This is a genomic window from Chthonomonas sp., assembly GCF_035294165.1.
Lineage (GTDB): Bacteria > Armatimonadota > Chthonomonadetes > Chthonomonadales > Chthonomonadaceae > Chthonomonas.
In genome coordinates this window covers 1-45,736 of sequence record NZ_DATGLN010000145.1, presented here as the reverse complement: position 1 = coordinate 45,736, position 45,736 = coordinate 1, and the positions used below count along the sequence as shown (strand labels likewise).

Below are 45,736 nucleotides of genomic sequence, written 5' to 3'. Positions count from 1 at the left end.
CTGCACCCCTAGTGGGGTAGGGAAGCACTACTTCTAACCCGAAAAGGGGAAGAAGACACGTTGGCCGGTTTCTGCCGCTTTGTAGGCGGCGAGGCACATTTCCACCGAGAGGCGCCCTTCTTGAGCGGTGCACAACGGTTTGCCGCTTTTGAAGGCGTCAATAAAGGGGCGGGCTACACCGGCGATCCGCTCTCCGTGAGAGGCCGGAATGGGAAGGCCGAGGTCTTGCCAGCCCAACTCGGCCTTGTCGCGCTGATAGAGTTTTACTCCGATGGGATGTGGAGGCTTGATCATGGCCGAAGGAGCATCGCCATGATTCTGAATAATGACGCCTCTGTCACCATATATCTCGGTAGTGTTCTCTCCGGCCAGGGTAACACTGGAGTTATAGACTTCGGCGAACAGGCCATCCTCATAACGGTAGATGGCCACCCCGGTATCATCGGGCGCGACATGGGTTAACACGTTATCAATTTCTGCAATGACCGAAACTGGAGGTTTGCCGAGCATCCAGATGAGCCAGTCAAGGGCATGGGTGGCGTCGTCAAAAAACATGCCAAAGTTGGTTTCGCGCAGAATATGCCATCGGGTGGGGCCTTCCACGAAGTTTTTGTCAAAGAGCACCGGTATACAGTGGCGGCGTCGAATAGTTCCAACACGACCCACGGCACCCTCCTCGACCAACTGCTTCATACGGATGTTTTGGGGGTCGCATCGCATTTGAAAGGCCATACTGAACCAACATCCAGACCGTTCAACCGCAGCGATAATTCGATCGCAATCTGCCAAAGTGATGGCCATTGGTTTCTGTAGGAAAACAGCTTTCCCCGCTTCGAGGGCTGCGACGGCCAGATCGGCATGGCGGTTGGTTTCTGAGGCGATGATCACACAGTCAATATCGTTGCGATTGAGCACATCTTCTAGATGCGGCGAGTAGGGGATACCAAAGTGGGCTGCTTGGCGCTCCCCCCGCGACACATCGCTATCCCAGCAGGCGACAAGCTGGGCATCATCAAACTGACGGATGCGCTCGGCATAGGCGTTCACATGTCCGTGTGCGAAAGAGAGAATGCCGATGCCTATGCGGGCTTGGTTTACCATGGCGCGTAGGTCTCCTTATTTTATTGAGGGCGTAATGCTTTGATGGGCTTTCGTTCGCCAAACAGGGCATCATTTCCTCTCGGTGGCATCGAGTTGGGCGTCCTCTGGCTGCACGGAGCTGGCAGTAAAGCATGGATAGAGCGTTCCATCCTCAAGCTGCAGTAAGAGGGCACCATTTGAGGCGACCTCTACGGCGACGCCTCTTATGTGCCGTCCCTCGATAGAGACCGTGTAGGCCGTGCCTTTTGTTCGGTCGTAGTATTGCCATCGGCGCATGACGCTCTCCTGTCCTCCGATGGCATAGCGTTCTGCCCACAGCTTAAGCGAGGTTGCTATCTGTGCCCCTAACCAAGAGGGGGTTATGCCTTGGATGCCTTCGCGGAGAAAGGAGGTGGCGCGTAGAGCAAGCTCCGGGGGAAACTCCCTAATTTGCAGGTTTATGCCCACACCGATAAGAGGGATGTGTTCTCCTGTCGGCAGTTGCGCCAATTCTATCAAGATGCCCCCGGTTTTTCTGTGGTTAAGGAGGAGATCGTTGGGCCATTTGAGACCGACATCAGGCTTAGGTGGGGTCGGTCGGTCGGACCTCGGGAAGCCCAGTGCCTTGAGGAGGGCACGATGGATCGACTCGGCGACGGCCACACCGGCCAATAAGGAGAGCATGGCAACGGTTTGTAGAGACCCGTCAGGAGGATGAGAGGGCATTGTGAACTTATGGGGATAGAAGAAGGTGGCACAGAGGCTTTCACCGGCGCGAGCGAACCAGGTGCGGCCACGTTGGCCGCGCCCTTGGGTCTGTTCGTCAGCGAGAACGCCATCCCAGCGCTGTAAGGCCAGTGGATCGGAATAAAGTAGATCGCGTGCCACGTCCATCGTGGAGGGAACGCTTGAAAGATGGTAGAGTGCCATAATTATAGCTCGATGCGGAAACCCCCTGCTTCATGAGGCGGGGCTGAAAACGCTGTGCCCTAAGTCCACAGCGGAAAGGGTGACCAACCGCGTAGACTAGTATACTCCATTAACGACACCGTTCCCAGTCGGGAGGAGTGTGGGGGCATGAAGCGGCGGGGAGGCTTTGCGGTTGGGTGGGGCGGAGAGCCGATTACCGTTGCTTTTCTGCCGGGGAGTGTCAGCGACTCGTCATAACGAAGTCCATGCCGATGTCGAGGGCGGGTGCGGAGTGGGTAAGAGCACCGATAGATATGATGTCCACCCCTGTAGCGGCCACCTCGGCGATCGTCTCTAAGGTAATTCCACCGCTGGCCTCGATCATGGCTTGACCGTTAACTAATGCAACCGCTGCGCGCAACTGCTCCGGGGACATGTTGTCGAGAAGAATGACATCGGCACCGGCATTGAGCGCTTCTTGAACTTGATCAAGTGTGTCGCACTCTACGGTGACGCTCATAACATGAGGTGCACCAGCAAGAGCGGCACGCACCGCTTCTGTGATAGAACCACAAGCGGCGATATGGTTATCTTTAATTAAAACGGCATCATAGAGGCCAAAGCGATGGTTATGGCCACCTCCGACTCGCACTGCGTACTTTTCCAAGAGGCGAAGCCCAGGCGTTGTCTTGCGCGTGTCTACAATTCGTAGGCCCTCTCGGCGGGCAGCTGCCACGAACCTTGCGGTAAGCGTGGCGATGCCACTAAGACGTTGCAGGAAATTAAGCGCCACTCGCTCGCCGGTGAGGAGGCTTTGGGCACTACCGAAGAGAGTGGCAAGCGGCGTATTCGCCTCCACCGAGTCGCCGTCCTGCACGATCAACTCCACCTGAACGCTGGGGTCGAGTTGACGATAGACTTCTTGGACAACCGGTAGGCCGGCGATGACACCCGCAACGCGTGTGGTGATATTGGCCTTTGCGCGGGCAGTTGAGGGGATTACGAGTTGCGTGGTGATGTCTCCCGTGCCGATATCTTCCCTAAGAGCCTGTTGCACGATGGAGGCCAAACCGGGGAAATCTCTGGAGAGGGAGTAGGGGCTGGTCTCTTTAGATTTATTAGAGAAGACGTTCATAAAGATTGCGGCAGGAGACCCCCGCATTTAGACGGGAGACGAATGCCACCCTCCTTTCTTGGCAAAGTTTGCTATACTATACCCACGAAAGCTGCATCCCCAAGACGGCTGATACCTACAAAGTTTCAGACTTCGGTCCACAATGACGACGCCTGCCTCCTGTCTGGATGACCCACAAAACCATAGTCTCGGTACGGGGGAACAGCTAGCCGATTCTTTCTGCTTTTAATCGTCCTACGATCACCTCACATGGGGCCCGGTGCAGGAGTGTGTCCACGAGGCGGTAGAATATCTCTTCATTTCCCGTGTCGAGGCTTTGCTGGCTGGTGGCGAACACAACACGTTCTACCTCATACTGTCGGATCATGGCAAGGGCGCCATCAATGAGATCGCGAACACGCTCGATATGGGGGGTAGCCGTAACACCGGCATTTTTCGCAAAGCTCATGGCAACTTCTAGGGCGTGCTGTGCTTCATCCTCCTGTTCGCCGAGGGGGGTATTGAGAGGCAGGTCTCGGGGCACTTCTAGCAGGAAGACAAATGCGACCTCTGAACGTCGGGCGCGTGCCATTTGGGTGGCGAGCCACGCGCCTGGGGTTAGGTCTATTCCCGGTACAAGCAGTACAAGCAGCGATCTGCCTTTAGGGGATAGGGCTGTTGGGGAGACGTTATGAGGCAATCTATGCAAGGAGGCGCGTGCCTCTTCAACCGAGTTCGCGATAGGGAGTTGGGAGCGGATGCCGGGCACGCTTTTGATAACGTTAAGAACATGTTCCGGTAGGTTCGCCACAATAATGCGTTTGCCGGCGGCCTCGATGTCGCGCATGGCTTCTAGAAAGGTTTTGGCGCCCTCCTCGGAAATATCTTGAAGATTAGCGCAATCTATGATAATGCCTTCAGGGTGATCGTGAAGCAGCATGCCGGCCACGGCGCGAATGGTCGGCCACTGATTTTGGCGCAGCGAGCCGGACAGGCGCACGACATCGTCCTGGGTTTCGATAATCATTTCACGCCCCCTGTCTGTTTTTGAGGGAGCGATGTGGGGCTAGTCAGCATTGTTGCCGATGTTCCTGTTTCGCATGGATGAAGGAAGTAGCGGACATTGGTCACCACAACGTCCTCTCTACCGAGCAGAGCCAGTTTAAGGCGAGTTGCCGACTGACCATGTAAAAACGCATGCCACCATTTAGGTGGAACGAACTCTGGGATAACGACGGTGATGGTGGCGTTGGGGCGTTCAAGGTGAATGGCATCGAGATAGCGCATAATCGGCTCAATGAGGGTGCGGTAGGGCGAGTTGAGGATCACAAGCGGCACATCATGTACCCACTGCTCCCAGCGTTGGATGAGCCGCGGCGTCTCTTCCGGGTCTATACAGACATGGACGGCACGGCAGTCGCTAGATATCGAGCGAGCATATTCCAGGGCTTGCATAACGCCACGATGCAGGGTGGGGACGAGGACGAGGACGATGTTTCTTTGAGGTTCTTTAGGAGGGCAGTAGTTATCGAGGGTTAACAGCTTGGCGACATCTTCGTAGTGGGCATGGATTCTTTTGAAAAGATAGACCATGATGGGCACAAGAATTACAACGATCCAGGCACCCTCACGCGATTTTTCGATGATGAGGTCAATAAAGACCAATCCGGTGGCGATGGCGCCCAGGCCGTTGAAGAACGCCTTCACTTGCCAACCTCGAACGACTTTGCGAAGATTGTACCAGTGTACGACCATACCGGCTTGAGAGAGGGTGAAGGCGGTGAAGACGCCGATGGCGTAGAGGGGAATGAGGGCGTCTACGTTGCCTTTTTTCCAGATGATGAGCAGAGCGGCAAAGAGGCCTAGAAGCAGAATGCCATTGGTGAAGACCAGCTTATCGCCGAGATTGGCCATCTGTTTGGGCATATAGCGGTCGCGGGCGAGGATGGAGGAGAGCCGCGGAAAATCGGCATAGCTTGTGTTGGCTGCCAGCACTAAGATGGCCGCGGTAAAGAACTGTGCAGCCCAGTAGAGGAACTGCCATCGTCCTGTTTTGCCAAAGACGGTGCCGGATATCTGGTCTATTACGGCGGGAGCGGTCTGTCCGGCATGTTCCCAGTAAACCACGTGAAAATTCACGGCCAGGTAAGAGATCCCGAGCAGAATGCTGCCGAGAATGATGCCCATATAGACCAGCGTCCATGCCGCGTTATGCGATTTTGGTTCTCGGAAGGCCGGGATGCCATTGCTGACGGCCTCGGTTCCGGTCATGGCGGAACATCCGTTTGCGAAGGCGCTGAGCAGAAGGAAAAGTCCTACGGTACCCACGGTGTTCGCCCCGGGCGATTGTGCGGTAGAGCCATCCCACCAACGCTGGTTGGCATACTGCGGGTGCACATGCCAACCGAGAAAGGCATGCCCAAACGCTCCCAGAAAGATCATGAGATAGCACATGATCACGAAGCCGTAGGTGAAGATGGCGAACATCGAACCGGATTCTTTGAGGCCACGGAGATTGGCCAAGGTGAGCAGGCCAATAAAAAGGAGGCACCAAAGAACGAGATGATCGAAGTGAAGCCATTGCAGCCAGGGAGGAAGCGGCAGGCTTTCGAGGTTTTGAACGCCCGATGCAATGGATACGGCCACGGTAAGCACATAGTCTATGAGAAGGGCGGAGGCCGCGATGAGGCCGGGCAGATCGGGCATAAAGCGGGGTTTTAGGTTATCTTTGGCGACGATGTAAGAGCCGCCGCCGTTGGGATAGCCGTGGATGGTTTGCCAATAGGAGGCGACGACGATCGCCAAGAGAACGACGATGAGAGTGGTGATCAGCATAGTGTAGTGCGAGTAGAGCGGTTGGGCGCTGCTGATCCAAAGTCCGGCGCCACCGAGCACAAGAAGAATCTCTTGGGTTGCATAGGCCACCGAGGAGATTGCATCGGAGGAGAACACCGGAAGGGCTAAAAATTTCGGTAGCAGGGTGTGCTCCATTTGGGAGGAGGAGAGCGGACGCCCAAGAAGGACGCGTATAAACCGTTTGAGGAGCGACGGCTGTGGAGGAGGCACCGGCTCCAACGGTGGGGTTGGCTCTTTTGAACTTATTTGTGGGTTTGGCATGAATGTCCTCACCGCATGACTAGATGGGTTATCTCTCTTTGAAGCATATTAGCACGAAATATGCTCATTTCGTCCAAACATCAGAATATACCCTATAATGGAGCGAATGAGACGTTTTGTGCAAAAACAAAGCTGTGGTTACATTTAGTGCATGTGGTCGCATTCATGATGATCAGGTTCGTGATGATCATGGGCATTCTCATTTGGCAGCGGTTCGAGGCGGCAGTAGGGTTCGGCGGGCTGGCCGCATCCACCGCATTCCGTCTCGATAGTTGCATGGCCTACCGAATAGCGCGTAGCCAGCATCTGTTTGGTCTCGCGAACGACATCGGGAGCCTGATCGATCTTCTCCTTATCCACAATGAGGTGGCAAGAGAGGGCTGTCATCCCGTCGCCGATAGTCCAAACATGCAGATCGTGCACATCGCTGACGCCGGGCACGGCAAGCATGTGCCGAGTCATCTCTTCCACGTTCAGCCCACGAGGAGTGCCTTCAAGCAGCACATTAAGGCTATCACGGATGATGCCCCATGAAGACCAGGCGATAAGCCCTGAGATGCCGATGGAGACCAGGGGGTCAATGAGAGTCCACTTGGTTACGGCGATCAGAACGCCGGCCAGGATCACCCCGATGGAGGCCACAGCGTCCCCCACCATATGCAGGAAAGCGCTACGAACATTGAGGCTATGTTGCGAGGCGCGATGCAGGCCGACGGCAATGACGGTGTTCACCAATAGGGCAATGGCCGCCACGATGATAACGGGCACTCCGGCTACCGGCTCCGGATGAAGTAGGCGTAGAAAAGCCTCCTTGAGCAGCCAGATGGCGAGCACGCACAGCGTAACGGAGTTAATGAAGGCCGCTAGGATACCCACACGATGATAGCCGTAGGTTCGCATGGCATTGGCAGGACGGCGTGCCACGCGAAGCCCATACCAGGATAGGGCCAGCGCCATGGCGTCGGTGAAGTTGTGACCGGCATCGGAGATCAAAACCAAACTGTTAGCCCACAAACCGACACCGATTTCGATGGCGACGAAAAGAATCGTTCCTAGGAGAGAAAAGGCAAGCCGCCTCTCTCCAATGCCTGCAGCATGATGATGGGCGCAGCCGCCATTTCCATGTGTCATCTTCTCACCGTTCCTATGATCATCGTTCTCCTTATTTATTTCAGAAAGTTGACCGTGATTCCTAATAGGATGAGCACGCATCCGATGAGGAGACCTTCGTAGTGTTCAAGCGGTTCTAGATTAAGACGTTTCATTCCTTGCAGGGTAAGCCAAATAAGGGTGAGCATTACTCCCACGGTGATTCCTACGAAAAGCAGGCTCATGAGGCTCAAAACGGCTATGGAGTAGTTGGCACCGACCACGTAGAGCGGGAGAAGATCGAGGCATGGGGAGAGCACCATGCCCATAAAGAGCGTCGCGATGATGGCACTATCTCCTGAAGAAGTCGTCGGCACCGTTTCATGATGATGACCTTTATGAGATACAAGTGTTTGGAGCGCAAAGACGACTCCTAAGCCGATGGTGACGATGGAGATGGCCGTTTTCTCCAACTGGGGTGGCAGATGGAGGTGAGCCCATACCTGTTTGCCGGAGAGCGCGAGCAGGAAGCCGAGGATGACGGTTGCAAAGAGATGTGCAAACCCTGTTGCTGCAGCAACACCAAGCGTGCGGCGCCCTGACCAACGTCGCAGGCGCCCCACGGCTACGAATGTAAGCCAATGGGAGGGCAGAAACCCATGCAAAACCGCCAGCACACAAGCCCCTAGAAGGAGCGCTTGTGCTGACGGATAGGCAAAATTAGAAATAGGCATAAACTCTCTTGCTCACAGTAAAAGGCCGGTACGCCGGTGCAGCAAGAGTCCTCCTCAACTTACTGCTGTCCCTCCTTTTAGTTTACCCTGTTTTGAGCGATAGTTGTTTTGTGTCTTCTTTCTACGATCATCGGTTAGGTTGGTTTGGTTTCTGGTCGGGCTTAATGGCGGGTTGAGCGGGTGGAGAGGCCGGCCTTATGGAGGGAGAGGCGGGCTGCTGAGAGGAAGGAAGGGAGGTGGAGGCAGCCGTCTCGTCGGATTTATGGTTTCCGCCGAAATTGCTGTTGGCGATGACCTGGGCGGCCATAAGCGTTTGCACCACGCGCATCACGTCGTCGGAGGCGGTAGTGGCTGCCGTATGGCCGTCGTTGCCGGCAGTTCCGAAGTTGATGAACTGCCCGTTGGCCAGAGCTGCCGATATCTGGCGTGTTAGTTCAGGGGCCAGTTCAAGCCTTCGCAGCTCGAGGTAGGCCGGGCCGGCTTCGGCGAGGGCTTTCGCCTTCATTTGGATGGATTCGGCTTCTGCGGCTGCGATGGCACGAATGCGGGCGGCTTGGGCACGTCCCTCTGCCTCTTGTTTAATGACGGTCTGCTCGGCGTCGGCGCGAGCTTGGGTGATCTGGGTGGCGGCAAGTTCGGCTTCGCGCTGGGTGCGCACGGCCTGCATGCGCTCGGCCTCGGCGCGGGCTACGGCGGCGCCGTTGGCGGCGATCTGCATATTCAGCTCACGCTCCTGATCGTTGATCTTCTGCTGCGCAACGAGTTGGGCGATGCGGGCACGTTGTTCCTCCTGAGCTTGCACCACGTCGGCGCTCGCTTTGGCGCGTGCTGCCGATTCGCGTCGCCGCGCTTCGGCCACGTCGCTCAGCACGGCCTTGATGTTAAGGCTGTTGAAGGTAAGCCCAAGGTCTTGAAGTTCACGAGAGCAGGCTTCTTTAATAATCACGGCCAGTGCGTCGTCCTCTCCGCGTGCCAATACATCGCTAACGCCCGCGGGCACGAGTGAGGTGGTTGCCGCAGGGGAAGGGGCAGTTCGGGCGTTAAAGAGCTGGTCGAGGGTGAGGAGGTTTATGGCGCGTCGTCCTGCAGAGGAGAGCACGTCGGTGAGGGTAGAGAGCTGGTCTGCCTGCGGTTTCGAGAAGAACTTGTTTGCCGCCGTGATCACCATCGAATCGCTCTCACCGACGCTAACGATGGCGGAGGCTTTCACATTCACCTTCACGGGGGCAGGTCTGCCGTTGGCATCCACATCGGCGGTTTGGTCGGTGATGTCAATATCCACATTAATGGCTTGGGCCGGGATCACTTGGGTGGCCGTGAGGAGGGGGATGACCCAGGCCTTGCAAGGGCCGCGATGAACGCGTGGGGGCCCTCCGCCGGGTCGGCTCACCAGCAGTATCTGGCCGGCATCTACCGTGCGGTAGAAGGCGTTCACGATGATGGGGACGAGAATGATCACCGCTAAAAGAACAGCACAGGCGATGACGATCCACATAGTCGAGTTATCCATGTTCCTATCTCCTTATTTCAATCGGTGACGCAGACATTTCAATGCGACAACGAAACGATGAGGCGCTCTTTTTTCTCATCTACCGACTCCACGCGCAGTCGGTCTCCGACATGCACGGGCATATGGCACTGTTCCGGGGTGAGATAGGCCATCATCTGCACGGCGCGGCCATCGTGTTCTACCTGAACGATGCCTCGGCCGTTTTGAAAATTGGAGACGGCCACCGCTTCGGTAAGCACCAGAGTGGTTAAAGGAGAGGCCGGCGTGGCGCCAAAGCTGGTGAGCCAGTTCCAGTAGGGCCGAAGGACAAACCGTTCAAAGGCAATAGCGGGTAGAATGGCGCTCCACGCGGCCAGCATTTCCGAGAAGTGTAGACCTGCCATGAAGAGCACCCCAAAAGCACCATAGGCCGCCAGAAAGGAAAAGATAGCTCTAGGCGATGGAACAAGGCGCAGCAAGTTAGGCTTTCCCATCTTTGCCGAGATTTTGGCAACGGAGGGCGCGTGGAGATGAACCCCGTGGTGGGCACCAACCGACGCATGGTGTACGTGTACCGCATGGGAGAGCTGACCACCATGGTGAAGAAACCCCGGAAGCGCCATGAGCACAAGCCCGATCAAGCCCGTAAACATGAGCACAATGAAAGTAAACATGGGCCTTTCCTCGCTGCAAAGAGCGCTCGCACCGATTTTTGTCCGTCACTTAGAATATCGAAAAAACGCGATTTTGGTTTCAAAAGCTGAAGTGTGTCGGCTGCTCTTTGCAAGATGCTATTTCGTCATCGGTGCGGCCAGATTCCTTCTTTTAGGTGTGTTATTGGTTTTTAGGACGATAGGCTTTGCCGGTGTATCCGCTCATTTAGGGTGCATTGATGGACAGTTGCCCGTTCTCTTGTGCACGGAGGTAGTTTGTTGGATTGGAGAAGTTTCTTAAAAATGTGGGATGCTCCAAGAAGCCCAAGCAGGAACTCCTCCTGCAGAGGACGAAACATACAAAAAACCAAAATCTGTAGAAGGGAACTTCAACGATGCGCGTTAACACTGAGAACCTGGCGCTGCTCTCTTCTCAATTCCGGGGCTATCTCGAAGGGGAGCGGGTAGACCACTTTTTCGAGACTTACGGTATCAACTTCTCCGCCGGCCATTGGTGCGCCGGTGGGTTCAGCGATCGGTTCTGCCGCTCCTATGCCGAAGTCCCCCTAGATGAGAGTGCGGTGGGGCAGATAGCCCGTGTGGCGGAGGCCGGCATTAAGGGGATCGAGCTGAACAATGAGATGTTTCTAGATGAGCACCTTCAGATTGACGATAACGCTATTCATACCGTGAAACAGGCTCTGCAAGCGCATAACCTAATTGCAACCAACATGAACACGAACATCTGGACAAGAGCGCGCTTTCGGATGGGCAGCATCACAAATCCCGACCCAGGACGTCGTCGTGAGGCGCTGGACTACTGCTTGCAGACGGTGGAGATCGCCAAACGTGTGGGCACACGCAGCGTGCAGCTGTGGCCCGGTTCGGATGGGTGGGACTACCATTTTGAGGTGAACTACGGCAAGCAGCTCGATTGGTTTATCGAAGGGTGTGTGGAGATCGCCAGAAAAGCCAATGGTTACGGCCTACTGTTCGGCACCGAGGCCAAGCAGAAAGAGCCACGCGAAGGCAATATGATCCTCAATACCACTGCGAAGGCTGCGCTTGTTGCCAAGACGGTGAACGAGGCTTTGGGGACAACCGCTATGGGTGTGGTGATAGACTACGGTCATGAGCAGATGGTGGGCAACCAGCCTGCCGATAGTCTCTATCTGCTGAAGCGAATGGGAGTGCCCATCGCCAACTTCCATATCAATGCCGCAAAATACAACTCGAACGACGAGGACCGTGTAACGGGCACCGACGACATCTGGCGTCTCGCCGAGTTCTGCTATGCTGCAGTAGATACGGGCTACGATGGTTGGTTTGGTGAGGACCAATTTACCTACCGCATGGACCCCGTTCGTGCGATGCGGCTTTCCAAAGAGCTGTTTGCGAACGCGATGAAGAAAGCGCTTGCCATCTATTCCGTACGTGATAGGTTACAGCAGGCGCAGGAGTCGGGCGAGGTGGCCAATGTGATTGATGTGGTGAAGCGCATTCTTACCTGCGAATAGTTCAAGTGGTTATGTATCGAGCAGCGATTCAAAGGCGTCGTCTTTTAGAGAGAGGAGGAAGGGGACTAATTTGGTTCTTCCTCCTCCTTTGTTTGATGAGTTGTGGCGTCCCTAAATCTTCGCCAAGAGAGAGAGCACTCGACGCTTTGAGCTTCCGCGACATCGCACCTCGCTGGTCGCACGATGGGCGATATATCGCCTTTTTGCGCGCTCTATCTGATGGGCGCTACCAGTTGTGCGTGGTTGACGCGAAACTACGGCATGTGGTTCCATTGTTGCAACCGGAGATTATCAATCCCGATAGACCGTTTGACGCAAGTAGGGAAAGCTACAGTAGCCCCGATAGGCTCTCCTGGTCGCCTAACGATCGTCAGCTCGCCATAGAGCGCACGGAGTGGTTCCGGTTTGAGGATGGCGAGCGAATGCCCGGCACAGGCTTATGGTTGCTGGATATCGCGAGCGGTGCCCTCGCTCCTCTTGCTTTGCATAAAACGCCTTACCACTCTCTTTTCTACTTCTACCACACCCCCGTATGGTCGCCTGATGGCCGTTATGTGGCTTTTGTCGGTGAGGGGGTCAACGGGCAGAAAGCTATTTTTGTGCATCCGCTCCACGCCCATCAACTGCCGCAGGAGATACCGCCGCGTTTCGATGCCTATACCCAAAGCGATTGGCCTGTCTGGCGTCCAACGTTGCCCTCCCGTGCCGACCCCCAACCCGTTTTGGCGTTTCGCCAGGGCATCGTTCATGCACTCGCCGCGCCTAACACCGAGACGATTCGCCGACTGCAACCCGGAAGTGCCCGGCCGGGTGCAGCTGCGGAGATCGTGAGGGTGCGCGCAGGAGACTATCTCGCGACTCTGCCAACAAAGCCACGTTTTTCCAATATCGCTCTACGGATCAGCGACATCGTATGGAGACCCGACGGGCGCGCTCTGGCCTTCGTGCTTACACCGGACGCCCTCAATTTCCATCGGTATGAGATATGGATGGTGGATGCACGGGGTCGCCATCTACGGCGCATTAGCCCACGAGATGGAAAGGGTTATTTTGCCCCTGAATGGATCGGGAAAGACAAGGTGGGTGCGCTTTCACCGCACGGCTCTCGCTTTGATGTGGTGGTATTCGATCTCAGCACAGGGCACCACTGGGTTGTAGGGACAATAGACAGCGCCGACATAGATTGGTCGCCCGATCGGGCCTATATTGTCTATGCCACCGCACGAAACCGTCCGCTAGCGGAGGGAAGAACGACTTTGAAACTGCTAGAAACCGGGCTTTATGCAACGACAGAGGTCGCTTCGGCACGGGTTCCGTTGGGGCTTCCGTTCAAAAAGGAGTAGGACTATGCGAATCCGTTGGTTTATGCTACGAGTTTTTCTTTGTTACGTACTCGTAGAAAGTGCTGGGGCTTATGCGGCAGCGCTCCCTTCCGCCGGAGTGACGATTAGCTATCGCCTAAAGCCGATTTTAGGCAGCAATCCTTATTTAGAGATCACCCTGCGGGTGCCTAAAGTGCAAAACCCCTGTTTCCAAATGCCTGTGTGGTGTCCAGGAGACTATCATGTACAGAATTTTGCCCAATACGTTTCCCATCTGCAGGCAGAAGACGGGTATGGCAGAGCATTGGCTATAAAACGGCTCGATGAAAACACCTGGCAAGTGCAGACGAATGTTGCGGAAGATATCGTTATCTCCTATAGAATCCCCCAGGAGCCGCCAGGCATTTTTTGTGAGAACGTGCAGATAAGGCCCGACCAGGTTTTTGTGAGCGGGACGGCCGCTTTCCTCTACGTGGTGGGAGAGAAAGAGTGCCCTACTCGGCTCGAGGTGAATGCGCCCAAAGGCTGGCAGGTGATCGTGCCGCTTACATCCGAGCAGACGGCTGAAGGCGTTGTCTATAGTGCGGAGGACTACGATGCGCTCACCGACGCGCCGATTCTCATCGCTGCGCCGGCCGACCTGCTGATACAGCAGTTCGTGGTAGACGGCATTGTCCACCGTGTGATCTTTTTCGATCATCTGCAGGAGGTAACGGAGCCTCAGACCCTCACAAAGATTTTGCAGCGCATTGTGCAAGCGGAAGGAGCCATGATGGGGGGCCTCCCTTATTCACAATACATTTTCTACTTTGATGTAGATGGCCATGGAGGGGGTTTAGAGCATCGAAACTCTGCGCGTTTAGTCTATCTGCCGGAGGAGACCCTAACCGATTTCGCCGCTTTTGCCGCCCACGAGTTCTTCCATTTGTGGAATGTTAAGCGGATTCGTCCGAGGGTGTTGGGGCCGTTCGACTACATACATCCACCTCATACGCGTAGCCTTTGGTTTGTGGAGGGCGTTACGGACTATTTCGCCTGGCTATCCATTTTACGCGCAGGTCTCATTACACCGCAACAGTTTTTAGCCCACTGGCGGCGGGCTATTCAGAGCTATATGGCCAATCCGGCACGGCTGCAGGTAAGCGCAGAGCAGGCGAGTTGGCGTGTATGGGATGCCGGCAACAGTGAAGGCTACGGCGGGCTATCCTATTATGATAAGGGCGCATTGATAGGACTTTGTCTCGATCTTGAGTTGCGTTATATGACGCACAACACTCGGAGCCTGGCCGATGTGATGCGGCTTCTTTTACGTCGCTATTCCCCTCCACATGCCGGCTATACGGCAGAGGACCTGCGAAACGCGATGAATGAGGTAGCTGAGAGCGATTTATCTCACTTTTACGATAGGTTGACACAAACAACGGAAGAGATGCCCTTTGGAACGTGCCTTGCTCATGCAGGACTAGATGCGGATTGTGAACCGATTCCGGATGCTGCTGAGGAGGCTATCGCACTTCGAGACAGGTGGCTAAAGGGACGTTAAAGGCTCTACACGGTTTCGTATGTTTGATCTCTTCTCTTTTCCTCATGATCTTGTCTCTGCAGGCATCGGCAGGATACAAGGAGAGGTTTGAAGAAACTTCTTTAAAAAAGCATAGAGGAGCCTCGAAGTTTGAAACGATATGGGATTGTTTGCCTTGGAACGCTGCTTCTGTTCGGTATTTTGGGCAGGGGAGCAAAAGCCAGCTTTCCGCCGAAGCCTTTAGCGCACCGTGTGTTTCCCGCCAGCCGTTTTTCAATAGACCGAATTTTAGCCAGGCCTTACGATAGCACGGTTCCCTTCGGGGCCTCTGGGGATCGTGTTTGGGCTACAAGCCCGCAAGGATGGGCGTTTCGTGATGGGGTGCAGCTGCTCTACATCACAAATCTCGATGCTTTTGACCTTGATATTGCCGCCGACGGTCAATCATACATCGTGCAAAAAGCGACGTATGCGCCAAGCCATGTGCATATGGTGGGGGCACCCGGTACGCTGCTAAAAGCGACAGCCTCTTTTACCTATGTTATAGACAACGCTCAGAACCCATTAACTCCGCCCTTCGTGCCTGAAAAGCGATGGACTTGCTGGTCAAGCGGACACCGAGTAGATACTTACACGGTCGCTTTGGGTGGCTCACGAAAGCTTACGGGTTTAGACCTCTATTTTTATAACGACATCCCACGGGGTGGGGGATGTGCGCCACCGGCCCAGATGGAGGTTTTATTCTATCGGCATGGGCGATGGGTGCCTTGGGGACAACTATTAAACGACCTGAAGCCGGATAAAAATACCCTGCATTTCGATCCACCCCAGCTGGCTGAAAGAGTGCAACTGGTCTTTCATCACCGTGGGACAAATCTATATACCGGGCTGTATGGTTTTGACCCACACTATGCCCCTGAAACAAGGCGGCATGAGTTTCGCTCTCCACTGCATATCGAGGGAGATAAGTGGATCACTCAGAATGATGTGTTGGTTGCCGAAATTCGGGTGACAAACCCATCAACGACGGCGCATCCTTTTTCCATCGTGATGTCATCCGATTTAAAATCGGGCACCGATCGCTTTGTGGAGATGCGAAAGATTGATGGCTATCCGGTATGGTTAGAGGCGGTTGGATTCGATGGGAAGAGCGAGGGAGTTCATTTTACAGAGAAAATCCCCGCCAAAAAATCGCGCCGTTTTCTGTTCGCCTGTGCGCTTGCGACCTCACTCTCTGGGGCGCACGAGAAGCTAGAGGCTGAATTACGCTCCCTCCATCCTTTAGAGCAGCAAGTGATGGTCTATCAGGGGTGGTTCGATAAGAACATCGCCTACTTCGCTTGCAGCGACCCACTCGTAACGAAAATGTATTACCATCGTTGGTATTTGCTGAAAAAGAACGGCATGAACCCACGCATGGGGCACCTTATGTATCGCGCCTTCTCGGAGGGGCGTTGGACTTCTGACTGGTATGCCAACGTGATCTCTTACGGGGCCGGGCATCAGATGTATGAGGCGCGGTGGTTGCGCGACCCCTCTTACTGCTGGGGGCATCTGTTGACCTTTGTAAGCAATCCTCGGCCTGATGGCATCTATCCGAGCCACGTAACCTTACAAGGGCAGCAAGGTGGGCAGTACACGGACTGGATCACCTCTTGTGCTTGGGGGTTGAATGAGGTGCATCCGAACAAGGCTCTCTTAAAGCGGATCGCCCCTGCGCTGGAGCGCAATGTGCAGGGATGGCAGAAGGTTTACGGTTGGGATGGCAGTCCGCTCTTGGTGGTAGATAGTCATTGGTGGACGGGTATGGAGTGGCAGCCGGCCTTCTTTTCGTTTGCCCATTATGAGACCGGAGGCGGAGCGGGCACCGATCCAAAATACATGACTCCGCTACGTCGGGTAGACCTTACCGCCTACAACTACGGCAATGCGGTGGCGGTGGCCAAAATAGAGCGATTATTGGGGCGCAACGCCCTGGCCGAGAAGATGGAACGATTGGCGAAAGCCATTCGTGAAGCCGTTATCGCGAAGATGTGGGATGCAAAAGACCATTGGTTTGTAGACCTACGGGCGTCTGATGATGCACCTTCGTCGGCTTTGGAGGTGATCGGTCTCTATCCGTTCGCGTTTGATCTGCCTCCAGCGGGTAGGGGCTACGAAACGGTTTGGGAAACGGCGCTGAACCCCAACCTCTTTTGGACGCCATGGCCGATCGCATCTACGGCAAAGAGCTGTCCCGCCTACTCTCAAGATGGCTGGCCGGTTGGCCCTGGAGGAAGTGTGTGCATGTGGAACGGTCCTACATGGCCTCATGCCAATAGTTTGGTGATGCGGGCTATGGCCAACACTTTGCGCCACTACGCCCCCTGTGCGCTTACCCGTCAGAAGTTTTACGAGCTTTTCTACTCGTTTACGAGGGCGCAGTATAAAAACCAGAATCCTCTATATCCCTGGACGGGCGAGTTCTACAACGGGGAGACGGGGCAATGGAAAACCGATCAGCGGGATTACTTCCACTCCACATGGATCGATCCGTTAATCAGCGACCTCATTGGGCTTGTTCCGCGTTCCGATGACGTTCTTGAAATAGACCCTCTGTTGCCGGATGGGGCATGGCATTGGTGGATTTTAGATGGACAAGCCTATAGGGGGCATGATATCACCATCGCCTACGACGCGGGTGGGGGGCATATCGCAAATGGCTTTCGCGGGTTTGCCGTCTATTTAGACGGCAAGCCGATTCTGCACGCGGCCCATCCGGTGCATTTGCGTTACGATATGCAACGGCACAAGCTGTTATCACCTCCCTAAGATCAAAGCCCCAAGGTAGGCGCGATGGCTTGGAGGGCTTCAATGCAGTTGGCGATATGTTCTTCAAGAGGAATACCAAGCTCCTCGGCTCCTCGCGCAATGCCTTCTCGGCTGACATTACGTGCGAAGCCGCTCTGCCGCATCTTTTTAAGCACGGAGTTCACTTCGACCTCGGCCAAAGTGCGAGAAGGGCGCGTGTAGGCCACGGCGAGAATGAAGCCACAAAGCTCATCTACCGCGTAGAGAGTTTTGGCCAGAAGGGTGTTGCGAGGAATATGAAGATACTCCGCATGGCCTCCAATCGCCTCGATCATCTCCGGAGGCCAGCCCTGTTTAGAGAGCACTTTCATGCCGACGGTGGGGTGCTTGGGGGGATCGGGGTTGCGTTCATAGTCAAAATCGTGTAGAAGCCCGGTATTGCCCCAAAGCTCCTCATCCTCACCGAATTTGCGCGCATAGAAGCGCATGGCGGCTTCTACAGCAAGCATATGTTTGCGAAGACTTTCGCTTTGCGTCCATTCGGTTACGAGCTGCCAAGCGGCCTGTCGGTCGTGCATAAGATGGTACTTACCCTCTGCGGATGATAGTTTGTCACTTATTATACTGTTTCACGAGAAGGATGTTGTCTGTAACCTTTAGGGCAAGCTGCCTAAAGAATGCCAGAAGCATCGTCTACTCTATCGCCTCATCATACCGCAGCAACAGACGCCACTCCCCCGTTTGCATGTTCAAACCATACACATAGTGCTCATTCCATGCATAGACATAACCGTCCTCCCCAAACACAAAATCCCCTATCCCATGCATCGCCTCGCCCTTCCCATATTCCTCCGCCCGCTTATAATACGGCAAACGATACAGTATCTCCCCCTCCTCTCTCCCCACCTCCCAACGATAAATCACACGACCCTGCGTCCCATAAATCCGCCCGTCCGTACCCAGAAACCATGACCAGCTATGATAATCCTCCCAACTCACCGGCTCCTCCCGAAGCACAAAAACCACCCGCTCCCAACGACGCTCCTTCACCCAATAACGATAGACCTTCCGTTCCTGCACGGAACCCGATGGGGTGCCCTCCGAGGAAGAGGAATCTGCTGCCCTCTCTTGGCCAAACAGATTAACAAACCGATTAAAAGGATAGTACAAGGCGCCCTGTGGATGCCATAACAGACTAGCACCTCCTACTATGTACGAAGAGTAGGTCGTAGGAACTTCCTTTGACCGGTTTTGACGGGCCTGTTTCCAGCTCAGAGGAGTTCTGCACAGGTGCCATAAAACCTCGAAGCGTCTTTGGGGGATGTGGTAGCCGAACAGCACCCCCTCCCCATGTTCCCCTCCGGCATCCGTCATGCCGTACAGCCAGCCCTCCGCCCCTAAAACCAGTGCCTCCAACGGATGGGCGCCCTCCGGCCCCGCAAAACTGTGCAGTATCTGCATCTGCTTGCTCTGCAGGTCGAAGCGATACAGGGTTCCGGCATTGTGTTGGCCTCCGAACAAACTCACGCCGTAGAGGCCTCCCTCCTCCGTCCAGACCGGCAATCCGATGGGGTGTCGTGGCCCTCCCTCTTCTCCCTGATAGAGCATCTCGACGGTTTGGGTGTTGGGGTCGAGGGCATAGAGGGTTCCGGTATCGAAGTCTCCTCCTCGGAGGGTAATGCCGTAGAGAATGCCGTTGGGAGCCTGTCGGAGGCCGGCTACCGGTTGGCCTGCAGGGTCTGCTGCAAAGGGATGGACGATTTGTGGGGGTTGGTTTGGGGAGAGGTGGAGGAGGAGTCCTTGTTGGGCTTGGCCTCCGTTGAGGGTAGTGAGATGTCCTGTAGGGGAGGCACCGGTGCAGAGGCCGTAGCGTGGGGTGAAGGGATAGCGGGGTTGGGGGTCTCGTTGCCAGAGGATGTCTACGGTTCCTTGGAAGACCTCTGCCAGTCCGAGGAGTTGGGTATGGGCGGCCATAAATTCGAGGACATCGGGGGGAATGGGGAGGGCCGCGGGGCTAGGTTGTTGAGGGAAATGGGGCGGGAGGAGGGTGAGAACAAAGAAGGTAGGGAAACCGCCTAGGCTGGAATCTCGTGTTTCGCCGATGGTATCCTCTCCGTAGGCGAGGAACTGCTGGTGGGTGAGGAGCAGGTAGAGGTCGGCATCGTAGGAGAGGAGGTAGTTGAAGGGGTCAATCTGTTTTGGGAAATAGGGGTCGCCGTACTGCCAGAGGATGCAGGCTTGGGGGTGGTGGGCAAGCCATTGGGAGACGATACGTTGATGGTGGTGTTCTTGTGTCTCAATCGTCTGGCTTTCGATTTCTCTCAAGGTTTGTAGGTCGGATATTCGAGGGCTAAGGAAGGCGAGGAAATCCGTCCAGTGGTCATCGGTGTCCCAGGTGAAGGTGTCGAGGTATTGTGGTGGGAGGAAAGAGAAGAAGTGTCCGTGTTCGAGGGTATGGTGTTTAAAGAAGAAGAAGCTGAAGCCGGAGACGGGTGCGGGGAATGCTTTCTTGAGGAGGCGCTTCTCGAACGCGATTTTATTGGGTTGGAAGGGTAGAAGGACTTCTTGGATGTTTGGGTACATAGAGCGATCTCTCCATAGGCTAGCTTCAAGAGTTATTATACTATGTAGCGAGCAGGAAATAGGCTGTTGACTAGTAGTGGTGCCTAGTTTCAATGCCACCAGGAACGGTATATCCATTTGTCTTCCACTATATTGCCGTCAGGAAAGATGAGATACTTCTCTCCGGGATAGTCGGGGAATAGACCTTGAGGATGCCAGTCCCAGTGGGGGCCTCTTGGATACGGATGGCCTAGGTCATTATGTAGGTCGCCATAAATAGGATTACGCCAATTTCCTCCGCGTGGAGGTCTCCCGCTACCTCTCCACTCGTAAACAGGAGGACCTTCTTGACCTTCTGGTGGTAGGGCACGGCCGTAAGGTACAAGTTTTTCTCCATTTAGTAGTGCTGCTTCCTCTGCTTCGGGGTCAGGAGGTTCCCACCTTTCGCCAAGCGGACCGCGCATAGGGTCAGTCCAATTGGTTATAGGCGGCCGCTCTATGGGGCAGCTCAGTTCTCCTGCAGCCTCCCCTGCAGCACCGGCCAAATCCCCCGCCTCGCCCGCAAGACCTCCCACTGCGGAGGCTCCGCCTGCCGCCGGGGCCGCAGCCCCTGCTAATAAACTCCCAACAATCCGACCACAGGCTTCGGGATCGTTGGCCATGGAAAGCGTGTTGATGGTATTCTTTAACCCGTTAAGGAGCGCAGCAGGAACACAGCCGATACCACAATGCAAGGCTAAGGAGATAAGGTTACCTAGACCGGGGCAGGCTTCGGGATGTGTCATGCAGAGGACGGTCTCGGCTCCTCCTTCTGCTTCTCCGGCGAGGAAACGTCCGGCATCTCCCCAATAGCTCATTCCAGTGGGGTCAATGAAGGCGAGGGGGTTATTGGCAGCGTAGCCGTAGAGGTTGAGGCTGCCGGCATAGCCTAAAGGGTCACGGCTGAGGAAGCGGCCGCTGAAAGTGTCGTAGTAGCGGGCACCGAGACGGTAGAGACCGGTTTCTGCGTCTCGATAGTAGCCCCATTGGCCTCCGAAGCCAGCATAGGGGTCTGAAAGGTCTAGAGGGCCGCCGTAGCAGTAACCGTAGGCATCGTAGCTAACAGGGCCGTTGAGGATGCCGCCGTAGGTTTCGGCAATGCAGTTGCCGAAGGGATCGAAGGCGTAGAAGCGGCCGGCGCCTTCGCTGTGGCGGGCGCAAAGGCCGTTTGGCCCCCAGGTGTTGATGGCTACGATGTTCCCGTTACCGTCAAGCTCGCAAAGGGGCGAGATGCCGAGGTTAAGGAAGTAGCGGGTACCGGACGGGGTGTGCTTGGCGATTCGCCGGCCGAAGGGGTCTTCATCGTAGGTGATCTGCTGCTGACTGGCGTTGATAATAGACTGAAGCTGGTTGCGTGCGTTCCAGGCCAACTGGTAGGAGCCTGTTAAGACGGGGTTGCCGTTGGGGTCGTAAGTCCATGCGGTGTTTTGGTTGTCGGGGTTATAGCCGAAGGCTTGTGTACGCAGTTGGGTAGGGTTGCCTACGGCGTCGTAGGAATGTCGGTAGCTAAAGCCGGGTAGGTTGCCGTTGCGGCTTACGGGCAGGGAGGTTCCTCTGTTCTGTTCGGAGAGGAGCTGCCCTAGAATGGGGGGCTAGGCATCGAAGTTCGTTGGGTGCCCTCCCCATCACAAAAGGGTGGAAGCGTCTACTGGTGTGTTTGAGCGTCGCTAGCTGTGTACGATAGAACCTTAAATTGGAGATGCCAGTTTACATGTAGGGCTTTTCCATCCGCTTCGGCGTAGGGATAGATGAAGTAGTTTAATGGGCCGGCCTTTTGATGGGGTGAGAGCACGATGTCGCGACCACGGGAAACATCTACGGCGGTTCGAGGTAAGTAGAGAGCGCCAAAAAGCCTGTTGGCCATTTGAGGGTAGCCGTGATCGTTCCAGCGTATCGCGTCGGCGGCATCCATCGGCATCCAGCCTTTGTGCGGAACGTTAGCCCAAACCCAACAATGGTATCCACCAATGGTGCCTTCGGTGGGTAGAGGATTGGGAGCGGGAATGCCGGTGAGAGGAAATCCAAAAGCGATGTACGCTGGGATGCCGAGGCTGCGCAGAAGAGTAACCAACACACTGTGAATATCGGAACAGTTGCCTTTTTTGTAGCTGCAGACAAAGGCCACATCCCCGTTGCCGTACTCTGGTGAGGAGTCGCTGTAGTCATATCGAAAGTGTTGCGTAACATAGGCGAAGAGGCGCTCGGCTTTATCGTAAGGGGCGGAGGCGGAAGCGGTCTGTTGGCGGGCGAGGGCGGTGTAGGGCCCTCCTACGGGCACCAGCCGATCCGGCTGCAGAAACAGAGCGGAGACCAATGGGAAAGGCCGGACCGATGGAAACCGTGGGGTGGCATAGCGGGTAACGACCCAGCTCACCTCAAGGGAAATAGGGTGTTGGTTGGGATGGTCGAAAACGAGATAGGCCATTCGGTTGTGATAGCGCTCCTCTTGGGTAAGCCGGTAGGGCACCGGAGCGTGGATGGAGACCTGCAGAACGCGTTGCTGAGGGCTATCGGATGGAATCGGTATCCAGAGCCGTATCTGTTTCGTTTGGAGGGATGGCGGCCGCAGGGTGACGGTTTCGGTGAAACGCGTGGTGAGCGCTTCGGGGTTTACGGGCGGCGGGTTTTGGGCGCGGGAAGCCGATACCATCCAACAGGCAAGGAAGGCAGTAGCGCAGAAGGTGAGGCTGTGCGATTTCATAAGTCTGTTCCTCTGAAGGTAACGTTCTTTTCGGGCATGAAGGCCAAATCCACAATGACCGGCAGATGGTCGGATGCAAGCCAGATAACCCGTTCGGCGGCGAGCACGCGAAAGTTAGGGGTGTGGAAAATGTAGTCTATGCGCACTTGCGGGTTCAAAGCGGGAAAGGTGGCGAAGGGCGCCGATAGCATAGAAGCATCCTGGAGCGGGGTATTTTCCAACAGGATGTGGACGGGAAGCGATTCGGGATGGTCGTTTAAATCGCCACAGAGCACGTAAGGGGATGGGGTGCGCTTCAGGTATGTTGAAAGGACTTTCGCTTGCCGAATCCGCTCGGTGGGTAGAAGTCCCCAGTGCGTATTGAAGACGGTGATGGGCCCTATAGGGGTTTGGAGGCGACATTCAAGCGCCCCACGTGGCTCGCATTGAAAGGGAAGACGGTGGTAGCGAACCTCAAGGATGGGCCATCGGGAGGCAATGGCGTTGCCGAACCCCCAAAAACAGAGGCCGAAACAGCGATGGAAACAGAGACGCATTTGAAGCTCACGGGCAAGGCGGCGAGGCTGGTTGGAGAGCCGGGAATGAGGAAGGAAGGCATGAACTTCCTGAAGGCAGATGACGTCGGCTCGCAACTGGTTTAGGTGCGAGGCGATGCGAGAGATGGAAAAACGTCCATCAACTCCAAAACCACCGTGCATGTTGTAACTGACGATGCGCATCTGTTAGAACATCTTCAACCGGATCGAGAACGGCGTAGACGGTAGGCGTGAAAACAGCTCGCTACATCGTGCTGCCAGCCAGATAGAAGCAGTTTTATCGCCAAAGCGTCAACAAAACTTATAATACCCATCCCGACGGCTAATCTATCCAGGGAGAGGCTCTTCGATAGATCAAAAGGGCATAGAGGGCAAGAAAGAGGGTAATGCCCCAAAGTTTTGCACTATAGGCATGTAAGGAGGTGATGCGGCCATATTTAATATAGTCATAAAGATAGGAGAAAATCTGGAGACCGACTACGAGCGCAATCCAGAAAAGATAGGGTTGGAGAAGCTGGCGTCGTGTTTGCCAAAGAGTGAGGAGTATCCAGCCAAAATACCAGGCATCGGCACGACTGTCGGCCACGCGGAGGGCAGGTGTCGCGATCTTGAGGCGACGGGCAAGAACGCCATCAAAGATGTCGGAGAGAAAGGCCGCAATGAGCGCTAAGGCGATCCAGCCTGAATGGGCACCGATGTGGGTTAGCCAATAGAGGGTGGGGCCAAGAGCCACACGCAGGGCGATGAGCAGATGAGGGGCGTAGCGCATGGTGTCTACTCGATGCGGTTGCGGCGAAAAATCTGGCGTACCCGTTCCGGCCAGCTTTCCCAGGTGGCTTTAGGAATAGCCATAGGTTCCGCGTGAGTACAGGCGCGCTGGTAGACGATGGCCAACATGGGGCGCGGATGAGGGGAGCGGTTGGGCATGCCTCGATGCCACGTGCGAAGGTCTCGGAGCACGGCGGAGCCTAGAGGCACATTCATGCGCACCGAGGGCATCGCAGCAGCCCGGCTTTCAAGTTGAGCGGCCTCCTCTTCCGAAGAATCCACAATGAGATGCGTGCCCGGCCATACCTCCGTACTGCCGTTCTCCTCGTTGAAATCGCAGAGAGGAACGTTGAGGACGATATGCGTGGGTGGATGGGGAATTGGCAGGGCCGACCCAAAAATGGGAGGGTGATCGCGATGTACCGGCTGTAGCTCTGAGCCGGGGTAGGCCGTGTTGGTATGGTAGAAGCAACAGATGAAATCGGGGCCAAGCAGCTTTTCTAAGAGCGGGATCAGCAGCGGGTGGGCCACAAATTCGACGTTGGCGAAGGGGGCAACAAGCGGTGGAAAGAAGCCGATATGATTTTTCCCGAACGTCTTCTTGTTCAGCTGCTCAAGCCCGCCGTGGGTCTGGATATGCTGTTCGAGAGCCTTTTGGAAGGCCCGGTCTAGCCGTTCGATCTGTTGGGGGGTGTAAAGCCCGGAGATGGCGACAAAGCCGGCATCATGAAAGTGCCGTAGAACGCTTTGTGTTGCGCTTGCCGACAGCTCATCCCCCTCTAGCTCTAACGTGTGTAGATGCATGCGCGATTACCCCAAAAAGTTTTGAAAGCAGGCGGTTGGTGTGCTGAAACCGTTAAGGTCAGCCTGTCCACGGTTCCCAGCAATTTGGCATGGATGCCATGCTTACCCCTATTTCTCACAGACTATCGAAAAATCCTGCTTGCGGTGAACGCCTTGAATTGGCTAATACGAATTGGCACAATTGCGTATTTTTCTCTTGAAGGGCGCGGTGCGCGATGATCTGGGCGATATTGGAGGAGGTCGCAATTGAATACATTTACTTTTGTCTACTTTTATGCTATACTATGTTCGTGCTTGCAAAGATTTAGAATTGTGAGAGGAGTTGTGCATGGCACTTGAGAAGGAAGAGGAGAAGATACTTTCGGTTTCTGAGGAAGAGTTAAGCGCCATTGGGCGCGTGACGGGCAACTATAGTGCCGATCAGATTCAGGTTTTGGAAGGGCTAGAGGCCGTTCGCCGTCGCCCGGCCATGTACATCGGGAGTACCGATGCGAAGGGGCTTCATCATCTTTTCGTGGAGGTGAGCGATAACGCGATTGATGAGGCTTTGGCGGGCTACTGTAATCGCATTGATGTAACCCTTCATGCGGATGGTTCCGTCTCCGTGAGGGATAACGGCCGCGGCTTCCCGGTGGATATCAACCGAGAGTACAACATGCCCGGCGTAGAGTTGGCTCTCACTCGGCTGCATGCGGGTGGAAAGTTCGATAGCGGGGCCTACAAAGTTTCCGGTGGGCTGCACGGTGTGGGCGTGTCCTGCGTTAACGCTACATCCGATTGGTTGGAAGTGACCGTGTGGCGCGATAAGAAGGTCTACTTTATTCGCTTTGAACGGGGGGTAACCACGGTTCCCCTGAAGGTCATCGGCACGGCCAAGCCGAGTGAGCACGGCACGCTGGTTCGTTGGCATGCGGACCCAGAGATTTTCGGAAAGCATCAGTACGACGCCGAGCGCATCGAGCGGCGGTTGCGAGAGCTAGCCTACCTCAATCCTACGGTCACTTTAACCTTCACCAACGAGCGCGACCTGCCAACGGATGTAGAGCCAGGTAAGTTGCCCATGCCGGAGACGAAGGTGTTTCATTACCCCAAGGGGCTGGCCGAATTCGTGCAGCATCTTAACGAGACGAAGGAGCCTTTGCATAAGCCCATCTACTTCAACGGGATTCGCGAAACCATTATTGTGGAAGTCGCCATTCAGTACAACATGGGCTACCAGGATACGATTTTGACGTTTGCCAACAACATCAACACTCCCGATGGCGGCACCCACCTTTCCGGGTTTAAGACGGGGCTTACCCGTGTGTTGAACAACTATGCGCGCAAGGCAGGGCTTCTAAAGGAAAAGGATGCCAACCTCACGGGCGATGATGTGCGGGAGGGGCTTTCTGCGGTTATCTCCGTGAAACTTCATCACCCACAGTTCGAGTCGCAGACAAAGGTTAAGCTGAGCAACCCGGACGTGGAGGGCGCGGTGAACTCGGTGGTGGGCGAGAAGCTTGCGGAGTATTTGGAGGAGAACCCCTCGGTTGCCAGACGCATTATCGAGAAGGCGCTCACCGCCCAGCGGGCGCGTGAGGCGGCTCGTCGGGCGGCCGAACTGGTGAAGCGCCAGAGCGCTCTCGAGACGCACTCCCTGCCCGGTAAACTGGCCGACTGCACCGAGCGCGACCCAAGCAAGTGCGAGCTTTTCCTTGTGGAGGGCGACTCGGCAGGTGGGTCAGCAAAGCAGGGGCGCGATAGGCGCACTCAGGCCGTCCTTCCCCTGCGAGGGAAAGTGTTGAATGCCGGAAAGACGCGGGTGGATAAGGTGCTTGAAAACGAGGAGATACGCGCCATCATCACCGCGATAGGTACCGGCATTACCTACGGCGAAGAGGAGAACGGTGAGGCCGAAGAGGAGAAGAACGGGAACGGAAAGGGCTTTGATCTCTCGAAACTGCGCTACGACAAGATCATCCTCATGAGTGACGCCGATGTGGATGGCGACCATATTCGCACGCTGCTGCTTACCTTCTTCTGGTACTACATGCGTCCGCTCATCGAAGAAGGCCATGTTTATGTGGCGCAGCCGCCGCTCTATCGCATTAAGGTAGGACGCAATGAGCAGTATTACGCCAAAGATGAGGCCGAGCGAGACCGCATTTTGAAGTCGCTGCGCGGGCGAAAAGATGTGGTGGTGCAGCGCTTTAAAGGGTTGGGAGAGATGGACGCAAGCGACCTCGCCGAAACGACCATGGACCCCAACAAGCGTCAATTAGCGCGTGTGCAGATCGACTCGGAAAACCTCACTGCCGCTATCGAGCTGTTCGATATTTTCATGAGCGATAAGGTCGAGCCACGTCGCGACTTCATCATCGCCCATGCGAAAGAGGTTACCGACGTTGACTGGCACGGATAGTTGGTGGCAATAGAACCGAAAAATTAGCAGGATTTTCCTTCCTCGATTTTGAAGTTTACTAACGGCTCCTCAGGAACGAGGAGCTGTCATTTTTTTGCAGGGAGGGGTCGGATGAGTGAGGGCGTGTTGGGTAAGGCCGATATTGTGTTCGATGCAACGTTGCTCCAAAACGAAACCGAGGTGATGAAGCGGGAGTGGTTGGTAACGAATGGCATTGGAGGGTACAGTTCGGCGACGCTGGCAAATGCGAATACCCGTCGGTATCATGCGCTTTTGGTAGCAGCACTCAAGCCACCGGTGGGTAGATGCGTGCTCCTTTCAAAGCTTGAAGAGACGTTGGTTGTGAAACGGGGAGACCGCGAGGAGCGGTTTGAGCTTTCTGCCAACCTTTATCCGGGCGTGACGCACCCCACGGGCTATCGGTGGCTTGAGGAGTGGCGCCTGTTGCCTGTGCCCACTTGGACGTGGCGCGTGGCGGAAGGCATTAAAATCTGTAAACAGGTGTGGATGCCGAGAGGGCACAATGCGGTATATGTGGCCTATTCCGTTTCGGAAGCGCCGGCGGATGTGGAGGTGCGGTTGGAGCTAGTGCCTCTGTTGGCTTGGCGAGACTACCATCACGAAATGGCTACCACCTCCTCGGCACCTCTTGCGATATGGTGTGAAACGAATCGCTGCTTGCGCTTGCGTTTGCCACAGATCGAGGGGATAACGGAGGCACCGGTGCCGCTTCATCTGCGCCTCTGTCATAGAGATGGGCAGCCTTATAGGGCAGCCTCTTTCTCCGCAAATGCCTGTTGGTACTATCGTTTCCTGCATCCTCGTGAGCAGGAGAGGGGGCTTGACTTTTGCGAAGACCTTTTTTCGCCTGGGGTCTTCACCATGTCGCTCTCTTCTGATCAACCGCTTGTGGTGGAGGGTGGTGTTGAACCGCTCGATCTGCCCACACCGGCAGAAAGCCTAGCCGCGATAAGCGAGGAACAGCAGCTTTTGTTGACTCAGTGTCTCGATGCCGATGCGTTTGAGGCGCGTTTGGTGCTTGCAACGCGCGACTTCCTGGTGAAGTCGCCGGAGGGGCGTGCGACGATTATGGCCGGTTACCACTGGTTTACCGACTGGGGACGTGATACGATGATCGCCCTTCCCGGCCTCTGCTTAACGACCGGACAGGTGCCGTTTGCACGCTCGATTCTTAGGAGTTTTGCGCAGTGCGTAGATCATGGCATGATTCCAAATCGCTTTCCCGATGGGGGTTCGCAGCCGGAATACAACACGGTAGACGCCGCCTTATGGTTTATTCTCGCCGCTTGGCGCGTCCACAAAACGGGGCAGGAGAGCGCGTTTCTTGAGGAGCTATGGCCGGCTCTTCAAGCGATTATAGAGGGTTATCGGCAGGGCACGCGCTACAACATCCACGTAGATGCGCGCGACCATCTCCTCTACGCGGGAGTGGAGGGGATACAGCTGACCTGGATGGACGCCAAAGTGGGTGACTATGTGGTGACGCCACGTATCGGCAAGCCGGTGGAGATCAATGCCCTCTGGTACAATGCGCTTCGATGTGTGGCCGACATCGCGCGAAGCATGGGCAAAGCCGCTGACGCCCAGCGTTACGACGAGGAGGCTGGAAAAACAAGGGAGAGTTTTCAAACTCGCTTTGCCCGATCCGATGGGCTTGGACTGTACGACGTGCTCGATACGCCTCCGAATGGGGAGCCAGATGGGGCTATTCGACCCAATCAGATATTTGCTTTAAGTCTGCCGTTTCCGTTGTTCGACGCCAAGCACCCCGCCGCGCAGGCGGTACTGCACACGGTACAGAGCAAATTGCTAACGCCGTTTGGTCTGCGGACGCTTGCCCCAGACGATCCCCACTATGCCCCTCGTTATGAGGGGGATGTGTGGCATAGGGATACAGCTTATCATCAGGGGACGGCTTGGCCTTGGTTATTGGGGGCTTTTGCCGAGGCGGTATGGAAGGTGACGGGCAACAGAGAGGAGGCGCGTAGGGCGCTCCTGCCATTGTCCACCCAGATGGAGGTTTATGGGGTGGGATCGTTGGCGGAAATCTATGATGGCAGTGAGCCACATCGTCCAAACGGCTGCATTGCGCAGGCTTGGAGCGTTGCTGAGGTCTTAAGGGTACTGAGACAGTTGAGGAGCGAAGGGGAAAAGGAACGTTCCTAAAGGTAGGGTACAATGAATGCGCAGTAGTTGGAGGAAGGCTTTTGTCGCGCGAAGCGAGATGCCTATCGAGGGCTGGCAAGCGCGGTAAAGGAGGCGAGTAGAATGACATCGAGGCGTTCGATGCGTGTGCGGTTGGACTATCCGTTGAATCGGGTGGCCGAGCCGGTGGTTTATCATCTCGTTACCGAATTTCGGTTGATTCCCAACATACGTCGTGCTCAGATAGACAGTCGTGTGGGGGGCTGGATCGCTTTAGAGTTGGACGGCACTGCGGAAGATTTAGAGGCGGCCATGAACTATCTGCGCGATTTGGGCATTACTGTAACTCCCATTGATGAGACCGAAGATTGGAATGTTTGAGGGAGAATATCGTTTTGGATGAGGAACAATCCCCTAACCGTGGAGAGCCGAGTGAGGAAAAATGGGTTATGGTATGTTCTCTTTTTGATAGCGTTACTTCTCTGTGTCGGGGGCCTTATACCTATGGCCTTTGCTGATAATCTAACCCCTCCCCTCTTAAAGCAGCGCCTTGCAGACAATCCAACCGGGGCGGTGGCGGATCAACTGGCCGAACAGGTGCGAAACTGGTTTGGTTCCGCGGAGATAAAGGACGGGGCTCCTCCCCGAGTCGAGGGGCTAACAACCGCCTGGGCGATTGAGGCGCCCGATGCCACCGTGCCGCCGAAAGTGGTTTCGGATACCGGGCGATATACCATTCCCCTGCAACGCATCGGGCAAACCCCGATCTACGCAGCGGCGGTGGATTTGCCCAATGGGGCCGGGATGATCTGGACCTACGAAGTGAATGGGCAGCGCAGACGCTCCGGGAATTTAGAGGTCTACACAAGGGAGCCGGAGACCAACTACGACCCTCACGTCGCCCATGGCAAGCTGATTCAGATGCCGGAGTGGCACAGCAACATCTTTGCAGGCACGGTGCGCGACTGGTGGATCTATGTGCCGGCCGAGTACACTCCGGAACATCCTGCCTGTGTTATGGTGTTTCAGGATGGGGGCTATTATAAGAAATTTGTTCCCACCGTTTTTGACAACCTTATTGCCAAGCGGGAGATGCCGATCACCGTGGGGATTTTCGTTGACCCCGGTCATTTCCCTGACACCCATATAAGTGCCGGTGAGGAGCGTAGTTTCGAGTATGACACCCTGTCCGACCAGTACGCGCGTTTTCTGTTGGAGGAGATATTGCCTGCGGCCGAGAAGGTCGTAAGGCTGCGGGAGGATGCGGCGAGCAGAGCCATTGCCGGCATAAGCAGCGGGGGTATTTGCGCCTTCACGGTGGCGTGGAACCGTCCCGATCAGTTTAGTAAGGTGATGTCGTGGGTGGGAAGTTTTACCGATCTGGCAGCAGGGAAGACTCTGGTTGAGGGTGGGCATAACTATCCTTTCTTAATTCGCCGACTTCCGAAAAAGCCCATTCGCGTCTTTTTGCAGGACGGCTCGCACGATCTCGACAACATTGCGGGTAACTGGCCCTTATGCAACCAACAGATGGCAAAGGCGTTGGCGTTTAAGGGCTACGACTATGAGTTTGTGTTCGGGGAGGGGTTTCATAGTGGCGCGCAGGGCGAGGCGATCTTGCCAAGTACCCTTCGCTGGCTCTGGCGCGACGTCCCGATAGACCCGTAAGAGAGTTGCAGGCTTCGTCCAACGATTTTTAAATACATCAATACTATGGAAAGAGGAGTTCTGTGAATTGGCTTACAATGTAACACTCATCCGTGGGGATGGAACCGGCCCTGAATTGGTGGAGGCCGCTCGGCGGGTGCTCGAGGCAACCGGAGTGCCGTTTAACTGGGACATTCAGGATGCCGGCATAGATATTATGGAGAAGGTAGGAACTCCCCTGCCTCCTGCAGTGCTCGAATCGATCCGGCGCAACAAGGTTGCCCTCAAAGGGCCTATCACCACGCCTATCGGCACCGGCTTTCGCTCGGTGAATGTAACCTTACGGAAGGAGCTTGATCTGTATGCCTGCTTGCGTCCCTGCAAGTATTACCCGGGCATAAGGTCGAAGTATACCGATGTGGATTTAGTGGTGGTTCGAGAGAACACCGAAGACCTCTATGCGGGGGTGGAGTACGATGTGGGCACGCCGGAGGCCAGGCAGATTATCGAACTGGCCGGTCCCGGCAAGATTCGGGAGGATGCGGCGATCTCGATCAAGCCCATCTCGATCTCCGGGTCGCGTCGAATCATCAAATTCGCCTTCGAATATGCGCGGGCTTACAAGCGGAAAAAAGTGAGCGCAGTCGCCAAGGCCAACATCATGAAGTATACCGATGGTCTTTTCTTCCGCGTGGGGCAGGAGGTTGCCAAAGAGTATCCGGACATCGAGTATCAGGAGGTGCTGGTAGACAACATGTGCATGCAACTGGTGCAGAAGCCAGAGCTGTATGATGTGTTGGTGCTGCCTAACCTCTATGGTGACATCCTGTCTGACCTCTGCGCCGGCTTGGTGGGCGGGTTAGGCGTGGCGCCTGGAGCCAACATCGGCGATGAGATCGCCCTCTTCGAGCCTACGCACGGATCTGCTCCTAAATATAAGGGCATGAACAAGGTGAACCCAACGGCGCTTATTCTCTCCGGGATGATGATGCTGCGCCATTTGAAGGAGTACGAGGCGGCAGACCGTCTGGAGCGGGCTGTGGCTGCCGTGATCGCCGAAGGGAAGTATGTGACTTACGATATGAAACCCGACCGGAACGACCCCACCGCCGTGGGTACCTCGGAGATGGCCGACGCCATTATCCGCAAGCTGGAGGAGATGCATTAACATGCGACGCAAGGTAACTATTGTGGGAGCGGGACAAACCGGCGCTACCCTAGCACACTGGCTGGCCCTTCGAGGCGATGTGGATATCGTGCTCTACGACATTGTGGAGGGCATGCCGCAGGGCAAGGCGCTGGATTTACAGCAGGCAATGCCCATTATCGGTTCGGATGCGCGCATTGTGGGCACGAACGGATGGGAAGAGACGGCCAATAGCGATATTGTAGTGATCACAAGCGGCCTCCCGCGCAAGCCCGGCATGAGCAGGGACGACCTACTGAAGGTGAATGCGGAGATTGTGGGCAGCTGTACCAAGGAGGTTGTGGCGCGCTCCCCAAACAGCATTCTCATTTTGCTCACCAACCCGTTAGATGCCATGTGTCATGTGGCACTGCATGTCAGCGGTTTCGAGCCACGGCGCGTATTTGGACAGGCGGGCATCCTCGACACCGCCCGTTTTCGGACGTTCCTCGCTTTAGAAGCAAATGCAAGCGTGACGGATGTGAACGCCTATGTGCTTGGCGGTCATGGGGACGACATGGTTCCCCTACTAGGGAGCACCAATATCGGTGGAGTTCCTGTTGAGAAGCTCATTCCCCCGGAACGCTTAGCGGCCATCGTAGAGCGTACCCGTAAGGGGGGAGGGGAGATCGTGTCGTTACTCAAGACGGGAAGCGCCTATTATGCCCCTTCTGCAGCGTTGGCGCAGATGATCGATTCCGTTCTTAACGATAGAAAGCGCATTCTGCCCTGTTCCGTCTACACCGGCAAGAACGGTGGAGGGTACGGCATTGATGATCTGTATCTGGGACTGCCGGCAGTTATCGGCGCTTCGGGGGTAGAAAAGATCGTTTCTGTGGAACTGACCCCTGCAGAGCAGGAGGCGCTGCGTCGGTCGGCCGAATCGGTGCGGAATCTGGTGGAAGCGCTGAAGGGATTTGATCCGCCTCTGCTGCCACGCGATTGACACATGTTAGGGAAGCCCACCGAGAAGCTGTGAGTGGAGGGCTTCCTTTCCTCTCAGCTAAGGGAGTGATGTTATGCGTTTTCGATGGCTAGATGCGTCTCTGGGGGCGATCTTCGTTGCCGTGGTTTGGGTGATGCTGCCTATTCAAGCCCTGTCGCAAGGGACAGGACCGCGCGACTTTGTGTTTCTCGACATTACCGATACGCATCAGACCGCAGAGGGGAGTACGAAGGCGCTTCGTGACCTGGTATCTCAGGCGATTGCCATGTCTCCCCGTCCGGCATTTGTCATTGACACCGGTGACATTACCGAATCGGGGCGCCCGGAGGAGTATGCCGCTTTCAAGGCGGCGATCGCTCCCCTTGCGGAGGCCGGTATCAAGTTCTACGCCGTGCCGGGCAATCACGATGTGAGGTGGTGCCCGCTAGGTAAGGAAGGTTTCGAGCAACAGTTTGGTAAGCTGTACCAGTCCTTCGATTATGAGGGAGTGCACTTCGTTTTGCTCGACACAACCGTGCTTTTGGAACATTGGGGGCATTTCGATCAGAGTGAGTTAGACTGGCTTGCCCGCGATCTGAAACATGTTCGTCCCGAGACTCCGATCTTTGTTTTCATGCATCATTGGATCGGTCGTGATGCCCCCGATGTACGCATGGTTGACAACGAGTATGATCTGCTTCATCTGCTGAACGGCCATAATGTGGTGGCGATTTTCACCGGACATGGTCACCAGAATCTCGAGTGGAAGACCAACGGCATTGAGACCCTCATGGTAGGCGCGCTGTATAACGGGGGGCCTTTTTGTCGGGTACATGTACGCCAGGATTTGGTGACGTTGGAGAGAGGTTTCTCGGAAAAACCGGGAACTTTTGTAACGATTGCTTCCTTGCCGATCAACCCCCCACGTCCTTCCCAGTTGCGAGCCGGCTGGGACGATCCGGATGTGCCCTATCTTGCCCGCCGTAGAATCGCTGCCCTGCTCGATCCGCGCTCGCCGGAGGATGACCCCTCGAAAGAGAGCGCGGAATATCGTATTGACAGCGGGCCCTATCGGCCTATGGAGCAGGATTCGCGAGATATATGGCATGTGGTCTTCCCAACAGCATCGATTCCGGTGGGGGTACATTCGAGCGATGTGCGCTTAACAACCAGCAACAAAGTTGCCTACAGCGATGAATTGATTTTTGAGGTCGAGCGCGATGATCCGCGAGAGCCTTCACGAGAGTGGGCTATCAATTTAGGAGACGCTATTCAGTCTTCCCCCCTGCTTTATGGAGACACCCTTTACGTTTCCTCTCTAGATCATAAAGTCTACGCGCTAAATGCCACGACTGGCAAAATACGGTGGTCTTTTGCCACCAAAGGCGCCGTGTTAGGCTCGCCGGTGATCTCGGATGGCACCCTTTACATCGGCTCGACCGACCACTACTTCTACGCCTTAGATGCTCATACGGGGAAGCTTTTGTGGCATTTTGATTCGGGAGACCCCATTTTCTCCACGGCGGGAATTACCGCCGGCGTGGTTTGCTTCGGTGGGAATAAGAAGATTTTCGGCCTGGATGCAAAGACCGGAAAGCTGTTGTGGATGACACCGGCAAATGGGTTCTTTCAGTCGCGTGTAGCTGCCGACGATACTACCTTCTATATGGGCGATTGGGCGAATACCTTTTATGCGATCGATGCGAAAACGGGCACCCCGCGTTGGGAAGACCATGTGGGGCGATTGTTCTACTTCTCTCCGGCGATTTCCGCCCCGGCATTGGGGGATGGTAAGGTCTACGTGTGCTCCGATGATGGCGTGCTTCACGCTTTCGATGTAAAGACGGGGAAGGAAGTGTGGGCGGTTCATGCACCTAATGGGGACGACGTTTTCGGTTACTCCTCACCCACCGTGCTTGGGGTCACGATCTTTGTGGCCGGGCTGGGGCCTAAGGGGAATGTTTATGCGTTAAGTACGGCCAATGGACAGCCCATATGGGTGTCGGCGATAGGGCAAACCATCTACGATTCCTCGCCGTCTTTGGCGCCGGATGGGCATTCGCTGGCCATTATGGGGGTAAGGGGGCATGTGGCCGTGCTAAACGCCGGCGACGGAAAACCTCTCTGGAGTTATGAGCTGGGCCCGGGCAATATTTTCTCGACACCGGCCTATGATGGCAAAACGGTGTTTACAGCCACGATGGCCGATGATGTTCAGGCTATTGCTGCCCCTAAAGATGTAAAATGACCGAGGTTTTGCTGGAAAAGCTTGCGCTGATCGTTCTTTTGGGGACGCTTGCCCAATGGGCGGCCTGGAAGCTGCGACTGCCCTCTATTTTGTTGCTTTTGCTTACGGGCATTGTGGCAGGGCCTGTGATGGGAATTGTCCGTCCAGAGCGGATTTTGGGCGATCTGCTGTTACCTTTTGTCTCGTCGGCTGTTGCCATTGTGCTGTTTGAGGGGGGATTAAGCCTAAAGTACAGCGAGGTTCGCCAGCATGGTTGGGTTGTGGCAAGCCTGGTGAGTGTGGGGGTGTTAACAAGCTGGCTGCTAGGAGTATGGGGGGCACACTATCTTGCTGGGATGGGCTGGCCAATTGCTGTGTTGACGGGGGCCATTTTAGTGGTTACCGGCCCCACGGTGATAGGGCCTCTCCTTCAGCAGGTACGTCCGAAGGGGCCTGTTGGCGCGATTTTGAAATGGGAGAGCATCATCATAGACCCAATTGGGGCTGCTCTGGCGCTTTTGGCGTTTGAAGTTGTTTTCGGGGTAGATATCCATCGGCCCGAGCTTTTTGTGTTGAAAAGCACGCTCATCACGCTCTTTTATGGGGGTAGTATTGGGATCGCGGCGGCTCTCTTGTTGGTTCTCGCCCTACAACGTTACTGGATTCCCGATCAACTGCAAAGCCCCTTCACGCTTGCGTTAGTGTTAGCTGCAAACGCTTTAGCCGAGCATTTTCAACCGGAATCGGGCTTGCTTGCTGTGGTCGTTATGGGCATCGCTTTAGCCAATCAAAAGGTGGTTCACGTCGAACACATTGTGGAGTTTAAAGAGACCCTGCGCACCTTATTGCTGGGCATGTTGTTTATTGTGCTGGCGGCGAGACTGAGACCCGGCGAGATGTTCGGTCATTTTGTACAGGACATGTTGTATACCGTGTTCGTGCTGTTTGTGGTACGCCCCATTGTCGTGCTCCTCTGTACGTTTCGTTCTCCGTTACGCTGGCCTGAACGGTTTTATTTAATGTGGACAGCGCCACGAGGAATTGTGGCGGCCTCGGTATCTTCGGTATTTGCTTTGAAGCTGGCGAGTGTAGGGCACTTCGAGGCCGAGCGGTTGGTGCCTACGGTATTCTGGGTGATACTGTGTTCGGTTACGTTGGCCGGATTCACTTCACGACCGATGGCGATACGGCTAGGTTTGGCGCAGAAAGAGGCACAAGGCATTCTCTTTTTGGGCGCCAGCTTGGCTGTACGTGAGATGGCAAAGGTCTTGAAAACCGAGGGATTGCCGCTGCTTCTGGTAGATACTAACCCGGCCAACGTACTTAGCGCTCGCATGGAGGATTTACCGGCATTAAGAGCCAATGTGCTCTCTAGTACTGCTCGAGAGACGCTTGACCTCGAAGGTATAGGGCGGCTCCTCGCATGTACTCCTAACCACGAGGTGAACACGCTTGCGGTGCTGAGATTCAGAGCGGTTTTTGGTCGCGCGGAAGTCTATCTGCTTCCGCCGGATGGTTTGGGTAGAGGCGGGCAGAAGGAAGAAGCGACGCACCCAGAGGGGCGCTATCTGTTTCGTGGAGAGCTGACGAGCGCACAGCTTGAGGAGCTTTTCATGCGAGGAGCCACGATCAAGCGGACGACATTCTCTGCACAGTTTACCTACTCCGACTATCTGCAGCACTATGGAGAGAGGGCTATCCCGCTGTTTCTTATTGGAGAGAACCACCGGGTGCATATTGTTGCCGAAAATCCTCTGCCGATGCCGAAAGAGGGGCATGTTTTGATCAGCCTGATCCGTCCAGAGAGTGATTTACCACACACTTCCAGACAGGGTGTCGAGGTGGGGCAGAGGGATGCCTAGAGGGACAGAGTACCTCGGTTACGGGTTAGATCGTTTTGGATTTCGCGCGGGAATAGTCTTTTCTAATAAGCTCTGCCGTTAACTTTCCAGAAGTGAGCACGATGGGCACGCCTCCGCCTGGGTGGGTAGAAGCACCGACGAAGTAGAGGTTTGCTATCTCTTCGCTGCGGCTATGAGGACGGAAATAGGCAGATTGAAGGAAGGTTGGGGTTAGGCCTCCGTAGGCAGCGCCGGCATAGCAGCCATAAAGCTGCTCGAAGTCGACAGGGGTAAACCATCGTTCGAACACGATGTGTTTGTGAAGATTGGGAATGAGACCAAGTCGTTCCAGTTTGCCTATGGTGCGATCTCGGAGGATAGGGGCCATGGTGTCCCAGCGAATATCGCTTTGCGTATTGGGGCAGGGCACGAGGATATAGAGCACATGATGACCGGGCGGGGCCAAGTTCGGATCGGTATGTGTGGGCACACAAAGGTGCATGGCGGGATCGGTTGGTAGCACACGTCTCTCAAAGATATCATCGAGGACTTCCTCGTAATTTTCTGAGAGGACGATAGAGTTGTGGGGCAGGTTGGCCAACGAAAGCCCTTGAACCCCTAAATAGAGAAGAAAGCCGGAGCAGCCATACTCTTTTTGCGCCAGAGCTGAGTCGGAGTATTTACGCCGCAAGGTATTTGGAATCAGTTTCTGGTAGGCAGTGGGCAGATCGAGGTTGCAGATGACAGCGTCGGCAAGATGTTCACAACCGTCGCTCGTGCGTACTCCTGTGGCGACGCGACCTTGAAGCGTTATCTGCTCAACCGGCATACAGTAGCGAATCTGACCGCCGAGTTCAAGGAAGAGCCGCTCCAGACCCCTTGCGAGGGTATAGGTGCCCCCCATGGGAAACCACACCCCAAACTCCATTTCCACATAGGGCAGCAGGGCGTAAATAGAGGGGCAGCGATGCGGGCTTATTCCAAGATAGAGAGTTTGAAAGCTAAAGGCTTGACGCAGTTTTTCATTTGCCAGGTAGCGGCTCACCATTTGATAAACCGATTCAAGGGGCAGTGCTTTTAAGAGACCGACCAACGTTGTAGGATGGAGCAGATCGAGAGGCGAGTTGAAGGAGCGCTCGATAAAACGGTAGCGAGCGTTTTCGTATTTTGCCTGCATGGCCGCTAGAAGTGCTGGGATACGGGTGGCATCGGTCGCCTCGAATTTACGCGCTTGCTGCACAAGGGTGGCCATATCTACACCCATATCGAGGGCGGTGCCGTCGGGCCAGAGGATGCGATAGGCTGGACACAGTTTTGTGAGGGGGAGGTAGTCTTTCGGATCGCGATTGCAGACGGAGAAGATTTCGTGCAAAACTTCGGGCATCATCAGCATGGTAGGCCCCATATCAATGCGGAACCCGGCTTCCTCAAGCACATTCATTCTGCCGCCGGCATGTCTGTTTCGTTCAAAAATCGTGACTTTCCAGCCATGGCGGGCCAGATGAATGCCGGTGGCCAACCCACCTAGTCCTGCCCCGACGATGATGGCACTAGGGCAAACCTCGTCCTTATGTAGAGAGAAAGGCGGCAACATAGACCTAGAAACGTTGCTGTCTGTTTGAGACATAGTGTTAGGGTAACTCTGATGCATTGTGTTTTTAGGGTTCAGGCATCTGTGCGGTCTGCGAGGGAACCGCCCCGTTTTGTGCGCTTGTATAGGGAGGTTCGTCGTGAAGAGAATGTAAGGCCTGTAGCAGTTCGGCTACGTTCGGGTTTCCTCGGCAGGCGTAGGCGATGAGGCCTCTCTTGTCCACGATATATACCGTCCGTTTATTCATGCCAAACCAGCCGCAGCATCCGTAGGCTTTCGCTATCTTATGTCCCCAGTCGGAGATAAGCGGAAAAGGGAAGGAGAACTTCGCAGCGAAGAGGCGATGTTTGGAGGGTTTTGCAGGGTTGATACCCACAACGAGCGCGTCATGTTCCTGAATCTGGTTCCAGTGGTCTCGCAGGGCGCACAGTTGTGCGGTGCAGATGGGCGTAAAATCGCCGGGGTAGAAAACGAGTACCAGGCGTTTTTTGCCGCGAAAATAGGAGGTCGGCCACGTTGTGCCGTCGGGCATAGGAATATCGAATTCCGGTGCAGGAACGCCTATGGGTAGAAGTGACGCAGCCACCAAGAACCTCCCTTTGTATGATGTTTTATCAATCATATTACTCTTAAATGATTTGTTCGGTTCCTTTTTGAGAGGCCGGTAGCCAAACCATATTGGATTGGGCCTTCTAGCCGTGGGCGATAAAAAGAATTTGATCGGCGGTAAGCGCGATGTCGGCAGCGGTCATACTGTCGCGCACCTGTGCAACGCTGCGGCAGCCGACGATGGGGATGGTTGGGAACGGCTGCCCGCGGAGATAGCCGAGCACAATTTGCGTGATGGTAAGCCCGGTTTCCTGTGCCAAGCGCTGCATTCTTTGGAAGCGTCGCGTGGTTTCAGGCAGGCGATAGAAACTCAAGAAGCCCGGGTTCATCTCATGCAGGGTGCCGTTGGCCATGCGATGGAAAAGCCCATAAGCTTGTGATTGGAAAGGAATGGCCGCCATGCCTGTTTCCTCATGGAAGAAAAAACGCTCTTCATCCATCCAGCCAACCGTAGAATCGCCATAAGGATATTTTGCGAGAACCGCAGCGTTCCAGAGCACTTGGTCGGCCACGAAGCCTTGAAGTCCGTGCGATTTTGCGTAGGCGTTGGCTGCTCGCAGGCGTGGGGTTCTCCAGTTTGAGGCGCCAAACCATCGTAGTTTACCGGCATCACGTTGGGCGTTAAGGGTTTCAATGATGGCTTCGTAGGGAACATCGGGGTCGTCCCGATGAAGCCAATAGAGGTCTATGGTGTCGGTTTGAAGAAACTGTAGGCTTTCATCGAGGTCTTTTACGATCTCTTTTGGGGTGACACGCGAGATATGCGGAGACTGGAGATCCCAGTGACCTCCTTTTGTCGCAAGGACGATCTGATCCCGATTTTTACGCGATTGAATCCAGGCACCGATCGTCTTTTCGCTACGCCCTCTTTCTCCAGGAACCCAATCGCCGTAGACGTGGGCGGTATCAATGAAGTTGCCGCCGCATTCCACATAGGCATCGAGAATGCGAAAGGAGGTTTCACGATCCAGGGTGGTGCCGAATTCACCCGTTCCAAGGCAAATGGTGGAGGGGTAAAGATCGGTTCCGGGAATATTGATCAATGCCATGCTTCAAGCGTGCTCCATCCTCGAATGAAGGAATTGTACCCGATTTCCTGCTTGTAGGGGGCTTATGTGGACTCCCCGCTCAAGGGTTACCAACGTGCAATGAAGGTGATGATGTGAGAGGGCATGCCCGTAAGGGTATGAATGCCCAAGACAGTGACAGGAAGTTCGGGAGTGTCGCACGCGAGTTGAGCCTTCTTCGCCTGGATATGCAGCTCCCATGTTCCGTTGCGCATGTGCAGAGAGAGTAGGGAGCGTATCTGCCCTTTAGGATTTATTGGAGCAAGCCAGACAGAGGTAGGGAACGAAGTGGGTTGGCCGTGTGTGGTCACCGGAGGATGGCCCGGATCGAGCAAGACCCAGGCGGCTGGGGAACCGTGGGGAGCACGACGTAGTTGCTGGCCCGTATTCTCGGCAATAGAGACCATTTTGATCAGCAGATTTTGAGAGCTTCTAAGCGGTTTGCCATCGAGGGCGATGGCCATGAGAGCCCCATAAGGCGTTGCGGTGGAGAGGCAGAGGGAGCCAACACGGTAGGTTTTCTTTGGTTTGAAGGCACCGGCGATCATCACAAACGAAGAGGTGCACACGGTTAGCAACCGATGAACCGAGTCGAAGTGAATCTGGGAAGTATCGCTAAGCCACTGGCCGGTGAAGCGACTTTTAGGGTTTATAGGAGCGCCTCGATGATAGAGGTAGGCAAGAATCTGATCGAGTTTTTGGTTGTCCTGATCGGTGCCTGTTGGGGTAACAGTCAAAGGCTTGGCAGTGGGGTGGCTTGTGCTATTGAGCTTGACGCACCACGCGAGACGGGTAAGGAGTTGTGTATCATAAGGCCACTGAAAAAGTTTAGGTTTAGGAAAGGCGAAAGTAACGGTGTGTTGAGCGGGTTGAATAAGGCCTGAAAGAAAAACACGTCCGGCGATGGCATAGAGGCCCCAAATGGCCGGATCGCTTTGTTCGGAGTACATATTAAGAGCCATCGGGTTCGAGTCGTTCGGGCCTTTGTTGGTTTGGTAGCCAAACAGCAGCACGGCGTCGTAATCCTGCAGTGCGGCGTACGCAAGAACGAGCGGCACGGAGGAGCTACGCCAGCGATTCGGCCAGCCGACGTCCCATTCGCGGATGACCACGGGCTTGTTGTTCCATCGAAGGGTCGCCGTGTAGGGGGCGAAGCCAAGGCCGCTGTCATTGGCGAGAGGGTCTTGATTACTGATATAAGAAAGCGTGCGATTTTGTGGATCGGGTAAAGAGGTTTCACCGTACCAGTTTTCTGCAGTGAAATCGCACTCTTCGGCGACGGCTGCCAAATCGGCCGGCGCATCGCTCGATACGACGGCGGTGATAGGGATTTTCACACCGATGCCGTGCAGGTAGGCGACCATTTGGTGAAAGTAGGAGCGCTCTAGTGTATAGAGAAACTCGACGCCGTCTTGAACGCGCTTTGGCGCGTGGCGTACATCAATAACGTTAGAGGGGAGATCGGCAGGAGGTGGTGTAAGCAGAGGGAGGTCTACGCTATTGTTATTGGGGTCTTCGTCCGGGCGCAGAACCGGATAGCCCTGAATATAGCCCCAGGCGGAGGCTAATTTATCGCGATTGCCATAACGTGCGAGAAGCCATTGATTCCAGAGTTTCCTCAACTCGGTGCGATAGGGTTCTACCAGGTTATCGAGCTGGTCGGGCTGTAGGAAGAACCCGCTTTCGTTACAGATTTCAAGCATGACAAGGTCGGGGTCGTCCACCAGCTTCAGCCCGGTATAGGGGTTCGTGTGGCATAAAAGGTCATGAGCGTACTGTTGCTGGAGCTGGATAAGTTTAGGATCGAACATCGCGTAGGGGCGTGCTCCTCGGTGCAGCGCTGTGGCATTGGGCACGCCATCTCCCGGTTTGAAGCTGCGAAGGTCAAGAAGGTCAAGGTAGTAGCAGATATGATACTGCTTCAGGGTAGCGATCCATCGGTCGAGGCGGTCGAGGTAGTGGGGATCGAAGTGTAGGGAGTCGGGTGCATTTTCTGGGCCTAGCAAGCAGCCTCGGTTGTCTATGGCCTCAAAGCGAACGAGGTTGATGCCGGCATCGGCAAAGGTGCGGACGACGTTTTGTATTTGTGCATCGGGAATATCCAGACGAGTGCTCGACACATTAATGCCCCAAAAGCGGGCGCGCGCGCCGTTAGCCCAGTGAAAGTGTCCGTCCTGTCCTACTTTTAGAAAACCGTGGTTGTTGGGGGGAAGCAGGTCGCGAAAGTTAACCATGCAAGAGGGGATAGGAACAAATCCGGTTCCGAGTTCGGCGGCCTTCGGGTCACGATTAATGATAAGTAGGAACAGAAGGAGCGAAACACTCCACAGCAGAGGTTTCATGCGACTACAGATAGGGGAGCGCAAGCGCCGTATAGCTCTTTCTTGACCTCTCATTTCCTTCCGCTTCGCCTAAGATGACATTATTATGGCGAAAGAGCGAGATAACTTTTCACTCCTAAAGACGGCCTACGTTTCGACGAAGTTATCTTGAGCTTATCAGAGATCGCGCTCAACGATGAACTGGGCGATGGCTCGGAGGGGATCGGCCTTTTCATCAAACCCCTGTAGTTGTTGGAGGGCAGCTTTCATCTCATGGAGTGCGCGCTGACGCGATTCTTCGATGCCGAACAGGCGGGGGTAAGTGGCTTTATCCTGCTTCTGATCGCTCCCAACCGGTTTTCCAATACGCTCCTGATCGCCGACGATATCGAGGATATCGTCGGCAATTTGGAAGGCAAGCCCGATATGCTCCCCATAGCGCCGGAGGGCTTCGACCTGGGAGGCGCTACCGCCGGCTAAAGTGGCTCCTGCCACGACCGAGCAGGTAAGTAGAGCGCCTGTTTTATGCGAGTGGATGTAATGCAGAGTATCTGGCGTTACGTTTTGGCCTTGGGACTCCATATCCACCACCTGCCCGCCCACCATGCCCCATGTGCCTGAGGCTTTTGCCACGAGATGGAGGGTGGGCAAGACACGTTCTGGAGGCACGCTGGCCACATTCTCGGCGATCAGTTGGAAGGCCAATGCCAGGAGGGCGTCGCCGGCAAGAAGAGCTAGGGCCTCACCAAAGATTTTGTGGTTGGTAGGGCGGCCACGGCGATAGTCATCGTTATCCATGCAAGGGAGATCGTCGTGAATGAGGCTAAAGACATGAATACACTCCAGAGCGCAGGCCGTCGGCAGAACCTGCTCCGCCGTGCCACCCACTGCTTCCGCGCCGGCGATGACAAGAATGGGACGGATGCGCTTGCCGGGGGCGAGCACACTATAGCGAATCGATTCGTGAAGACGCTGCGGGCGCTCTGAAACGGATGGTAGGTAACGTTCGAGGGCCTGTTCTACAAGATGACGTCGACTCTCTAAATATTCGGGCAATGCAAACGGCACGATAGGTCTCCACCGAGGTACGCGTTCCAGACAGGGTTTAGTATACTGTTCGACCTCCAAAAAATCAAGGCGGCAGGAGAATCGGGGTGCGATTTGGAGAGATGGTAGAGGTTAAGATATAATGTAGGCCATGAAAGAGAAAAGTGATGTTACCATTGGGGTTCTGGCATTGCAGGGCGATTTCGAGGCGCATCTGAAAACGGTGCAACGGTTAGGTTTGCCGGCAAAGGAGGTGCGTACCCTACAAGACCTCAAACAGGTGGATGCGCTTATTCTACCCGGAGGCGAGTCCACAACCATTGGGAAGCTGCTGGCGCGCACGGGTTTAGATTCGGCCATTCGCGATCGTGGGCAGGCTGGAATGCCCATCTACGGTACCTGTGCCGGCATGATACTGTTGGCCCACACCATTGAGGGACGTCCAGAACAGCCAACACTCGATTTAATGGATATTGCGGTGGCCAGAAACGCATTTGGTCGTCAAATCGAGAGTTTCGAGGCGGATATTCCCTTCGATTTCGGTACGGAGATCGTGCCGGTGCGCGCGGTTTTTATTCGTGCCCCCTATGTAACACAGGTTGGGCCGCGTGTGCAGGTACTCAGTAAGTTTCAGGATAAGGTGGTGGCTGTGCGGCAAGGGAACCTACTGGCAACGGCGTTCCACCCCGAGCTAACCGACAACCTGCGCATTCATGCACTGTTAGCCGAGATGGCACGCAACTACAAAGCCGGCACAGACTAACTTTTTCAGTAAACCTAAGGATAGGAGAAATTCCATGCGATTGAAGGACAAGGTGGCGCTTGTAACCGGGGCGAGTAGCGGAATCGGCAAGGCCATTGCGGAGCGTTTCGCCGCAGAGGGGGCGCATGTTGCGGTGAACTATCTGCCGGTAGGCACGCAGGAGGCTGCCGCGGAAACGGAGGTTGCGACTTTTGGGGTTACGGGCATCGCGGTGCCCGGAGATGTAAGCCGACGTGAAGACGTGGAACGGATGGTCGCCACGGTGGTGCAGCGTTTTGGGCGCTTGGATATCGCCGTGAACAACGCGGGTATCGAAATGAAAAAACCCTTTTTAGATTTAACCGATGAGGACTGGAACAAAATTTTATCGGTCAATCTATACGGAGCGTTTTTAGTTTGCCAGGCGGCAGCACGCCAGATGGTGAAGCAGGGGCAGGGAGGCAAGATCATCAATATCTCTTCTGTACACGAAGATGTGCCGTTTCCAGGCTATGCCTCTTACTGCACTTCTAAGGGCGGGCTACGCATGTTGATGCGCAATCTGGCTTTAGAGCTAGCTCCCTATCAGATTAACGTCAATAACATTGCACCCGGAGCGATTGCAACACCGATTAACCAGCAGGTGTTGGATGACCCACAGGCGCGGGCGAACGCTATTAGCGAAATTCCTTGGGGGCGTTTCGGCAAGCCAGAGGAGGTAGCTGCTGTGGCTGTGTTTCTCGCCAGCGACGAATCGAGCTATGTAACAGGCAGCACCTACTATGTGGACGGAGGTTTGACGCAACAGGTTACCAAATATTAGAAAATCCTCCGGTAGAGAGATTTTCGAGGCTTTGGGTCGAGCAGGGGGCCTGCTTGACAAAGAGGCTTGTTGACATTTCTGGAAAGGTGTGGTATAGTAGAACAACGGTTTCACAGTTTGAAGAACGGGTGCGGTTGGTTCGGTTGTGTGAGGAGGAATTATCGGCTCCCATTGCATCTCCCTCGGTGCGCCTGCTTCCACTCCTGTTCGGAAAGTGTGACCGTATTGCAACGCGCCATAGGCGCATGTGAAACCCAGAGGGCGATCAATCTTTTAGGCGTCCTCTTTGTGTGAAGGAGTGAAGAATGTCTAAGCGCATCTATGTGGGAGGCCTGCCCTATTCCGCCACCGAGCGGGATGTGGAGGCTCTCTTCTCGTCAGCAGGTACGGTGAAAGA

At 55.2% G+C, this 45,736-nt stretch carries 35 protein-coding genes and 1 pseudogene; 15 read left to right on the top strand and 21 right to left on the bottom strand.

All coding sequences use genetic code 11. The annotated features are described in order from the left end of the window. Positions 1-33 precede the first annotated feature (33 nt). From VKV29_RS07185 to VKV29_RS07145, 9 genes are all read right to left on the bottom strand, one after another. Positions 34-1,101 (bottom strand): Gfo/Idh/MocA family oxidoreductase, encoded by a 1,068-nt coding sequence (locus VKV29_RS07185; protein ID WP_324200625.1) that lies wholly within the window; start codon positions 1,099-1,101, stop codon positions 34-36. Positions 1,102-1,170: 69 nt separating this feature from the next. Further along, positions 1,171-2,010 carry a biotin--[acetyl-CoA-carboxylase] ligase gene (locus tag VKV29_RS07180; protein WP_324200624.1) on the bottom strand — a complete coding sequence of 280 codons (840 nt, stop codon included), beginning with the start codon at positions 2,008-2,010 and terminating at the stop codon, positions 1,171-1,173. Positions 2,011-2,230: 220 nt separating this feature from the next. Next, positions 2,231-3,124 carry a carboxylating nicotinate-nucleotide diphosphorylase gene (gene nadC / locus VKV29_RS07175; protein ID WP_324200623.1) on the bottom strand — a complete coding sequence of 298 codons (894 nt, stop codon included), beginning with the start codon at positions 3,122-3,124 and terminating at the stop codon, positions 2,231-2,233. 205 nt (positions 3,125-3,329) lie between these two features. Continuing rightward, positions 3,330-4,130 (bottom strand): STAS domain-containing protein, encoded by an 801-nt coding sequence (locus VKV29_RS07170; RefSeq protein WP_324200622.1) that lies wholly within the window; start codon positions 4,128-4,130, stop codon positions 3,330-3,332. Then, on the bottom strand, positions 4,127-6,220 hold the full coding sequence (locus VKV29_RS07165; protein ID WP_324200621.1) for an APC family permease: 2,094 nt from the start codon (positions 6,218-6,220) through the stop codon (positions 4,127-4,129). The genes VKV29_RS07170 and VKV29_RS07165 overlap by 4 nt, the downstream gene beginning before the upstream one ends. A 144-nt stretch (positions 6,221-6,364) precedes the next feature. Beyond that, positions 6,365-7,351, bottom strand: a complete 987-nt coding sequence (locus VKV29_RS07160; protein WP_324200620.1) for a cation diffusion facilitator family transporter — start codon at positions 7,349-7,351, stop codon at positions 6,365-6,367. A gap of 35 nt (positions 7,352-7,386) precedes the next feature. Further along, positions 7,387-8,043, bottom strand: a complete 657-nt coding sequence (locus VKV29_RS07155; protein WP_324200619.1) for a hypothetical protein — start codon at positions 8,041-8,043, stop codon at positions 7,387-7,389. Positions 8,044-8,170: 127 nt separating this feature from the next. After that, positions 8,171-9,553, bottom strand: a complete 1,383-nt coding sequence (locus VKV29_RS07150) for a hypothetical protein (protein ID WP_324200618.1) — start codon at positions 9,551-9,553, stop codon at positions 8,171-8,173. Positions 9,554-9,591: 38 nt separating this feature from the next. Next, a complete protein-coding gene (locus VKV29_RS07145) occupies positions 9,592-10,206 on the bottom strand; it encodes a hypothetical protein (RefSeq protein WP_324200617.1) in 615 nt (204 codons plus the stop codon). A 374-nt stretch (positions 10,207-10,580) separates the two neighbouring features. On the opposite strand from VKV29_RS07145, the gene VKV29_RS07140 reads away from it, so the two are divergent. From VKV29_RS07140 to VKV29_RS07125, 4 genes are all read left to right on the top strand, one after another. Continuing rightward, positions 10,581-11,702, top strand: coding sequence for a sugar phosphate isomerase/epimerase family protein (locus VKV29_RS07140; RefSeq protein ID WP_324200616.1), 1,122 nt, complete (start codon positions 10,581-10,583; stop codon positions 11,700-11,702). A gap of 146 nt (positions 11,703-11,848) precedes the next feature. Next, positions 11,849-13,045: a hypothetical protein gene (locus tag VKV29_RS07135; protein WP_324200615.1), complete on the top strand. Its 1,197-nt coding sequence runs from the start codon at positions 11,849-11,851 to the stop codon at positions 13,043-13,045. Positions 13,046-13,049: 4 nt separating this feature from the next. Continuing rightward, complete coding sequence (locus tag VKV29_RS07130) at positions 13,050-14,567, top strand: hypothetical protein (RefSeq protein ID WP_324200614.1); 1,518 nt, start codon at positions 13,050-13,052, stop codon at positions 14,565-14,567. Positions 14,568-14,696: 129 nt separating this feature from the next. After that, entirely contained in the window at positions 14,697-17,357 is a 2,661-nt protein-coding gene (locus tag VKV29_RS07125; RefSeq protein WP_324200613.1) for an MGH1-like glycoside hydrolase domain-containing protein, read from the top strand. A 2-nt stretch (positions 17,358-17,359) separates the two neighbouring features. On the opposite strand, the gene VKV29_RS07120 is transcribed toward VKV29_RS07125, so the two are convergent. From VKV29_RS07120 to VKV29_RS07090, 7 genes are all read right to left on the bottom strand, one after another. After that, on the bottom strand, positions 17,360-17,914 hold the full coding sequence (locus VKV29_RS07120; RefSeq protein WP_324200612.1) for an HDIG domain-containing metalloprotein: 555 nt from the start codon (positions 17,912-17,914) through the stop codon (positions 17,360-17,362). A 115-nt stretch (positions 17,915-18,029) separates the two neighbouring features. Next, the gene (locus tag VKV29_RS07115; protein ID WP_324200611.1) at positions 18,030-19,919 is read right to left on the bottom strand and encodes a choice-of-anchor tandem repeat GloVer-containing protein; all 1,890 of its coding nucleotides are present in this window, start codon (positions 19,917-19,919) and stop codon (positions 18,030-18,032) included. Positions 19,920-20,008: 89 nt separating this feature from the next. Next, positions 20,009-21,307: an RHS repeat-associated core domain-containing protein gene (locus VKV29_RS07110; protein ID WP_324200610.1), complete on the bottom strand. Its 1,299-nt coding sequence runs from the start codon at positions 21,305-21,307 to the stop codon at positions 20,009-20,011. Between the two features lie 275 nt (positions 21,308-21,582). Next, positions 21,583-22,638, bottom strand: a complete 1,056-nt coding sequence (locus tag VKV29_RS07105) for a transglutaminase domain-containing protein (RefSeq protein WP_324200609.1) — start codon at positions 22,636-22,638, stop codon at positions 21,583-21,585. Further along, positions 22,635-23,357, bottom strand: coding sequence for an endonuclease/exonuclease/phosphatase family protein (locus tag VKV29_RS07100; RefSeq protein ID WP_324200608.1), 723 nt, complete (start codon positions 23,355-23,357; stop codon positions 22,635-22,637). The genes VKV29_RS07105 and VKV29_RS07100 overlap by 4 nt, the downstream gene beginning before the upstream one ends. Before the next feature lie 139 nt (positions 23,358-23,496). Next, on the bottom strand, positions 23,497-23,943 hold the full coding sequence (locus tag VKV29_RS07095; RefSeq protein ID WP_324200607.1) for a CDP-alcohol phosphatidyltransferase family protein: 447 nt from the start codon (positions 23,941-23,943) through the stop codon (positions 23,497-23,499). A gap of 5 nt (positions 23,944-23,948) precedes the next feature. Continuing rightward, on the bottom strand, positions 23,949-24,746 hold the full coding sequence (locus VKV29_RS07090; protein ID WP_324200606.1) for a phytanoyl-CoA dioxygenase family protein: 798 nt from the start codon (positions 24,744-24,746) through the stop codon (positions 23,949-23,951). Between the two features lie 328 nt (positions 24,747-25,074). Here VKV29_RS07090 and gyrB point away from each other — a divergent pair, with 328 nt between their 5' ends. The 8 genes from gyrB to VKV29_RS07050 all read left to right on the top strand — a co-directional run bounded on the left by gyrB (position 25,075) and on the right by VKV29_RS07050 (position 37,160). After that, on the top strand, positions 25,075-27,147 hold the full coding sequence (gene gyrB, locus VKV29_RS07085; protein WP_324200605.1) for a DNA topoisomerase (ATP-hydrolyzing) subunit B: 2,073 nt from the start codon (positions 25,075-25,077) through the stop codon (positions 27,145-27,147). Positions 27,148-27,258: 111 nt separating this feature from the next. Next, positions 27,259-29,334, top strand: coding sequence for an amylo-alpha-1,6-glucosidase (locus tag VKV29_RS07080; RefSeq protein WP_324200604.1), 2,076 nt, complete (start codon positions 27,259-27,261; stop codon positions 29,332-29,334). Between the two features lie 102 nt (positions 29,335-29,436). Next, complete coding sequence (locus tag VKV29_RS07075) at positions 29,437-29,694, top strand: NIL domain-containing protein (protein WP_324200603.1); 258 nt, start codon at positions 29,437-29,439, stop codon at positions 29,692-29,694. A 123-nt stretch (positions 29,695-29,817) separates the two neighbouring features. Further along, positions 29,818-30,981, top strand: coding sequence for an alpha/beta hydrolase (locus tag VKV29_RS07070; RefSeq protein ID WP_324200602.1), 1,164 nt, complete (start codon positions 29,818-29,820; stop codon positions 30,979-30,981). 67 nt (positions 30,982-31,048) lie between these two features. Continuing rightward, positions 31,049-32,128 (top strand): isocitrate/isopropylmalate dehydrogenase family protein, encoded by a 1,080-nt coding sequence (locus tag VKV29_RS07065; protein ID WP_324200601.1) that lies wholly within the window; start codon positions 31,049-31,051, stop codon positions 32,126-32,128. A gap of 1 nt (position 32,129) precedes the next feature. Next, a complete protein-coding gene (mdh, locus tag VKV29_RS07060) occupies positions 32,130-33,092 on the top strand; it encodes a malate dehydrogenase (RefSeq protein WP_324200600.1) in 963 nt (320 codons plus the stop codon). Positions 33,093-33,165: 73 nt separating this feature from the next. Further along, entirely contained in the window at positions 33,166-35,319 is a 2,154-nt protein-coding gene (locus VKV29_RS07055; RefSeq protein WP_324200599.1) for a PQQ-binding-like beta-propeller repeat protein, read from the top strand. Then, positions 35,316-37,160, top strand: a complete 1,845-nt coding sequence (locus VKV29_RS07050) for a sodium:proton antiporter (protein ID WP_324200598.1) — start codon at positions 35,316-35,318, stop codon at positions 37,158-37,160. The genes VKV29_RS07055 and VKV29_RS07050 overlap by 4 nt, the downstream gene beginning before the upstream one ends. A gap of 25 nt (positions 37,161-37,185) precedes the next feature. Here VKV29_RS07050 and VKV29_RS07045 read toward each other — a convergent pair whose 3' ends face one another. The 5 genes from VKV29_RS07045 to VKV29_RS07025 all read right to left on the bottom strand — a co-directional run bounded on the left by VKV29_RS07045 (position 37,186) and on the right by VKV29_RS07025 (position 43,795). Continuing rightward, positions 37,186-38,733 (bottom strand): phytoene desaturase family protein, encoded by a 1,548-nt coding sequence (locus tag VKV29_RS07045; RefSeq protein WP_324200597.1) that lies wholly within the window; start codon positions 38,731-38,733, stop codon positions 37,186-37,188. Between the two features lie 64 nt (positions 38,734-38,797). Next, positions 38,798-39,316 carry a peroxiredoxin gene (locus tag VKV29_RS07040; RefSeq protein WP_324200596.1) on the bottom strand — a complete coding sequence of 173 codons (519 nt, stop codon included), beginning with the start codon at positions 39,314-39,316 and terminating at the stop codon, positions 38,798-38,800. Positions 39,317-39,422: 106 nt separating this feature from the next. Continuing rightward, the gene (locus VKV29_RS07035) at positions 39,423-40,388 is read right to left on the bottom strand and encodes an aldo/keto reductase (protein ID WP_324200595.1); all 966 of its coding nucleotides are present in this window, start codon (positions 40,386-40,388) and stop codon (positions 39,423-39,425) included. Positions 40,389-40,474: 86 nt separating this feature from the next. Beyond that, positions 40,475-42,802 carry a hypothetical protein gene (locus VKV29_RS07030; protein ID WP_324200594.1) on the bottom strand — a complete coding sequence of 776 codons (2,328 nt, stop codon included), beginning with the start codon at positions 42,800-42,802 and terminating at the stop codon, positions 40,475-40,477. 102 nt (positions 42,803-42,904) lie between these two features. Continuing rightward, positions 42,905-43,795 (bottom strand): farnesyl diphosphate synthase, encoded by an 891-nt coding sequence (locus VKV29_RS07025; RefSeq protein WP_324200593.1) that lies wholly within the window; start codon positions 43,793-43,795, stop codon positions 42,905-42,907. A gap of 130 nt (positions 43,796-43,925) precedes the next feature. Here VKV29_RS07025 and pdxT point away from each other — a divergent pair, with 130 nt between their 5' ends. The 3 genes and pseudogenes from pdxT to VKV29_RS07010 all read left to right on the top strand — a co-directional run. Continuing rightward, positions 43,926-44,537, top strand: coding sequence for a pyridoxal 5'-phosphate synthase glutaminase subunit PdxT (pdxT, locus tag VKV29_RS07020; RefSeq protein ID WP_324200592.1), 612 nt, complete (start codon positions 43,926-43,928; stop codon positions 44,535-44,537). A 34-nt stretch (positions 44,538-44,571) separates the two neighbouring features. Beyond that, positions 44,572-45,339: an SDR family oxidoreductase gene (locus tag VKV29_RS07015; protein ID WP_324200591.1), complete on the top strand. Its 768-nt coding sequence runs from the start codon at positions 44,572-44,574 to the stop codon at positions 45,337-45,339. 305 nt (positions 45,340-45,644) lie between these two features. Then, positions 45,645-45,736, top strand: a pseudogene (locus tag VKV29_RS07010) (RNA-binding protein); the annotation flags it as partial.

Excerpts from the sequence above, each read along its gene's own strand:
- VKV29_RS07115 (WP_324200611.1), bottom strand. The coding sequence starts at position 19,919 with ATGTACCCAAACATCCAAGAAGTCCTTCTACCCTTCCAACCCAATAAA.
- VKV29_RS07045 (WP_324200597.1), bottom strand. The coding sequence starts at position 38,733 with ATGTTGCCGCCTTTCTCTCTACATAAGGACGAGGTTTGCCCTAGTGCC.
- VKV29_RS07120 (WP_324200612.1), bottom strand. The coding sequence starts at position 17,914 with ATGCACGACCGACAGGCCGCTTGGCAGCTCGTAACCGAATGGACGCAA.
- VKV29_RS07185 (WP_324200625.1), bottom strand. The coding sequence starts at position 1,101 with ATGGTAAACCAAGCCCGCATAGGCATCGGCATTCTCTCTTTCGCACAC.
- VKV29_RS07055 (WP_324200599.1), top strand. The coding sequence starts at position 33,166 with ATGCGTTTTCGATGGCTAGATGCGTCTCTGGGGGCGATCTTCGTTGCC.
- mdh (WP_324200600.1), top strand. The coding sequence starts at position 32,130 with ATGCGACGCAAGGTAACTATTGTGGGAGCGGGACAAACCGGCGCTACC.
- nadC (WP_324200623.1), bottom strand. The coding sequence starts at position 3,124 with ATGAACGTCTTCTCTAATAAATCTAAAGAGACCAGCCCCTACTCCCTC.
- VKV29_RS07165 (WP_324200621.1), bottom strand. The coding sequence starts at position 6,220 with ATGCCAAACCCACAAATAAGTTCAAAAGAGCCAACCCCACCGTTGGAG.
- VKV29_RS07080 (WP_324200604.1), top strand. The coding sequence starts at position 27,259 with ATGAGTGAGGGCGTGTTGGGTAAGGCCGATATTGTGTTCGATGCAACG.
- VKV29_RS07170 (WP_324200622.1), bottom strand. The coding sequence starts at position 4,130 with ATGATTATCGAAACCCAGGACGATGTCGTGCGCCTGTCCGGCTCGCTG.
- VKV29_RS07130 (WP_324200614.1), top strand. The coding sequence starts at position 13,050 with ATGCGAATCCGTTGGTTTATGCTACGAGTTTTTCTTTGTTACGTACTC.
- VKV29_RS07100 (WP_324200608.1), bottom strand. The coding sequence starts at position 23,357 with ATGCGCATCGTCAGTTACAACATGCACGGTGGTTTTGGAGTTGATGGA.
- VKV29_RS07050 (WP_324200598.1), top strand. The coding sequence starts at position 35,316 with ATGACCGAGGTTTTGCTGGAAAAGCTTGCGCTGATCGTTCTTTTGGGG.
- VKV29_RS07035 (WP_324200595.1), bottom strand. The coding sequence starts at position 40,388 with ATGGCATTGATCAATATTCCCGGAACCGATCTTTACCCCTCCACCATT.
- gyrB (WP_324200605.1), top strand. The coding sequence starts at position 25,075 with ATGGCACTTGAGAAGGAAGAGGAGAAGATACTTTCGGTTTCTGAGGAA.
- VKV29_RS07015 (WP_324200591.1), top strand. The coding sequence starts at position 44,572 with ATGCGATTGAAGGACAAGGTGGCGCTTGTAACCGGGGCGAGTAGCGGA.
- VKV29_RS07070 (WP_324200602.1), top strand. The coding sequence starts at position 29,818 with ATGGCCTTTGCTGATAATCTAACCCCTCCCCTCTTAAAGCAGCGCCTT.
- VKV29_RS07155 (WP_324200619.1), bottom strand. The coding sequence starts at position 8,043 with ATGCCTATTTCTAATTTTGCCTATCCGTCAGCACAAGCGCTCCTTCTA.
- VKV29_RS07095 (WP_324200607.1), bottom strand. The coding sequence starts at position 23,943 with ATGCGCTACGCCCCTCATCTGCTCATCGCCCTGCGTGTGGCTCTTGGC.
- VKV29_RS07180 (WP_324200624.1), bottom strand. The coding sequence starts at position 2,010 with ATGGCACTCTACCATCTTTCAAGCGTTCCCTCCACGATGGACGTGGCA.
- VKV29_RS07030 (WP_324200594.1), bottom strand. The coding sequence starts at position 42,802 with ATGAGAGGTCAAGAAAGAGCTATACGGCGCTTGCGCTCCCCTATCTGT.
- VKV29_RS07105 (WP_324200609.1), bottom strand. The coding sequence starts at position 22,638 with ATGAAATCGCACAGCCTCACCTTCTGCGCTACTGCCTTCCTTGCCTGT.
- VKV29_RS07145 (WP_324200617.1), bottom strand. The coding sequence starts at position 10,206 with ATGTTTACTTTCATTGTGCTCATGTTTACGGGCTTGATCGGGCTTGTG.
- VKV29_RS07140 (WP_324200616.1), top strand. The coding sequence starts at position 10,581 with ATGCGCGTTAACACTGAGAACCTGGCGCTGCTCTCTTCTCAATTCCGG.
- VKV29_RS07150 (WP_324200618.1), bottom strand. The coding sequence starts at position 9,553 with ATGGATAACTCGACTATGTGGATCGTCATCGCCTGTGCTGTTCTTTTA.
- pdxT (WP_324200592.1), top strand. The coding sequence starts at position 43,926 with ATGAAAGAGAAAAGTGATGTTACCATTGGGGTTCTGGCATTGCAGGGC.
- VKV29_RS07075 (WP_324200603.1), top strand. The coding sequence starts at position 29,437 with ATGACATCGAGGCGTTCGATGCGTGTGCGGTTGGACTATCCGTTGAAT.
- VKV29_RS07160 (WP_324200620.1), bottom strand. The coding sequence starts at position 7,351 with ATGACACATGGAAATGGCGGCTGCGCCCATCATCATGCTGCAGGCATT.
- VKV29_RS07090 (WP_324200606.1), bottom strand. The coding sequence starts at position 24,746 with ATGCATCTACACACGTTAGAGCTAGAGGGGGATGAGCTGTCGGCAAGC.